Genomic DNA, 57,043 nt, shown 5'->3' on the forward strand with positions numbered 1-57,043 from the left:
GCGTCCTCAAGGGCAACATCGCCGTGGACGGCTGCGTCGTGAAGACCGCGGGCGTCGACGAGTCGATCTGGACCTTCGAGGGCCCCGCGGTCGTCTGCGACTCGCAGGAAGAGGCCGTCGAGAAGATCCTCAACAAGGCCGTCAAGGAAGGCGACGTCGTCGTCATCCGCTACGAAGGCCCCAAGGGCGGCCCCGGCATGCAGGAGATGCTCTACCCGACCTCCTTCCTGAAGGGCCGCGGCCTCGGCAAGACCTGCGCCCTGGTCACCGACGGCCGCTTCTCCGGCGGCACCTCGGGCCTGTCGATCGGCCACGCCTCGCCCGAGGCGGCGTCCGGCGGCACCATCGCACTCGTCGAGGACGGCGACCGCATCCGCATCGACATCCCCGGCCGCTCGATCGAACTCCTCGTCCCCGACGAGGAACTGGCCGCCCGCCGCGAGGCCCTGGGCGGTGTGTACGAGCCCAAGAGCCGCGAGCGGAAGGTCTCCGCCGCCCTGCGCGCGTACGCGGCGATGGCGACCAGCGCCGACAAGGGCGCGGTGCGGGACGTGTCGAAGCTCGGCTGAACCGGCGACCGACCGGCAACCCCGGAAACCTTTCGCGGCGCGGGCGCGTCCTTGGTGTGAGGAACACGCCAAGGGCGGCCCGCGCCGCCGGTTACGGGGGAACACAGTGAGCGAGAACGTCATCACACCGGAGACGACCGACCGCGCCACGGCCGAAGCCGCGGTCGAAGCCGCGGTCGAAGCCATGGTCGAGGCGACGGCTGCCACGGCCGCCACGACGTACGCCATCGCTGCGGCCGCCAACGTCCGCTCCGGGCCCGGCACGTCGTACTCCAAGGTCGGCCGGCTGAGCGCCGGCACCCGCGTCACCATCCAGTGCCAGAAGCCGGGCGAGACGGTCACCGGCCCGACGGGCACCTCGAACCTCTGGGACCGCATCGGCAGCGGCCGCTACGTCTCGGACACGTACGTCCGCACGGGCAGCGACGGGTACGTGGCGCCGCGCTGCTGAGCACCCGCCGCCACTCGGCAGCGGGTGGCTCACCCGGCCGCCGAAGCCCGGCCTCTCAGCCGGACTTCGGCGGCTTCGTCACGTCGAAGGCGAAAACGGTGTTCTTGGCGGCCGCCACGACGACCAGGCGGCCCGCGACCACCACACGCGGCTCGGCGTTCGTCTCGCCCGCCACGCCGTCGGCCCGCGGCCCCGTCGCCAGCAGGGGCTCGCCCTTGTGCGGGGAGAGCACGGCGACCCGGCCACTGGCCGAGCTGAAGTACAGCGCCTTGTCGTCGCCCTGGACCGGCCCCGACGCGCCCTCCACGGCCGTCTGCCGGGCCCACTTCTTCCTGCCGGTCGCCGGGTCCAACGCCGTGACGAGGCCCGTCCGCCCACTGAGGAAGACGGTGCCGCCGGCCATGCCGGGCGTCCCCTCGTACACCTTCGGCAGCCGTGCGTACGTGACGTCGTGCGAGGCCCGGTCCACCCGCACGACCTGGTCGTAGCCGAGCATCGCCGGGCCGTCGTGCCGCTGGTGGAGGAGTACGAGGCTGTCGTCGGCGGTGCCGACGGGCTGGACGGGGCCCTTGAGCGGGATGGCCTGGCCCAGGCTTCCCGAGGCGAGGTCGGTGACGTGCAGGACGGGGTGGCGCACCGCGCCCGCGGACAGTTCGGCCTCCCGCGCGCACATCGCGTACAGCCGCTTGCCCGCAGGGACGGGGGCGCACTGCTCGCCCACGGGGAACGGCCGGCGCCAGAGCACCTTCCCGGTGTGCGCCCGCCGGGCCTCGAACCGCGCGTTGGACGCGTCGACCGTCACCACGGTGGAGCCCAGCACCACGGCGTCCTGCGTACGGCCCGTGACGGCCGTCGACTGCGCGCCGGACGGAGTGGACCACAGCTCGGTGCCCTTGTCCGCGTCGACGGCCACCACCTCGGTCTGCGGATCGCCCGGCGCGTCCTCGGCCGCGAAGCGGTAACCGAGCACCGTGTCGTCGGTGACGCCCACCAGGTGCATGCCCTGCACGGGGACGCCGGGGCTCTTCTCCGTCCAGACGCGGGAACCGTCGGAGGCCCTGATGCGGGTCGCGACGACACCGCCGCCCCCGCAGAACAGGGCGTCGCCGCGCGCCGCGCAGCGCAGCTCGTCCGGGATGTCCGCGCGGCCGCCGGGCACGGTCTTGCGCCACGGCTTGAAGCCGTCCGGGAGGGGCGCCCCGGTGGCCGCGACGTTGCGGCCACCCTCGCCCCCCTTGCCGGGGCCGCCGCCCGCTTCGCCGGAGACGTCGGAGTTCATCAGCGCGACACCGCCGCCGATCGCGACGACGGCGACGGCGGCGGCGAGCACCTGGCGGAGGCGGCGGGGCCGACGGCGGGTGTGGTCGTCGGCGGCCTCGCTCTTGTGGCCGGGTGAGATGTCTGCGGGGGAGGGGGCGGGGTGCGCGGGTGTCCCGGGAGCGGCGTCCGGGGGCGCGGAGGTGCTCGGCGGTGGGGTGTCCGGCCCGGCCAGATGATGCTGCGTGTCCGTCTCACGCGTGCACCGCGCGCCGCCCGCGGCCGCCGCAGCGCCGCCGAGATCGGTGGGCAGATCCCGCAGCCGTACGAGCAGTTCGTCCGCCGAGGGCCGGTCCTTCGCGTCCTTGGCCAGGCACGGTTCGACCACCGCCCGCAGCGCGGCGGGGACCGAGCCCAGCGACGGCGGCTCGTGCACGACCTGGTACGCCGTCATGTAGGGGCTGTCCGCGTCGAAGGGCCCCTGCCCCGTCGCCGCGTAGACCAGCAGCGTGCCGAGCGAGAACACGTCCGAACGCGGCCCGACGCCACGCGGCGCCTGCAACTGCTCCGGCGACATGAACGGCGGCGTGCCGATCACCCGCCCGGTCATCGTCAGCGTCTGCTGGTCCGCCGCGCGCGAGATGCCGAAGTCGATCACGCGCGGCCCCTCGGGGGAGAGGACCACGTTGGACGGCTTGAGGTCCCGGTGCACGACCCCCACGCGGTGGATGTCGCGCAGCGCCTCGGTGAGACCGATGGACAGGGCGCGCAGCTCGGCACCGCCGATCGGGCCCTCCTTGGCGATGCGCTGGGCGAGCGTGTCGCCCTCGATGTACGTGGTCGCCATCCACGGATGCGCGGCCTCGGGGTCGGCGTCGATGACAGCCGCGGTGAAGGCGCCGCTCACCCGGCGGGCGGCGGCGATCTCCTGCCGGAAGCGGATGCGGAACTCCTCGTCGTCCGCGAACTGCCGGTGGATCAGCTTGATCGCCACGGGGCGCCCCGAAGCGGTGCGCGCCAGGAAGACCGTGCCCATGCCGCCCGAGCCGAGCCGCGCCTCCAGCGGATAACCGCCGATCTCCTCCGGATCCCCTTCACGGAGTGACACTGTCCCGACCTCCCCCGCGATCCCCCGTTACGTCTTACGCCGCCCAAACTAGCCGCCGGGTGGCGGGGGAGGGCAAGGAGGGGGACGAATAGGGCGTGCCGCCTCGTGTCGTCCGTACCGCCTCTTGTCCTCCCGGGCGGGCGTCCGGTCAGGCACGGCGTCCCGCGGGCGATAATCAAACGGTGAGCGAAGAACCCACCACCCCCGGCCCGCAGCCCGAGCCCATCCGCTTCTTCGGGACGACATGGCTCACCCACGACGGCGGCTACGGCGCCCGCCGCGCCGCCGTCGCCGTGGGCTCGCTCCTGGCGGCGGCCGCGGGCTGCTTCGTACTGCGCTTCGCCTACGAGGGCCTGGCCATCGCCGACGTCGGCACCTTCGTCAACCTCCTCGTCGTCGTGATGTTCGCGATCTGCAGCGCGCTCGCCTTCCGCCGCACATGGGAAGGGTTCAGCAAGCGCCACGACCCGGCGTCCCAGGCCTCCATGCGGGGCCTGCTGACCATCGGCTTCGTCGGCGTCCTCCTCGCCCACTTCTTCCGCTCCCTGACGGAGGCCCCGGGCGAACAGCTCCACCGCGAGGAGTACGAGAGGGCCCGCGAGCAGTACGCGAAGCGCGCCTCGCGCCGGACGGGCAACCCGTCGCGGAAGAAGCGCAAGGCCTGACCAAGCCCCCGGTGTGCGCCACACCGCCGACCGTACGAGCGAGCAGACGACGGAAGTGGACTTCCGCCATGACCGCCTCCGCCCCGACGGGATCGTGGAAGAGGCATACGTGGTGAACCTGCTGGTGGCACCGCGTCCGTAACCCGCACGCCCGCAATCCGCGCTCTCGTCATGACTGCTCTGGCGGAAGCGGAGGCGGAAGCGGGGGCGGCCTCGCCGGGATGACGGCAACATGTGCCCTGCGCCGCCGCACGGTGTGCACGGAGGTCCGCCCACCGGACAACCCCGTTGCCCGCGACCCCCCAGTGCGAGGATGGCACCCGGACGACGCAACCCCGGAGGCCCCCGTACATGAGCAGCAACACGAGCCAGAAAGTCGCAGTCCTCGGCACCGGAAAGATCGGTGAAGCCCTGCTCAGCGGCATGATCCGCGGCGGCTGGGCCCCGGCCGACCTCCTCGTCACCACCCGCCGTCAGGAACGCGCCGACGAACTCCGCGCCCGCTACGGCGTCACCCCGGTCAGCAACGCCGACGCCGCCAAGCAGGCCGACACCCTCATCCTCGCCTGCAAGCCGCAGGACATGGCGAGCCTGCTCGACGAACTCGCCCCGCACGTCACCGCCGACCGCCTCGTCATCAGCGCCGCCGCGGGCATCACCACCTCCTTCATCGAAGAGCGCCTGGCCGAGCGGACCCCCGTCGTCCGCGTCATGCCGAACACGCCCGTCCTCGTCGACGAGGGCATGTCCGTCATCTCGGCAGGCAGCCACGCCACCGCGGACGCGCTCGCCCACGCCGAGGCGATCTTCGGCGCCGTCGGCAAGACGCTCCGCGTCCCCGAGGCCCAGCAGGACGCCTGCACCGCGCTGTCCGGCTCGGGGCCGGCGTACTTCTACTTCCTCGTCGAGGCCATGACCGACGCCGGCATCCTCCTCGGCCTGCCCCGCGACAAGGCGCACGACCTGATCGTCCAGGCGGCGGTCGGCGCGTCCGTCATGCTCCGCGACAGCGGTGAACACCCGGTGAAGCTCCGCGAGAACGTCACCTCCCCCGCCGGTACGACGATCAACGCCATCCGTGAACTGGAGAACCACGGCGTGCGGGCGGCGCTCATCGCCGCGCTGGAGGCCGCCCGCGACCGCAGCCGTGAACTGGCCTCCGGCAACAACAACTGACTGACCCCACCGCGAAGCGTGAGCGCCTGGGGTCCGGCTGTGGGGCGGGGCCGCGGGGGTATGTCCGTGCTCGCCATCTTGGCGCCGGCGCCTGGGTGCTGATCGGCTCCGTCACGGGGTTCCCCTGTGCTCCGCGCGCACATACCCCCACGTCCCCTCGGCCCGTCGGGCGACCACGGGCCGTCACGGCCTGATCCCTTCACACGGTCCTGACCACCAGCACCCGCTCCTGCCGCGCGTCGCCGTTCGTCGGCGGGAGCAGACCGATCGCCCGATAGGCGCCGTCCACCGTCGGCTTGGCCATCGCCCTGGCCCGCTCCGCTCCACGCCGCAACACCTCCTCTACATACGCGGGCTCCGCCATCAGTTCCTTGTGCCGCTCCTGTACGGGCCTGAGCAGCTCCACCACGGCATCGGCGGTGTCGGATTTCAGTGCGCCGTACGACTCGTACGCACCGCTCAGGGCTTCCGGCTTCCCACCTCGGCAGGCCGCGAGGATCTCCAGCAGGTTCGAGACCCCGGGCTTGGCAGCCCGGTCGTACACGACCTCGCTCCCGCTGTCGGTGACCGCCCGCATGATCTTCTTCCGTACGACCTCCGGCTCGTCCAGCAGATAGACGATGCCGCCGCCCGCCTCGTGGGACTTGCCCATCTTCGACGTCGGGTCCTGGAGGTCCATGACCCGCGCCGCCACCTTGGGCGGAGTGGCACGGGGCACGACGAACGTCTGTCCGTACCGCTGGTTGAACCGCACCGCCAGACCTCGCGTGAGTTCGACGTGCTGCGTCTGGTCGTCCCCGACCGGCACCTCATCGGCTCCGTACGCCAGGATGTCCGCCGCCATCAGCGCGGGATAGGTGAGCAGCGACAGCCGCACGCTGCCACCGCGCGCCCGCTCGCGGGCGGACTTCTCCTTGTACTGGATCATGCGCCGCATCTCGCCGTCCGTGGCGACGCACTCCAACAGATACGAGAGCCGGGCGTGCTCGTCCACGTGACTCTGTACGAAGACGGTGGCCAGCCCGGGGTCGATCCCCGACGCGAGCAGCAGCGTCGCCGCCTGCCTGCTGAGCCTGCGCACCCGGCCGGGATCGTGGTCCACGGTCAGCGCGTGCAGATCGACGATGCTGAACAGCGACTCCGCGCGGTGCTGGTCGACCTCGGCCCACTGCCGGATGGCTCCCAGGTAGTTCCCCAGGGTCAGGTGCCCCGTCGGCTTGATCCCACTGAAGATCCTCGTCATCTCTCCGCCTCCTGCTCGGGACCGCCGGCCCGACGACCGGGCTCCGGGTCCTCCAGGGGGAGAAACAAGAACGGCCGCCTGGGCGGCGGCCGTTGGGTACATGCGTATGTACGGCCGCCTTCAGGCGGCCCACCACAGCTGGGTGCACGCATGCGTTGTCATGCCGCTGAGGGTACTCCTCGAGGGACCCCCTGGCAGGGAGTTGACACACCTGGTGGCCGTACGTAGTGTTCTCCGAGTTGCCCGACGTGAGCGTCGACCACCTGGTCGGTCCCCGGGCAGCCATTCCGCAAGAACCATCAAGCGATCGACGTCGTGTGCCCGCACGGGACCCGCCTTCGATTCGTTTTCATGCGTATTTGCGAAATGAGGAATCCGCGTTCGAAAGGGCGCCCCCGATTAGGTCGGGAGCCAGGATTCCGCTAAAGTCTCACTCGTCGGAACGGCCCAACAGCCGCGAAGACAAGCCCCGCTGACTGGGAATCAGGCCCGAAAGGATCTGATAGAGTCGGAACCGCCGGAAAGGGAAACGCGAAAGCCGAAAGGCCGGAGCGGGAACCGGAAAGGCGCCGAGGAAGTCGGACACGAAAGAGTCTGATAGAGTCGGAAACGCAAGAACAAAAGAAACACCGAAGGGAAGCGCCCGGAGGAAAGCCCGCAAGGGTGAGTACAAAGGAAGCGTCCGTTCCTTGAGAACTCAACAGCGTGCCAAAAGTCAACGCCAGATATGTTGATACCCCGACCTGATCGGTTCCGATCGGGTTGAGGTTCCTTTGAAAAAGTCCTGTACGGCATATGTTCGTGCAGGCGACACAGCGAGGACGCTGTGAACCGGGAGATTATTCCTCTCCTTGGTTCCGCTCTCGTGGTGTTCATCCCGATTACGGGAAAACATTCACGGAGAGTTTGATCCTGGCTCAGGACGAACGCTGGCGGCGTGCTTAACACATGCAAGTCGAACGATGAACCACTTCGGTGGGGATTAGTGGCGAACGGGTGAGTAACACGTGGGCAATCTGCCCTGCACTCTGGGACAAGCCCTGGAAACGGGGTCTAATACCGGATAACACCCGCTCAGGCATCTGAGTGGGTTAAAAGCTCCGGCGGTGCAGGATGAGCCCGCGGCCTATCAGCTTGTTGGTGAGGTAGAAGCTCACCAAGGCGACGACGGGTAGCCGGCCTGAGAGGGCGACCGGCCACACTGGGACTGAGACACGGCCCAGACTCCTACGGGAGGCAGCAGTGGGGAATATTGCACAATGGGCGAAAGCCTGATGCAGCGACGCCGCGTGAGGGATGACGGCCTTCGGGTTGTAAACCTCTTTCAGCAGGGAAGAAGCGAAAGTGACGGTACCTGCAGAAGAAGCGCCGGCTAACTACGTGCCAGCAGCCGCGGTAATACGTAGGGCGCAAGCGTTGTCCGGAATTATTGGGCGTAAAGAGCTCGTAGGCGGCTTGTCACGTCGGTTGTGAAAGCCCGGGGCTTAACCCCGGGTCTGCAGTCGATACGGGCAGGCTAGAGTTCGGTAGGGGAGATCGGAATTCCTGGTGTAGCGGTGAAATGCGCAGATATCAGGAGGAACACCGGTGGCGAAGGCGGATCTCTGGGCCGATACTGACGCTGAGGAGCGAAAGCGTGGGGAGCGAACAGGATTAGATACCCTGGTAGTCCACGCCGTAAACGGTGGGAACTAGGTGTGGGCGACATTCCACGTCGTCCGTGCCGCAGCTAACGCATTAAGTTCCCCGCCTGGGGAGTACGGCCGCAAGGCTAAAACTCAAAGGAATTGACGGGGGCCCGCACAAGCGGCGGAGCATGTGGCTTAATTCGACGCAACGCGAAGAACCTTACCAAGGCTTGACATACACCGGAAAGCATCAGAGATGGTGCCCCCCTTGTGGTCGGTGTACAGGTGGTGCATGGCTGTCGTCAGCTCGTGTCGTGAGATGTTGGGTTAAGTCCCGCAACGAGCGCAACCCTTGTCCCGTGTTGCCAGCAAGCCCTTCGGGGTGTTGGGGACTCACGGGAGACCGCCGGGGTCAACTCGGAGGAAGGTGGGGACGACGTCAAGTCATCATGCCCCTTATGTCTTGGGCTGCACACGTGCTACAATGGCCGGTACAATGAGCTGCGATACCGCGAGGTGGAGCGAATCTCAAAAAGCCGGTCTCAGTTCGGATTGGGGTCTGCAACTCGACCCCATGAAGTCGGAGTCGCTAGTAATCGCAGATCAGCATTGCTGCGGTGAATACGTTCCCGGGCCTTGTACACACCGCCCGTCACGTCACGAAAGTCGGTAACACCCGAAGCCGGTGGCCCAACCCCTTGTGGGAGGGAGCTGTCGAAGGTGGGACTGGCGATTGGGACGAAGTCGTAACAAGGTAGCCGTACCGGAAGGTGCGGCTGGATCACCTCCTTTCTAAGGAGCACTTCTCAACCAAGCTTGCTTGGTTCAGAGGCCAGTACATCGGCGAATGTCTGATGCTGGTTGCTCATGGGTGGAACGTTGACTACTCGGCCGGTTCACGGGCCGGAGGCTGCAAGTACTGCTCGTAAGAGTGTGGAAAGCACGATCTCCGGACGGATGCTGGTCGGGCACGCTGTTGGGTATCTGAGGGTACGGGCTTGTTCCTGACCTCAATGCCGACCCCAGTGAAGGTTCGTTTCGGCGGGCTGTGATGGGTGGTTGGTCGTTGTTTGAGAACTGCACAGTGGACGCGAGCATCTGTGGCCAAGTTTTTAAGGGCGCACGGTGGATGCCTTGGCACCAGGAACCGATGAAGGACGTGGGAGGCCACGATAGTCCCCGGGGAGTCGTCAACCAGGCTTTGATCCGGGGGTTTCCGAATGGGGAAACCCGGCAGTCGTCATGGGCTGTCACCCGCTGCTGAACACATAGGCAGTGTGGAGGGAACGCGGGGAAGTGAAACATCTCAGTACCCGCAGGAAGAGAAAACAACCGTGATTCCGGGAGTAGTGGCGAGCGAAACCGGATGAGGCCAAACCGTATACGTGTGAGACCCGGCAGGGGTTGCGTATACGGGGTTGTGGGATCTCTCTTTCACAGTCTGCCGGCTGTGAGACGAGTCAGAAACCGTTGATGTAGGCGAAGGACATGCGAAAGGTCCGGCGTAGAGGGTAAGACCCCCGTAGTCGAAACATCAGCGGCTCGTTTGAGAGACACCCAAGTAGCACGGGGCCCGAGAAATCCCGTGTGAATCTGGCGGGACCACCCGTTAAGCCTAAATATTCCCTGGTGACCGATAGCGGATAGTACCGTGAGGGAATGGTGAAAAGTACCGCGGGAGCGGAGTGAAATAGTACCTGAAACCGTGTGCCTACAAGCCGTGGGAGCGTCGGACATCAAGCTTGCTTGGTGTCTCGTGACTGCGTGCCTTTTGAAGAATGAGCCTGCGAGTTTGCGGTGTGTTGCGAGGTTAACCCGTGTGGGGAAGCCGTAGCGAAAGCGAGTCCGAATAGGGCGATATAGTAGCGCGCTCAAGACCCGAAGCGGAGTGATCTAGCCATGGGCAGGTTGAAGCGGCTGTAAGAGGTCGTGGAGGACCGAACCCACCAGGGTTGAAAACCTGGGGGATGACCTGTGGTTAGGGGTGAAAGGCCAATCAAACTCCGTGATAGCTGGTTCTCCCCGAAATGCATTTAGGTGCAGCGTCGTGTGTTTCTTGCCGGAGGTAGAGCACTGGATAGGCGATGGGCCCTACCGGGTTACTGACCTTAGCCAAACTCCGAATGCCGGTAAGTGAGAGCGCGGCAGTGAGACTGTGGGGGATAAGCTCCATGGTCGAGAGGGAAACAGCCCAGAGCATCGACTAAGGCCCCTAAGCGTACGCTAAGTGGGAAAGGATGTGGAGTCGCACAGACAACCAGGAGGTTGGCTTAGAAGCAGCCACCCTTGAAAGAGTGCGTAATAGCTCACTGGTCTAGTGATTCCGCGCCGACAATGTAGCGGGGCTCAAGCGTACCGCCGAAGTCGTGTCATTCCAGCATATACCCCCAACGGGGGCTGGGATGGGTAGGGGAGCGTCGTGTGCCGGGTGAAGCTGCGCCGGAAGGCAGTGGTGGACGGTTCACGAGTGAGAATGCAGGCATGAGTAGCGATACATACGTGAGAAACGTGTGCGCCGATTGACTAAGGGTTCCTGGGTCAAGCTGATCTGCCCAGGGTAAGTCGGGACCTAAGGCGAGGCCGACAGGCGTAGTCGATGGATAACCGGTTGATATTCCGGTACCCGCTGTGAAGCGTCAAACATCGAATCAGGCGATGCTAAGTCCGTGAAGCCGCCCCGATCTCTTCGGAGTTGAGGGGAGTGGTGGAGCCGACGGACCAGACTTGTAGTAGGTGAGTGATGGGGTGACGCAGGAAGGTAGTCCAGCCCGGGCGGTGGTTGTCCCGGGGTAAGGGTGTAGGCCGTGCGGTAGGTAAATCCGTCGCACATAAGGCTGAGACCTGATGCCGAGCCGATTGTGGTGAAGTGGATGATCCTATGCTGTCGAGAAAAGCCTCTAGCGAGTTTCATGGCGGCCCGTACCCTAAACCGACTCAGGTGGTCAGGTAGAGAATACCGAGGCGTTCGGGAGAACTATGGTTAAGGAACTCGGCAAAATGCCCCCGTAACTTCGGGAGAAGGGGGGCCATCACCGGTGATGACATTTACTGTCTGAGCTGGGGGTGGCCGCAGAGACCAGCGAGAAGCGACTGTTTACTAAAAACACAGGTCCGTGCGAAGCCGTAAGGCGATGTATACGGACTGACGCCTGCCCGGTGCTGGAACGTTAAGGGGACCGGTTAGTGCACTTTCGGGTGTGCGAAGCTGAGAACTTAAGCGCCAGTAAACGGCGGTGGTAACTATAACCATCCTAAGGTAGCGAAATTCCTTGTCGGGTAAGTTCCGACCTGCACGAATGGCGTAACGACTTCTCGACTGTCTCAACCATAGGCCCGGTGAAATTGCACTACGAGTAAAGATGCTCGTTTCGCGCAGAAGGACGGAAAGACCCCGGGACCTTTACTACAGTTTGATATTGGTGTTCGGTTCGGCTTGTGTAGGATAGGTGGGAGACTGTGAAGCATGCACGCCAGTGTGTGTGGAGTCGCCGTTGAAATACCACTCTGGTCGTGCTGGATGTCTAACCTCGGTCCGTGATCCGGATCAGGGACAGTGTCTGATGGGTAGTTTAACTGGGGCGGTTGCCTCCCAAAGAGTAACGGAGGCGCCCAAAGGTTCCCTCAGCCTGGTTGGTAATCAGGTGTTGAGTGTAAGTGCACAAGGGAGCTTGACTGTGAGACCGACGGGTCGAGCAGGGACGAAAGTCGGGACTAGTGATCCGGCGGTGGCTTGTGGAAGCGCCGTCGCTCAACGGATAAAAGGTACCCCGGGGATAACAGGCTGATCTTCCCCAAGAGTCCATATCGACGGGATGGTTTGGCACCTCGATGTCGGCTCGTCGCATCCTGGGGCTGGAGTCGGTCCCAAGGGTTGGGCTGTTCGCCCATTAAAGCGGTACGCGAGCTGGGTTTAGAACGTCGTGAGACAGTTCGGTCCCTATCCTCTGTGCGCGTAGGAATATTGAGAAGGGCTGTCCCTAGTACGAGAGGACCGGGACGGACGAACCTCTGGTGTGCCAGTTGTCCTGCCAAGGGCATGGCTGGTTGGCTACGTTCGGAAAGGATAACCGCTGAAAGCATCTAAGCGGGAAGCCTGCTTCGAGATGAGTATTCCCACCCCCTTTGAGGGGTTAAGGCTCCCAGTAGACGACTGGGTTGATAGGCCAGATCTGGAAGCCCGGTAACGGGTGGAGGTGACTGGTACTAATAGGCCGAGGGCTTGTCCTCAGTTGCTCGCGTCCACTGTGTTGGTTCTGAAACCACGAACAACCCCATGCAAGGTCACGCATGGTGCGGTTGACAGTTTCATAGCGTTTCGGTGGTCATAGCGTGAGGGAAACGCCCGGTTACATTCCGAACCCGGAAGCTAAGCCTCACAGCGCCGATGGTACTGCAGGGGGGACCCTGTGGGAGAGTAGGACGCCGCCGAACTAATTTTGAATGGGAAACCCCCGCACCTTATGGTGCGGGGGTTTTCTGCGTTCCGGAGGGAAGCGGAGATGGGGAACACTTGGGGATATGCGATACGACCTGGTCATCTTCGACAATGACGGCGTCCTCGTGGACAGTGAGCCGATCTCCAACAAGCTCCTCGCCGGCTATCTGACCGAGCTCGGGCACCCCACCTCGTACGAGGACTCGCTGCGCGATTACATGGGCGGCGCCCTCCATCGCGTACACGATCTGGTGTGGGAGCGGAGTGGGCAGCGGCTCCCCGTGGACTTCGACGAGGTCTTTCACGCGCGGGTGTTCTCCGCCTTCGAGCGTGAGCTGAAGCCTGTCACGGGAGCCGCCGAGGTGCTTGAGGAACTCGCGGCGGACGGGGTTGCGTACTGTCTCGCCTCTTCCGGGAGTCATGAGCGGATTCGGGTCGGGCATCGCGCGGCGGGGCTCGACAAATGGTTCGACGAGAAGCGGGTCTTCAGCTCGCAGGATGTGGGGCGGGGGAAGCCGGCGCCCGATCTCTTTCTCCACGCGGCAAAGCGGATGGGTGTGGCGCCCGGGAGGTGTGTGGTCGTGGAGGACAGTCCGCTCGGGGTGCAGGCCGCTGTGGCGGCGGGAATGGACGTCTACGGGTTCACCGCGATGACGCCCGCCGAACGGCTTTCGGGGGCCACCCAACTCTTCGGGGACCTGAAGGAGTTGCCGTCCTTGTTGGCGTGACCGGGGGCGGTCACCGGGGCTGACATCTGTCACGGTCAGGTCCGGACAATCGTTTCTGTCGGTGTACGGGGGCCGGCGGCGAAGCTGTGGGTGTCGCGAGAGCACGGGACGTACGCAGCTTCGACGGAGGAACCCGACCCGGCTCGCGGCCTGGGAGCGGCTGAGTGCCGGGCGCGGGCGGTTCGCGCGGCTGGAGCGGAAGTATTCGGTGATGTGGGGCGGGGCGCTGTTCGCGGAGGCGATGCTGAGGGTCGTGGGGGCGTACACGCTGTCGGTGGACACCATGGTGTGGGCGGGTGGGGTGATCGCGACCGTCACCTTCACGCTCACGATCTTCGTCAGCGGGGCGCTGGTCATCGGGCCCATGGAGAAGATGGTCGGGGCGACCTTGTCGTACGCCCGTTCCTTCGCCCCGGGAGCGGACCGATACGGTGACGGGCATGAGCGGCCGCGCACAGTTGATGTGGGACGAGGCAGTCACGGGCTATGACTTCGGCCCGGGGCACCCCATGGACCCGGTCAGGCTCGCGCTGACCCGAAGTCTCGTCGGTGCCTTCGGGCTCGACGAGGAGCTGGACGTGGTGGCGGCCAAGCGCGCAGGGGACTCGACGCTGCGGCTCGTGCACCGCGAGGACTACGTGGCGGCGGTCAAGGCGGCCTCCCTCGATCCGGCGTCCGCGCGAGGGGAGTACGGCCTCGGCACCGAGGACGACCCGGCGTTCGCGGGGATGCACGAGGTGTCGGCGCTGATCGCCGGGCAGTCCGTGGGGGCCGCCGAGGCGGTGTGGCGCGGTGAGGCCCTGCACGCGGTGAACTTCTCGGGCGGGCTGCACCATGCCATGCCCGGCGGCGCCTCCGGGTTCTGCGTCTACAACGACGCGGCGCTGGCGATCGCGCGGCTCCTGGAGCTGGGCGCCGAGCGCGTCGCGTATGTGGACGTCGACGTGCATCACGGGGACGGGGTGCAGGCCGCGTTCTGGGAGGACCCGCGGGTTCTCACGATCTCGCTGCACGAACACCCGCGGACGCTCTTCCCGCAGACCGGGTGGCCCGAGGAGACCGGCGCGGCGGGCGCGGCCGAGGGGTCCGCCGCCAATGTGGCGCTGCCGGCCGGGACGGGTGACGCGGGGTGGCTGCGGGCCTTCCACGCCGTGGTGCCCGAACTGCTCGCCCAGTTCCGGCCGCAGGTGCTCGTGACGCAGCACGGGGCCGACACGCACTTCGAGGACCCCCTCGCGCATCTCGCGGTCTCGCTGGACGCGCAGCGGGCGGTGCAGGTCGCCTGCCACGAGCTGGCGCACGAGTACGCCGACGGGCGGTGGGTCGCTCTGGGGGGCGGGGGATACGCCGTCGTGGACGTGGTGCCGCGGTCCTGGACGCATCTGGTCGCCATCGCCGCGGGGCGGCCCGTGGAGCCGGCGGCGGTGGTCCCGGAGGCCTGGCGGCAGGAAGTGTTCGCCCGTACGCGGCAGTTGGCGCCCGGGCGGATGACGGACGGGCGGTGGCCCGTGGACTGGCGGGAGTGGGAGGCGGGGTACGACCCGGCCGACCGGCTCGACCAGGCGGTGCTCGCGGCCCGGCGGGCGGCTTTCCCGCTGCGCGGGCTGCTGCCCTGACCTCGGGCATGCCCTGACCTCGGCTCACCTGGCTCCGGAGGATACGAGCAGTTAGGCCAACTGTGCGTTGTTTTTCGGGTTTTCGGGGAGGCCGCGGATGAAATGCGCCACGATCGCCCTGTGTTGACCACCGGCGCTCTGCGTGCCCACCTGTTGGCGGCTCGGCTGGCCGGGCCCGTGGCCACGTCCAGGGAGAGCAGCCTGCGCAGTTATCGGCTCTTCGCGGCCCGGGACCCCCGGATGCTGCTGGGGCTCGACCCCGAGTGGAGCTGGGGCCCCGCGGACCTGTTGCGGCTGATGGCCGACAAGTGCGGGGTGTCCGCCGACCCCCGGCACACCACGGGGACCGACGTCATCGATCCGGAGCGGACGCTGAGGGCGCTCGACGCGTTCGCGGCGCGGCTCGCGGAGGCGGCGCGGAGGCGGCTTCCCGTACTCTTCGGGACCGGCCACCCGCACCGACTGCTGGGGTTCTACGCCGCGTTGGCGGACGCCTTGTCGGCGGCCGGATGCACCGTCCTCACCCCCGCGCAGGGTCGCAGTGTCGACATAACGACCCGGTTCGGCCTACGCACGTACAACCTTGACTACGTACAAGGAGTCGCGCTGGTGCGCGAACCCGGCGTGCGTTCCACCGGGAGTGAGACCGGCGCACACACCCACTCGCCGCTCCCCGTTCGGGCCGTCCTGGGGGCCGCGGCACAGGCCGGCGGGCCCCTTCCCGAACTCGTCGTCGGGGACCACGGATGGGTCTGCGGAGCAGGTCAGCTGGGGTTCGAGGCCATCGGTCTGGCGGATACGGACGATCCCGCGCTGTTCGTCGGAGAAGCCGAGGGACGGGTGTCCGTCGTCGTTCCGCTTGATGACGCCGTGCGGTCTGATTACTACCGGCCGCTTACTCGCTATGTACTCAATCGAGCGTGTCTGTCACAGTAGGCGGCCGATGGCTGCTCCTCTTCCCCACTCGCATCATCCGCCCCTAGTCTGGGGAGTGAGCGCGCAGCGACGAAGAGTCACCGGAAGGGGAAGCCGGTGCCCGTCATGTGCGGAAGGTTCAGGTGGGGTGTCATGGCTGATAACCAGAGGCCGCTGAACGAGGTTCAGTTCCTGACCGTGGCGGAAGTCGCCTCGGTGATGCGAGTGTCCAAGATGACCGTGTACCGCTTGGTGCACAGCGGTCATCTGCCCGCCATTCGGGTCGGAAGGTCCTTCCGGGTGCCCGAGCAGGCGGTTCACGAGTACCTCCGCGAGTCCTATGTGGGGGTCGAGGCAGGCTGAGCGACGGACTCGCGGGCCCCTCGCCGCAGGGGTCCCGCGAGATCCTTTGGCCCTCGATTACGTCCCTCACGCGGAGGCGGGTAGGCTAGGCCGACGTAGGTCGTGTGGGCCCAGTCTGCTGCCCCGCACCGAGTGAAGAGAAGTGAGCGAGGGTAGTCGTGGGCTCTGTTATCAAGAAGCGTCGTAAGCGGATGGCCAAGAAGAAGCACCGCAAGCTGCTGAAGCGCACTCGCGTTCAGCGTCGCAACAAGAAGTAGGCGATCGCTGCACAGCGGGTTTCGAAGCCCTCCCACCACCGGTGGGAGGGCTTCGGCATGTTCGGGGGCTCCTCCGCGCGGTACTTGAGACACGGGCGGTTGGTCCGTACGTAGCCCTGTGTCCGTCGTCACTTCACGCAGCGCGCGGTCCTCACAGCGCGACACCGACCCGCTAGCGTGGGCCGGGACACAGTCCACGTGTGCGGCGAGGTTGGGGAAAGGCAGGCGCTGATCTTGGGCAAGGTCGTGCTCGTGACCGGAGTGGCCCGGCAGCTGGGCGGACGGTTCGTCCGGCGGATTCAGCGCGACCCCGAAGTCGAACGGGTGATCGCCGTCGACGCGGTCCCGCCCGAGCACCATCTGGGCGGCGCCGACTTCGTCCAGGCCGACATCCGGCAGCCCGCGATCGCCAAGGTGCTCGCCGAGTTCGATGTGGACACGGTCGTCCACATGGACGTCACGGCCACCGCGCTCGGCCGGGGCGGCAGGGGCTCGGTCAAGGAGACCAACGTCATCGGGACCATGCAGCTGCTCGGTGCCTGCCAGAAGTCGCCGACGGTCAAGCGGCTCGTGGTGAAGTCCAGTACGAGCGTGTACGGCTCCGCGCCCAAGGACCCGGCGGTCTTCACCGAGACGACGCCGCCCAAGTCCCTGCCCAGCGGCGGCTTCGCCAAGGACATCGTCGAGGTCGAGGGCTATGTGCGGGGCTTCGCGCGGCGCCGGCCCGACGTCGCGGTCTGCGTGCTGCGCTTCGCGAACATCCTGGGGCCCGACGCGGAGTCGCCGCTCGCCGAGTATTTCTCGCTGCCGGTCCTGCCGACCGTCTTCGGCTATGACCCGCGCCTGCAGTTCGTCCACGAGGACGACGCCGTCGAGGTGCTGCGCCTGGGCTCGCACGAACCGCGGCGCGGCACGCTCAACAGCGGCACGTTCAACATCGCGGGCGACGGCCAGCTGCTGCTCTCGCAGTGCTCGCGGCGGCTCGGCCGGCCGACCGTGCCGGTGCTCCTGCCGGCCGTCACCTGGGTCGGGTCGGCGCTGCGCACGCTCGGCGCGACGGACTTCTCGCCGGAGCAGATCCGCCTGCTCACGCACGGCAGGGTCGTGGCCACCCGGCAGATGCGCGAGACTCTGGGGTTCAGGCCGAAGTACACGACCGCGGAGACCTTCGCGGACTTCGTACGCAGCCGTGGTCCCGGACTGCTGCCGCCCGCTGCCCTCGCCGGGGCAGTCGACCGGATCGCCGCGCTGCCCTTCGCGGGCGGCAACCGATGCGCCAACTGAGGAGAGCGTCAACGATGGCGGACGCCAAGGTCATTCCGTTCGACGACGACCGTTCACGCGGGGGTGCGCAGCGCACGCCGCGCCGCAGGGCCGCGCCGCGGCGCCCGGGCGATCCCGTGGCCGTGACGGAGGTCAAGACGCTCCCGGCCCAGCAGGCCGCCGAGGAGCCGCCGCCCCCGCGCCCGGAACCCGAGGACCGGGCGCGGGAGGCGCGTGGCGGCGGCTGGGACCGGCGCATCGCGGGCGGCCTCGCCTTCCTGCGGCGCCGGCTCACCGGTGAGTACGAGGTCGACGACTTCGGCTACGACGAGGAACTCACCGACCAGGTCCTGATGTCGCTGCTCCGCCCGTTCTACGAGAAGTACTTCCGGGTGGAGGTGAAGGGCGTCGAGAACATCCCCGCCGAGGGCGGTGCGCTGATCGTCGCCAACCACTCCGGGACGCTGCCGCTGGACGGCCTGATGATGCAGGTGGCGGTGCACGACCACCACCCGCGGGGCCGGCACCTGCGCCTGCTCGCCGCCGACCTCGTCTTCATGCTGCCGGTCATCAACGAACTGGCCCGCAAGGCCGGGCACACGCTCGCGTGCGCGGAGGACGCGGAGCGGCTCCTGGAGCGGGGCGAGCTGGTCGGGGTGATGCCGGAGGGCTTCAAGGGCATCGGCAAGCCGTTCAGCGAGCGCTACAAGCTCCAGCGGTTCGGCCGCGGCGGCTTCGTCTCGACGGCGCTGCGCACGGGCACCCCGATCGTGCCGTGCTCGATCGTCGGGGCGGAGGAGATCTACCCGATGATCGGCAACGCCAAGACGCTGGCGCGGGTGCTGGGGTTCCCGTACTTCCCGATCACACCCACATTCCCGTGGCTGGGCCCGCTGGGCGCGGTGCCGTTGCCGACGAAGTGGACGATCCAGTTCGGCGAGCCGATCCCGACGGACGGCTACCCGCCGGAGGCGGCGGAGGACCCGATGCTGATGTTCAACCTGACGGACCAGGTGCGCGAGCAGATCCAGCACACGCTGTACAAGCTGCTGGTCCAGCGGCGGTCGGTGTTCTTCTGAGCGCCGGTTCCGCCGGTTCCTTTCCGTAGGCGCATACGCGCGTACGTGATCGGGGGCGCCCCCCTGGGTGGAGGGCGCCCCCGATCACGTACTGGCGAGGGCTACTTCGCGTCCTCCTCCTCGATGCCGAGTTCCGGCAGCAGGCCGGGCAGGATCGGGGGCAGGGTGACGTCCGGCTTGGCCGAGGGGCTGTCCTTGCCGGGCTTGCTCCTGCCGTCCGACGGGGCCGGTGACGTCTTCTTGTCGTCCGGCGGGTCGAGGAGACCGCCCACGCTGCCGCCGAGCACGTCGTCGTCCGTCTCGTGCGGCGAGGAGGGCCTCGGCTTGCTGTCGCCGCGGCGGGGGTCGCCGTCGTGGCCGCCTCCGCTGCCCGAGGGGGTGGAGGAGCGCCCGTCCGTGCCCTGGGAGCCGGTGGGGCCCTCGGGGGCCCGGCCGGGCTTGCCGTCCTTCTCGGGGGCGCGGGGCAGCAGCGAGCGGAGCGGCTCGACCTCGTCGTCTATGGCGTCGAAGACGGAGTCCACCTGCTTGCCCACATCGCCCAACTGGACCGGCAGGCGGCCCTGGAGCTCGCTCCAACTCTGGCGGTGCGAGCGGGAGAACGCGGACAGTGCCTGGATGGGGCCGAGCGCCCCGTCGCGTTCGTACGCCTCGAGGAGCAGGCGGTGGCCCTCGGTGGCGTCGTGCCGCATGCCGGAGAGGGCCCGCCTGATCTCGCCGACGGACTCGTGGTCCAGGGAGCCGGCGCGGTCGCGCTCCATGAGCCTGCGGGCTTCGTTCAGCCGGGTCGAGGCCTGGTCGAGGTAGATCTGGCCCCGGTCGACGTCGCCGTCGGCCATGCCCAGCTTGAGGTCCTCCATGCCGCGCTTGAGGCCGTACAGCGAATCGCCCGGCAGGGCGTCGGAGCTGGCGGCGGCGACACCGCCGAAGGCACCCGCGGCGACGCCGACGGTGAGACCGCCGGCGGCGATGCCTTTGGACAGCCGGGAACGGGGCCGCAGCTTGTGCAGCGGACCCGCGCGGTGGGCGCCCTTGCGGGAGCGCTGTTCGGGCACCGCGGCACTGCCGCCGCCCTCGAGGAGCATGGCTTCCATCGCGGCCACGAGCTGCGCGCGCTGGACGACCTTGACCTCGGGGTCGAGGGCGGGTTTCGGCAGCGCGTCGAGACCGTCCGCCAGGGCCAGCATGCGGCTCTGCTCGGTCGGCTCGGCGCGGGCCGCGGTGGTTTCGGGGGACTCCACGGACGCGGCCGCGGGCGCGGTGGACGCGGAGTCCTCGGACTGCTCGGCCGCCGGGTCCTGGTCGGAATGCTCCTCCAGGGCCTGGGCGAAGGCGTTCGCCCGCCGGTGGGCCGATACGTTCGCGATCACTGGCGGCACCTCCTCTCGTCAAGACGGTCGACTCCCCAGGGGGTCCTGAGGGTTGCATGGCCTGACCACGTCCACACGATCGGGTGAGCGAGTGAGGTGTCCTCCGCTCGGGGCGAGAAGGAGGAACGTCAGGTTGCGACCACAGGGAGCCTGCATCCCGCACAACGAGCGGCGCGGCACTTGGGTTACGGACGGCGGATGATCCGACCGCCAGGAATCGGCGAAGGGCCGTGGCGGCCATCTGGCCGCCACGGACGGTGATTTGGGCGCCACGGAGCGTGCGTGGCGCCGGCGCGTCAGCGCGCGTCGTCCGGGAGGAGGCGGGCGAGGGTGCGCACCGCGCGGTACTGGAGGGTCTTGATCGCGCCCTCGTTCTTGCCCATGACGCGCGCGGTCTCGGCGACGGAGAGGCCCTGGAGGAAGCGCAGGGTCACGCATTCCTGCTGCTGGGGGTTGAGGCGGCGGACGGCTTCGAGCAGTGCCGCGTTCGAGAGGGACTCCAGGACGGAGTCCTCGGGGCTGCGCTCGACCTCGTTGGCGTCGAGCATTTCGCCGGTGGTCACTTCGAGGCGGAATCTGCTCGATTTGAAGTGGTCGGCGACGAGATTGCGGGCGATGGTGACGAGCCAGGCGCCGAAGTCGCGGCCCTGCCAGGTGAAGGTGCCGATACGGCGCAGGGCGCGCAGAAAGGTCTCACTGGTGAGGTCCTCGGCGGTCGCCTTGCCGCCGACGCGGTAGTAGATGTAGCGGTAGACCGTGTCGCTGTACTGGTCGTAGAGGCGGCCGAAGGCGTCGGACTCGCCGGCCTGGGCGCGTTCGACGAGGTCCATCATGCGGGCGCTGTCGCTGTCCGCGGCGGGACGGCGGTGGGTGGGCGTGGAGGTGGCGGCAGCGGCGCCGGAACGGGCCCGTCTGCTGACTGCCCGCCCGTCTCCCGACCCCCGCCCCGCAAGGACGGCACTCCGTGCCGGCACCTCCTCAAGGCCGTCAGCCAGGGCATAGCACGGCCCGGCGGGTGCCGGGACGGCGAAGGCGGGGACGGCGGGGACGGCGTACGCGGTGGGGACGAAGCCGCGCAAGCGGTCGAGGACCGTTGCGCGCAGCGTAGCCAGGCCCGAGGCGTCAACCCCGACGTGTGGGTACACGGGACTCCCAGAGGCAGAGCTTCCATCACGTGCAGTACGGAACCTTTCACTCGTCGTAGCGACGTGTGGGGTCCGATATGCGTCTGAGGAGAATAACGCTTCGTACAGGCAGCGCTACACCCAGTTGCTAAAATCACCGATTACGACGCTTCTGTAACTGAACGGAGTCGGATCAAGTGCCGGAGAGTGAGCGGATGTTGATCGGAACGGTTCACATTCCGTCGCCACGCGGGGCGTGTTGTGGCCGAGTTCAACCACCGCGACTGGCCGCGCGCGGGGCGGGGTAGGACCGGGGAATGCGTGCTGACCGGCCGTCTTCGAGGGGGGTGGGTCAGCGGCGGCGGCGGCGGCGGTGCAGGGCGATGGCCGCGGCCGTGCCGCCCGCGAGCGCGCCGACGCCGGCTGCGGCGGGGATGCCGACCTTCGCGGCCTTGCGGCCGGTGCGGTAGTCGCGCAGCCGCCAGTCCCGCTCGCGGGCGTGCTTGCGCAGCTTGGCGTCGGGGTTGATCGCGTAAGGATGGCCGACGAGCGAAAGCATCGGGATGTCGTTGTGCGAGTCGCTGTACGCGGCGCAGCGGGCCAGGTCCAGGCCCTCGGCGGCGGCCAGCGCGCGCACGGCCTCGGCCTTGGCGGGGCCGTGCAGGGGTTCGCCGACGAGCTTGCCGGTGTAGACGCCGTCGACGGACTCGGCGACGGTGCCGAGGGCGCCGGTCAGGCCGAGGCGGCGGGCGATGACCGTGGCGATCTCCACCGGGGCGGCGGTGACCAGCCAGACCTTCTGCCCGGCGTCGAGGTGGGCCTGGGCCAGGGCGCGGGTGCCGGGCCAGATGCGCTCGGCCATGTACTCGTCGTAGATCTCCTCGCCGATGGTCATCAGCTCGGTGACGCGGTGGCCCTGGACGATGGACAGGGCGCTGTCGCGGGCGTCCTGCATGTGCTCGGGGTCCTCGACGCCGGCGAGCCGGAACCACGCCTGCTGCCAGGCGAAGCGGAACAGCTCCTGGCGCTCGAAGAACTTGCGCTTGTAGAGCCCGCGGCCGAAGTGGAAGATCGCGGCGCCCTGCATCACGGTGTTGTCGAGGTCGAAGAAGGCGGCGGCCTCCACGTCGCCGACGACGGGGAACTCCGGCTCGCCCGGGCCCGCCGCGGGCGCGGCCTGTCCGGCGAGCGCCTCCAGCTCCTGGGAGGTCTTGCGGGCGGCCTCGGCGGAGGCCTCGCCTGCCAACACGCTCCGCGCCGTGGCGGAGCGCCTACGGGGGGTGAGCCATCCGAGAGCGGCCATGTCGTGAGCATAGCCAGTTCGTTCGGTGGTTCCGGAGTCGGACGGATGTCGGGGAACGTGAGGCCTTGTGAACTCTTCGCGGCCGGCCCGTGGAAGGGCCTTCGCCGGGTTCTCCGCCGGGCGCGTCGGCGGGGCGAGAATAGGGGCATGAGCCCGATTTTTCGTCGTACGGAGAAGAAGAAGCCCGCGGATCGCACGGTCACCCTGATCGGGAAGCCGGGCTGTCATCTGTGTGATGACGCACAGCTGGTGATCGAGAAGGTCTGCGCGGAGGTGGGCGCCGCCTGGGAGAAGAAGGACATCACGCAGGACGAGGAGTTGCACCGGGCCTACTGGGAGCAGATCCCGGTGGTCCTGGTCGACGGGGAGCAGCACACCTTCTGGCGCGTGGACGAGGCGCGGCTGCGGCGTGAGCTGGCCGGCTGACGCGCCGAAGCTACTGACCGGGTAGTCCAAAGTCGCCGCGAAGTCGTTTACGCTTTGGGGCGGTTTTGGTCTCGGGGGCGATGATCGTGAGGAGAGTGTGCGGTTTTGCCCCCATCCAGTGAACAACGGCGCCGCCCGCGCTCCGGTTCCACGAACGTGCGCCGGGGGCGCGTGACCCCGGTCACGTTGGCCGGGCAAAACGGACACAATCTTTGTGCACGCGTTCACAAAGACATAGCCTGCATTCGACGGGGCGGTCTGGGGACGTGTGACCGCCTACAGCCCCGCTCTACCCGCAGGAGCACCGTGGCAACTGGCCGAACTCACCGACCGGCGACCCGCAGCCGAGGGATTCCCGAGGCCACCGTCGCCAGGCTTCCGCTGTACCTCCGAGCCCTCACGGCGCTGTCGGAGCGCTCGGTGCCCACGGTCTCCTCCGAGGAGCTCGCGGCCGCCGCGGGGGTCAATTCCGCGAAGCTGCGCAAGGACTTCTCGTACCTCGGTTCGTACGGGACGCGAGGCGTCGGCTATGACGTCGAGTATCTCGTCTACCAGATCTCCCGTGAACTGGGTCTGACCCAGGACTGGCCGGTTGTCATCGTCGGCATCGGCAACCTCGGGGCCGCGCTGGCCAACTACGGCGGGTTCGCCTCGCGTGGTTTCCGGGTCGCGGCGCTCATCGACGCCGATCCGGCAATGGCCGGAAAGCCTGTCGCCGGGATGCCGGTGCAGCACACCGACGACCTCGAGCGGATCATCGAGGACAACGGCGTCTCCATCGGCGTCATCGCCACCCCGGCCGGTGCCGCGCAGCAGGTCTGCGAGCGGCTCGTCGCCGCCGGTGTGACCTCCATCCTGAACTTCGCGCCGACCGTGCTTTCCGTGCCGGACGGCGTCGACGTGCGCAAGGTCGACCTCTCCATCGAGCTGCAGATCCTCGCCTTCCACGAGCAGCGCAAGGCCGGCGAGGAGGCCGCCGCCGACGGCGTCGTGCCGCCCGTCGCCGCCAAGCAGCAGCGCAAGGGACCCGACGGGGACGTCCCCGCCGTGATGCCGGCATGAGTCTCCTGGTCGTAGGGCTGAGCCATCGCAGCGCTCCGGTGAGCGTCCTGGAGCGGGCCGCGCTGCCCGTGGACGCGCAGGCCAAGCTGCTGCACGACAGCGTCGCCGCCGAGCCCGCCGCCGAGGCGGCCGTGCTCGCCACGTGCAACCGCATCGAGCTGTACGCCGACGTCGACAAGTTCCACGCCGGTGTCGCCGAGCTGTCGACGCTGCTCGCGCAGCACAGCGGCGTGGGCCTGGAGGAGCTGACCCCCTACCTGTACGTGCACTACGAGGACCGTGCCGTCCACCACCTCTTCTCGGTGGCGTGCGGGCTGGACTCGATGGTGGTCGGCGAGGGGCAGATCCTCGGGCAGATCAAGGACGCCCTCGCGCGCGCCCAGGAGCTGCACACCGCGGGCCGCCTCCTCAACGACCTCTTCCAGCAGGCCCTGCGGGTCGGCAAGCGCGCCCACTCCGAGACCGGCATCGACCGGGCCGGGCAGTCGCTGGTCACCTTCGGCCTCGAACAGCTCGCCGTCCGCACGTCCGTCGAGACCTGGGCCAAGGGCAAGCGCGCGCTGGTGATAGGCGCGGGCTCCATGTCCTCGCTCGCCGCGGCGACGCTCGCACGGGCCGGGGTCGAGGAGGTCGTGGTCGCCAACCGCACGCTGGAGCGCGCCGAGCGGCTGGCGGAGATCCTGGGCGAGCAGGGCGGCACGGGCGTGAGCGCGCGTGCCGTGCCGATGGACCAGGTGGCCCACGAACTGACACGTGCCGATGTGGCGGTGTCCTGCACCGGCGCGACCGGTCTCGTACTGACGGCGGACGCCGTGGTGGCGGCCGTCGAGGGGCGCGTCCCCGCGGACAGCCGCCCCGGCGACGTACCGGCGCAGACCAGGAGCGGGTCCGCCGGCCAGGCCGCGCACTCCACCGTCGCCGACGACGGCTGCCCCGTCGACCTCACCGCCCCGCGTGGCTTCTCCGTCGCGGGCGAGGCGGCCGTCGCCGGCATGGACGCCGCCTCCCTGGAGCAGCACGCCGCGTGGGTGGACAACGCCCCGGCCGAGCGGCGCGAGGTCCACCACAAGCCGGTCGATCCGCAGGCCGAGGCGGACGCCATCGCCGCGCTGGTGGCCGCCGCGCGGGTCACGGGACGTCTGCCGGAGCGGCGCAAGCCCGTGTCCTCGGCGGGTGCCGCCCGCCCGGCCGTGCTCGCGCTGCTCGACCTGGCCATGCCCCGTGACATCGACGCCGCCGTGCACCGCGTGCCCGGCGTACGGCTGGTCGACATCGAGTCGCTGGCCGAGGCCTCGGCCGACGCCCCCATGGCCGCCGACGTCGAGCAGGTGCGCGGCATCGTCGCCGACGAGGTCGCCGCCTTCGGCGCCGCGCAGCGTGCCGCGCACATCACGCCGACCGTGGTCGCCCTGCGCACCATGGCCGCCGATGTGGTGGCGAGCGAGATCGCGCGGCTCGACGGACGGCTGCCCGGCCTTGAGGACAAGCAACGCGCGGAGATCACGCAGACCGTGCGCCGCGTCGTGGACAAGCTGCTGCACGCGCCGACGGTGCGGGTCAAGCAGCTGGCCGGCGAGCCGGGCGGCGCCGGGTACGCCGACGCGCTGCGCACGCTCTTCGACCTCGACCCGCAGACGGTCGCGTCGGTCAGCCGTGCCGACCACTTGAACAGCGCGAACAGCGTGATTGACGCGAACGACACGAACCACGAGAACAACGAGAACCACGACCCGAATAGAGGCCGGGCATGACCGAGAGGGCTCTGAGGCTCGGGACCAGGCGCAGCAAGCTGGCCATGGCCCAGTCGGGCCAAGTTGCTGATGCGGTACGGCAGTTGACCGGCCGCCCCGTCGAGCTCGTGGAGATCACGACGTACGGCGACACCTCGCGCGAGCACCTGGCGCAGATCGGCGGCACCGGCGTCTTCGTCGCCGCCCTGCGCGAGGCGCTGGTCCGTGACGAGGTGGACTTCGCCGTGCACTCGCTCAAGGACCTGCCCACGGCGCAGCCCGAGGAGCTGGTGCTCGCCGCGGTGCCCAAGCGCGAGGACCCCCGCGACGTGCTGATCGCGCGTGACGGACTGACCTTCGCCGAGCTTCCCGAGGGCGCCCGCGTCGGCACCGGTTCGCCGCGCCGCATGGCGCAGCTGAACGCCTACGCGCGCAGCCACGGCATGACCATCCAGACCGTGCCGATCCGCGGGAACATCGACACCCGCATCGGATACGTACACAAGGGGGAGCTCGACGCCGTCGTGCTCGCCGCCGCCGGACTGAGCCGCATCGGCCGGACCGACGAGGTGACCGACTTCCTGTCGGTCGACACCGTTCTGCCCGCCCCCGGCCAGGGGGCACTGGCGATCGAGTGCGCCGCGCACAACGCGTCACTCGCCGCCGCGCTCGCCGAGCTCGACGACCCGTACACCCGGGTCGCCGTCACCGCCGAGCGGTCCCTGCTCGCCGCCCTGGAAGCCGGTTGCAGCGCGCCCGTGGGCGCCCTGGCCGACCTTCCCCCACTCTCGGCTTCGCTCGAGCGGGGGGACCCCCATGCCGACGAACAGATTGTCAAGGAAATGCGCCTGCGCGGTGTCGTCGGTACGCCCGACGGCTCGACGCTGGTGCAGCTGTCCACCACCGGTCCCGTGCCCGAGACGGAGACCCGAGCCATGGCGCTGGGCCGCGAACTCGCGGTCGAGATGCTCGCCAAGGGCGCGGCCGGTCTGATGGGGGAGCGAGCACTTTGAGCCCCACCTCGAACCTTCCCGGCACTCCCGCACACGGGCACGTCACCTTTCTCGGTGCCGGACCCGGAGATCCGGGACTGCTGACCCTGCGCGCCGTCGAGGCGCTGGCCCGAGCGGATGTGCTGATCGCCGAGCCGGATGTTCTCGATGTCGTCCGTGTGCATGCCAGGGGAGGTGTGGACACACCTGGGCCGACGGTCGCTGACGACGCGTCAACGACCGCGGACACGGCGACGTTCCGAGTCGCCACCAATCTTGTCATGGAGGCCGCGAGGGGTGGCAGGCGGGTCGTGCGCGCGGTCAGCGGCGACCCCGGCCTCGACACCCACGCGGCGGAGGAGATGCTCGCCTGCGCCGCCGAGGGGATCTCCTTCGAGGTCGTGCCGGGCGTCGCGGCCGCGGTCGGTGTGCCCGCGTACGCCGGTGTGCCGCTGCGTGACGCGCAGGGCGCGGACGTCCGTTTCATCGACGCCCGCACCGCCTCGGACCGCTGCTGGAGCGAGGTCGGCGCGTCCGACGGCACCGCGGTGGTCTCCACGTCGCTTGACTCCGTCGCGGCCACCGCGGGCGAGCTGGTGGCCGCGGGCCGCAAGCCGGACACCCCGATGACGGTGACCGTCGGTGGTACGACGACGCGCCAGCGCACCTGGAACGCGACGCTCGGCACCATCGCGCAGGTCCTCAAGCAGGCGAAGGTGCTGCCCTCGCCCGAGGGCGGCCGGCCCGTCATAGCCGTGGTCGGCGAGCGTTCCGCCGCCGCCCAGCGCGACCAGCTGTCGTGGTTCGAGTCGAAGCCCCTCTTCGGCTGGCGTGTGCTCGTACCGCGTACGAAGGAGCAGGCGGCCTCGCTCTCCGACCAGCTGCGGTCCTACGGCGCGGTGCCGCACGAGGTGCCGACCATCGCCGTCGAGCCGCCGCGCACGCCCCAGCAGATGGAGCGCGCGGTCAAGGGCCTGGTCACCGGGCGGTACGAGTGGATCGCCTTCACCTCCGTCAACGCCGTCAAGGCGGTGCGGGAGAAGTTCGAGGAGTACGGGCTCGACGCGCGTGCCTTCGCCGGGATCAAGGTCGCGGCCGTCGGTGAGCAGACCGCCGCCGCGCTGATCGCCTTCGGCGTGAAGCCGGACCTGGTGCCGAGCGGCGAGCAGTCGGCCGCGGGGCTCCTGGCGGACTGGCCGCCGTACGACCCGGTCTTCGACCCGATCGACCGGGTGTTCCTGCCGCGGGCCGACATCGCCACCGAGACGCTGGTCGCGGGGCTGATCGATCTGGGCTGGGAGGTCGACGACGTCACCGCCTACCGGACCGTGCGCGCCTCGCCGCCGCCGGCCGAGACGCGGGAGGCGATCAAGGGCGGCGGCTTCGACGCCGTGCTCTTCACGTCGTCCTCCACCGTGCGCAACCTCGTCGGCATCGCCGGCAAGCCGCACAACGTGACCGTGATCGCCTGCATCGGTCCCGCCACCGCGAAGACCGCGGAGGAGCACGGGCTGCGGGTGGACGTCATGGCCCCCGAGCCGTCGGTGCACAAGCTGGCCCAGGCGCTGGCGGACTTCGGTGCGCGGCGGCGGGACGCGGCGCTGGACGCCGGGGACCCCGTGACACGGCCGAGTGAGCGACGGCCCGGTTCGCGCCGGCGACGCACCGCGCCGTAGGTTCTTGTGGGCGGGCCTTCGGGCCCGCCCACAACGACATCAGCAGCACGCAGCACGAATCCAGGTGACGTCAGTGACGAAGTACGGATCTTTCCCCGGAACGCGGCCGCGGCGGCTGCGCACGACGCCGGCCATGCGGCGCATGGTCGCCGAGACGCGGCTGCACTCGGCCGATCTGATCCTGCCCGCGTTCGTGCGCGAGGGGATCAGCGCCCCGGTGGAGATCGGGGCCATGCCCGGCGTCGTCCAGCACACCCGCGACACCCTGAAGAAGGCGGCTGTCGAGGCGCTGGAGGCCGGGGTCTCCGGGATCATGCTCTTCGGTGTGCCGGAGGAGTCGAAGAAGGACGCCGTGGGCACGCCGGGCACCGACCCGGACGGGATTCTCCAGCTGGCGATCCGCGATGTGCGGGCCGAGGTCGGTGACGAGCTGATCGTCATGTCGGACCTGTGCCTGGACGAGACGACCGACCACGGGCACTGCGGTGTGCTGGACGCCGAGGGCCGCGTCGACAACGACGCGACGCTTGAGCGGTACGCCGAGATGGCGCAGGTGCAGGCCGACGCGGGCGCCCATGTGGTGGGCCCGAGCGGCATGATGGACGGTCAGATCGGGGTCATCCGCGACGCGTTGGACCAGGTCGGCCACGAGGACGTGTCGATCCTCGCGTACTCGGTGAAGTACTCGTCGGCCTTCTTCGGGCCGTTCCGGGAGGCCGTGGGCTCGTCCCTCAAGGGCGACCGCAAGACGTACCAGCAGGACCCGGCCAACGCGCGGGAGGCCATGCGGGAGCTGGCGCTCGACCTGGAGGAGGGCGCCGACATGGTGATGGTCAAGCCGGCCGGGCCCTACCTCGACATCCTCGCGAAGGTCGCCGACGCGGTGGACGTGCCGGTGGCTGCGTACCAGATCAGCGGCGAGTACGCGATGATCGAGGCCGCCGCCGAGCGGGGCTGGATCGACCGGGACAAGGCGATCATGGAGTCGCTCACGGGCATCAAGCGCGCGGGCGCGAACATGATCCTCACGTACTGGGCGACCGAGGTGGCGCGGCAGCTGTGACCCCGCGCCGGACGCCCCTTGACCTGAAGTTCGGTTGAGGTCGCAGGGTGGTGTGCACAGGGCCCGAGGGGGCCCGTCCGAGGAGGACGAGATGCGCGCCGTTGTTCTGCACGAGATCGGGCCCGCCGAGAACCTGCGGTACGAGACCTGGCCGGACCCCGTCGCGGGGCCCGGCCAGGTCCGCGTCGTCGTGCGGGCGGCCGGGGCGCACTTCGTCGAGACGGTGATGCGGGCGGGGCGGGCCTCCGACAAGGCGCCGCCGCTGCCCGAGCTGCCGGCGGTCCTCGGCGGTGAGGTCGCGGGCGTCGTCGACGCGGTCGGCCCCGGCGTCGACGCCTCCTGGCTCGGCCGGCCCGTCGTGACCGCGCACGGTGCGCCCGGCGGGTACGCCGAGCTGGCGGTCGCCGCCGTCGACGCACTGCACGCCGTGCCGGACGGGCTCGGCTTCGAGGACGCCGTGACCATGGTGATGACGGGCGCCACGACCCTGGGACTGCTCGGCACCGCGCGACTGCGCCCGGACGACGTGGTGGTGGTGACGTCCGCGGCCGGGGGCGTGGGACGGCTCGTCGTGCAGTACGCACACGCCCTGGGCGCCACGGTCGTCGGGGCGGCGGGCGGCCCCGGCAAGGTCGAGGCGGTGCGGGCGCTGGGCGCGGACGTCGCCGTGGACTACAACGTGCCCGGGTGGGCCGGCTCGGTCCGCGAACAGCTCGGCGGGCGCGCGGTCACCGCCGTGCTGGACGGTGTCGGGGGCGAGAAGGCCGCCGCCGCCTTCGAGTTGATCGGTGAGGGCGGGCGGTACGTCGTCATCGGCTGGTCCTCGCAGGAGGCGTTCGAACCGGCGCCGCGGGTTCTCGCCGGGCGCGGCATCGCGTACGTCAACGCCCTGATGGAGCTGATCGGGCACCCCGAGGAGGGGCCCGCGCGGGAGCGTGCCGCTCTGGAGGCCGCCGCCAAGGGGGAGTTGGTGCCGTCCTGGCAGGCGTTCCCGCTGGCGCGGGCGGCCGAGGCGCACGCGGCGATGGAGCGGCGGGAGACCACGGGCAAGGTGGTGCTCGTCCCCTAGGCCGTGCCGGAAGACGGGCCCGGCGGGCCGTGTCAGAAGGCGGGCCCGGCGTCTTCGAGGCGGCGCGTGCGGTAGCTGTCGGCTTCCAGGGTGATGACGTCCGCGTGGTGGGCCAGCCGGTCCACCGTGGCGGACGCCGTCGCGCTGTCGCCGAGGACCTCGTGCCAGCGGTCCAGGGGGAGGCTGCCGGTGACGATCAGGGAGGCGCGTTCGTAGCGGTGCGAGACGAGCTGGAAGAGGAGGTGGGCGACCTCGGGGTCGAAGGGCACGTAGCCCACCTCGTCCACGACGAGCACCGGGTACGCGTCGAGCCGGGCCAGTTCCTGGCGCAGCCGCCCCGCGGCCTTGGCATCCGCCAGCCGGGTGCCCCACTCGGCGGCGGTCGCGAACAGCACCTGGTGACCGGCCTGGCAGGCCCGTACGCCCAGGGCGACCGCCAGGTGCGTCTTGCCGGTGCCGGGGCCGCCGAGCAGGACGACGTTCGCCTTGCGGGTGACGAAGTCGGCCTTACCGAGCCGGTTGATCACCTGCGGCTCGGGTGCCCGCAGCCGCCCCTCGTCGAACATCTCCAGGAGCTTGCGGGACGGGAACCCGGCGGCCTCGATGCGCTCCTCGGCACCGCTCGCCCCCGGCTGCGGCGCCCCGGCCTCCCCGGGTCCCCGCTGGGCGGGGATGACCACGGCCGCCCGCGACTCCTCCTTCGCGGTGCGCGCCCGGGCCTCGTGCGCCGCCATGGGCCCGGACATGTACGCGAGGATCGCCGCGGAGGCGATGAACGCCATGTGGATGACCGTCCCCCACAGCAGGTCGTGCCGGGGCGTGTGGTGCACGTCGACGAACATCTGGAGCAGGTGCACCGACGAGATGCCCACGATGGCGGTGGCCAGCTTGACCTTCAGCACGTTCGAATTGACGTGGGACAGCCACTCGGGCTGGTCCCGGTGGCCCTGGAGGCCGATCCGCGAGACGAAGGTCTCGTACCCCCCGACGATCACCATGATCAGCAGATTGGCGATCATCACCACGTCGACGAGCTTGAGCACGGCGAGCATGACGTGCGTCTCGTCCGCCTGGCCGCTGATGACGTGGTGGATGAGGTGCCACAACTCGTTGAAGAACTTGTAGACGTACACGCCCTGGGCGGCCACCAGGCCGAAGTACAGGGGCGCTTGGAGCCAGCGGGTGGCGAAGAGCGCGCACCCCAGCGTGGTCATGTTCGAGGGGGGTGTGACGGAGCGGGACACGAGACCTCCAACGGCCGTGAGGCTCGCCATTGTTGTGGACCGGCGCCGACTATCTGAATTCGTGCCACCCGTTGGGGTTAATAGAAATCCAGTCGGACCGGTCCCCCTCGGCAGTACCCGCGCCCTCGGTGGTCCTCAGTCCTTCTTGATCAGGGTGACGAGGCGGGAGAGGCCGTCGGCGGCGTGGCCCTCGTCGATCGAGCGGTCCAGGAGGGCCTGGAGCGGCTCGAACAGGTCGGTGCGCAGGCCCTGCTGGGCGAAGGTCGTCAGGAAGTTGGGCAGCGCGGCCTGGTTGACCGCCAGCGACGACACGTCCGTGAGGTGCTGCCCGGAGTCCAGCGCCTCGGCCATGCCGGGCACGAGTCCGTCCGTCATCGCGTTCACCCAGTCCTTCAACAGCGGCGCGAAGTCGCGGGCGGGGACGCCTCCGCTGCCGATCAGCGCGTAGGCCTGGGCGACGCCCATCACCATGCCGTACATGCCGGTGAGCAGGGAGAGGTCGTACAGCGCGGCGGCGCCGGGGTCCTTGCCGACCCACTTGGTGTCCGCGAGGGCCGCCAGGGTGGGGCGGTGCGTCTCGTACGCGTCCTCGTCGGTGCCGCTGTAGAGGATGTACGCGGCGGGCGTGGCGATCATCTGCGGGACGGCCATGATGCCGCCGTCGATGTACGTGATGCCGCGGCCGGCCGCCCACTCCGCCAACTCCCTTGCCTGGGCCGGAGTTCCGTTGGTGAGGTTCACGACCGTGCGGCCGGCGAGCGCGTCGGCCTCGGCCTCCAGCAGGCCGCGTACGTTGTCGTTGGTCGTGAGGCAGACGATCACAAGAGGGCTGGCCGCGATGGCCTCGGCCGCCGTGTCGGCCGGGGTCGCGCCCTGGGCGGCCAGGGGGCCCGTCTTGGAGGCGGTGCGGTTCCACACGGTCGTGTCGTGGCCCGCCTTGAGCAGGGCGGCGGCGAGGGCGGTGCCCATCAGGCCGAGGCCGAGGACGGTCACGGAGGCGCGGTGTTCGGTGCTGCTGGGCACGGGGGCTCCTTCAGAGGCGTTGTTCCGGGGATGTCTCTGATCTTCGCGGGGCCCTAGGGAGCGGACAAGTACGGACTAATTAGTGCGGTACTTACCTACTGGTGTGTGTGCTGGTCAGGGAGGTGGGCCGGGTGTCCGGGGTGAGGGTCGGGACGGGTCCGGTGGGTCGGCCCTGGAGCGTCACCGCTCTCCCGCGGTTCGGAGACCGGCCGGATTCCGGCCGGGGTCGCCGTGCCCTCGTCGCGCAGGCCGATGCCGTCGCTGCTCGCGCACGCCGTCACGGACAGGGTCGCGACCACGACGGCGGTGGCGGCGAGGAGGCGGGCGGCGAGATCCGAACGGGGTTCATCGGTTCGGGGCATGGCTCGGGTCCTAGGTGTCGTGCGGGCAGGGGCGTGTCCGCCTGGACGGTCGGCGGGAGCGGCGTGCTTGGATGGCCACAGCTTGTGCGGCCGGGTGTCCCGGCCGCCAGAGGCGGCGGGGAACGGGGGACGCTGGAACACCCGCGCCTGCTTTGACCTGGGGGGATGGCCTCCTCCTGGAACGCGGTACTGGAATGGGGAGGACGGCACATGGGTTCGCTCGCGGAGCTGCTGCGGGAGCTCAAGGGGCGGTCGGGGCTCAGCTACGGGGTGTTGGCGAAGCGGCTGCACATGAGTACGTCGACGCTGCACCGGTACTGCAACGGCGACGCGGTGCCGGTGGAGTTCGCGCCCGTGGAGCGGTTCGCCCGGCTCTGCAAGGCCTCGCCCGATGAGCTGGTGGAGGTCCACCGGCGGTGGATTCTGGCGGATGCCGCGCGCGGGCGTAAGGCGGAGCCCGCCGAGGGGCGGGCGGGTGCGGAGGCGGAGCCGCCGAGGCCCCAACAGCCGCAGCCGGAAAAGGAGTCGGAGCCCGAGCCGCACCCCGAGCCCGAGCCCCAGTCCGAGCCGCAGCCCGAGTCCGACTCCACGTCCGCGATCCGGCCCGAGCCGATGCCGGGGCGCGCCAAGCGGCGCCGTGCCGTCGCCATCGGCGCCGCCGTCGCCCTGGTCGTCGGGGCCGGCTCCCTCGCTCTCGTGCTGAACGGTGCCGACGACGGCGGTGGCGGGCGCGAGCGCGCCACGGGCGTCTCGTCGTCGGTCGCTCCCCACGACTCCCCGGGGGACCTGTCCGGCAAGGGCGGACGCGAGGACAGCGCCGACGGGCGCGGGAAGAAGGGCGAGCCCGCCTCCTCGCCCTCGGACAAGGACGCCAAGGGCGGCAAGGGCAAGGAGGGCCCCGCGCGCCCCGACACCTCCCAGGACACCGGCAAGGGACCCGCGGCCGCGGGCGAGGGCAGGAGCGATGACCTCGGCGCGCCGATCACCGCCCGCACCAGGCCGTACGTCTACGAAAGCCCCTGCAGCCAGCGCTTCCTGGTCAACCGGAAGCCGAACCAGGTGCCCCAGCCGCCGGCCGTCGAGCAGGACGCCCCCGGCTGGGCCGCCGACCTCGGCGCAGTGTCGGCGGGCGAGCAGCTCGTCGAGGTCACCGTGCAGGGCCTGGGCAAGGACACCGTCGTACTCCAAGGCATGCACGTCCGCGTGCAGAGCACCAGTTCGCCGCTGGCCTGGAACGACTTCCAGATGGGTGTCGGCTGCGGCGGCAACGTCTCCACCAAGTCGTTCGCCGTCGACCTCGACGACGGGACACCGACCCTCACGCCCAAGGCGGGGCAGCGCGACTTCCCGTACAAGGTGAGCGAGAGCGACCCCGAGGTCTTCTACGTCAAGGCCAGTACCGAGGCGCACGACGTCCGCTGGTACCTGGAGCTGGAGTGGTCGAGCGGCCGACGGCACAACGTGCTCCGCATCGACGACCAGGGCAAGCCGTTCCGCACCAGCGGCAACGAAGGGCGCCCCACGTACGGCTGGCCACTCGGCGGCTCCAAGTGGGAGGCCCCGCTGGCCAGTTGAGGCCCGGGCGGAGGCGCCGCGTCCGTATCGCGGAACGGCGTGTGTAGGCGGCAGGCACATGCTTAGGGTGCGGGCAGAGCCAGCCGTCCCAGCCGAAGGAGCCGCCGCCGTGACCGTCACCGAGCCCGCCCGCACCGCCGCCCCCCTGCCGCCGCCGGCCGCGCGCGCCGCCGCGGTCGGGGGCTCGCCGGTACGGGACATCCTCGCGGTCACCGCGCGGCCCGAGGTCATCAACTTCGCGGGCGGCCTGCCCGCCCCCGGCCTCTTCGACAGTGCGGGCATAGCGGCCGCGTTCCGCGCGGTGCTCGAAGAGACGCCCGAGCGGGCACTCCAGTACTCGACGACCGAGGGCGAACCCGCGCTGCGCGCCGCCGTCGCCGCGCGCACCGCCGCGCGGGGCCTCGCGACCGACGCCGACGACGTGCTGATCACCACCGGGTCGCAGCAGGCGCTGTCGCTCCTCGCGACCGTGCTGATCGAGCCCGGTGACACCGTCCTCGTCGAGAACCCCTGCTATCTCGCGGCGCTCCAGGCCTTCGCCTTCGCGGGCGCGCGCGTGGTGCCCGTGCCGTGCGACGAGGCCGGTATCGACCCCGCCGCCCTGGACGAGCTGGTCGCCCTGCACCGGCCGAAGCTGCTCTACACCGTCCCCACCTTCCAGAACCCGACCGGCCGGACCCTGCCCGCGGCTCGGCGCGCCGCGGTCGCCGAGGTCGCCGAGCGGCGCGGGGTGTGGATCGTGGAGGACGACCCGTACGGGGAGCTGCGGTTCGAGGGCGAGCGGGTGCCGTGGATCGCCACGTACCCGGGGGCCGAGGACCGCACGGTCCTGCTCGGCAGCTTCTCCAAGGTCATGGCGCCGGGCCTGCGGCTGGGCTGGCTGCGGGGGCCCGCGGCGCTGCTGCGGGCCTGCGTCGTCGCCAAGCAGGCGGCCGACCTGCACACGCCGACCGTCAACCAGCTGGCGGCGGCGCGGTACCTCGCGGACGCGGACCTGGACGCCCATGTCGCCCGCGTGGCGGGGGTCTACCGCGAGCGGCGGGACGCGATGCTGCTCGGCCTCGCGGAGGCGTTGCCGGAAGGGTCGCGCTGGGTCCGGCCCGAGGGCGGCATGTTCGTCTGGGCGAAGCTGCCCGAGGGGTACGACACGGGGGAGTTGCTGCGCGGTGTCGTCGCGCACGACGTGGCGTACGTCCCCGGGGCGCCGTTCTTCGCGGGGGAGCCGGACGTGTCCACCCTGCGGCTGTGCTTCGTGACGCAGTCCCCCGACGAGATCGCCGAGGGACTGCGGAGGCTCAGGGGCGCGCTGGTGGCGTGACGGGCTTCGTCAGAGGCGCTCGGGCATCAGAGGCGCTCAGGGGTCCTGATGCCCAGCAGCGCCATGCCCTGGTGCAGCGTGCGGGCCGTGATGTCGCACAGGAACAGGCGGTTCTCGACCTGCGCCGGAGTGTCCGCCTTCAGGACCGGGCACTTGTCGTAGAACGAGGTGTACAGCGACGCCAGCTGGTAGAGGTACGCGGCCAGCTTGTGCGGCGCGTACTCCCCGGCGGCCTCGGTGACCGTCGCGCCGAACGCGTCCAGGTGCAGGCCGAGCGCCCGCTCCGCCGCGTCGAGCGCCAGCTCCGGGTGGGCCGCCGGGCGGACCTCGCCCGCCTTGCGCAGGATCGACTGGATACGGGCGTACGCGTACTGGAGGTAGACCGACGTGTCGCCGTTCAGGGAGACCATCTGGTCGAGGTCGAACTTGTAGTCGCGGTTGGCCGACGTCGACAGGTCCGCGTACTTCACGGCGCCGATGCCGACCTGGAAGGCCCGCTCCTGGATCTCCTCCTCCGTGAGGTCCCGCGCCTTCTCGCGCACGACCTCCGCGGCGCGCTGCACCGCCTCGTCGAGGAGGTCCTCCAGGCGCACCGTCTCGCCCTCACGCGTCTTGAACGGCTTGCCGTCCGCGCCGAGCACCGTGCCGTACCCCATGTTGTGGGCGGTGACCTCGTCGTTCAGCCAGCCCATCCGGCGGGCCGCCTCGAAGACCATCTTGAAGTGCAGCGACTGCCGGACGTCCACCACGTACAGCAGGGTGGTGGCGTGCAGGTCGACGACCCTGTCGCGGATCGCCGAGAGGTCGGAGGCCGCGTACCCGAAGCCGCCGTCCGCCTTCTGGACGATCAGCGGGACCGGCTTGTCGTCCTTGCCCTTGATGTCGTCGAAGAACACGACGAGCGCGCCCTCGGAGCGCACCGCGACACCCGACTCCTCCAGGAGCCGCGCCGTCTCGGCCATCATGTCGTTGTACGCGGACTCGCCGACGATCTCCTCGTCGCGGACCTCCATGTCCAGCTTCTCGAAGACGGAGAAGAAGTAGACCTTCGACTCGTCCACGAACCGCTGCCAGAGGTCGAGCGTCTCCTTGTCGCCGGACTGGAGGGCGACCACCCGCTTGCGGGCCCGCTCCTTGAACTCCTCGTCGGCGTCGAAGACCGCGCGCGAGGCCTTGTAGACGCGGTTGAGGTTGCTCATCGCCTGCTCGCCGTCGACCTCGTCGGCCGGGGCCAGCCGGCCGGGGTTCTCGATCAGGTACTGGATGAGCATGCCGAACTGCGTGCCCCAGTCGCCGATGTGGTGGCGGCCGATCGTCTTCTCGCCGGTGAAGTCCAGCATGTGGCGCAGGGCGTCGCCGATGACGGCGGACCGCAGGTGGCCGACGTGCATCTCCTTGGCCACGTTCGGCTGGGCGTAGTCGATCACCGTCGTGCCCCGGTTCTCGGCGAACGGCACGCCGAGCCGCTCGCCGTCCGCCGCACGCGCCGCGAGGTTCCTGGTGATCGCCTCGTCGGTGACCGTGATGTTCAGGAAGCCGGGCCCGGAGACCTCGATGTCCTTGATCAGCTCGGGGGCGGTGATGCCGGAGACGACCTGCGCGGCCAGCTCCCGCGGGTTGCCCTTGAGCTTCTTGGCGAGCGCCAGGATGCCGTTGGCCTGGAAGTCGGCCCGGTCGCTGCGTCGCAGCAGCGGGTCCGCGGCACCGGCTTCCGGCAGGGCTGCCGAAAGGGCGTCCGCGAGGCGCTGGTGGACGGAGGCGGTGAGGGACGTGACCGGGGCCATGAAAGGGTGCCGTTCTGCTCGGGTGCCTGGACGTGCCGTAGCTGTGAAAACCGAGTATCCCACGCGGTGAAAAGCGGTTTTCGCGGTTACGGGGCGACCTGGGAGAATGGCTGGGTCAAGCGGTACTCACGCAAGAACGTGAGAAGTCGTAGGAAGCAGAAAGGCGTGCCGATCGTGGCTCAGAGCACCGATACCACCGACTGGGTCTCCCGCTACGCGGACGAGGTCATCGCCGAGTCGGAGCGTCGTGCCCCGGGCAAACCCGTCACGGTCGCCTCGGGTCTCTCCCCGTCCGGCCCGATCCACCTCGGCAACCTCCGCGAGGTCATGACCCCGCACCTCGTCGCCGACGAGATCCGCCGCCGCGGGCACGAGGTCCGCCACCTGATCTCCTGGGACGACTACGACCGCTACCGCAAGGTCCCGGCCGGCGTCCCCGGCGTCGACGAGTCCTGGGCCGAGCACATCGGCAAGCCGCTCACCTCGGTGCCCGCCCCGGCCGGGTCGGCGTACCCGAACTGGGCCGAGCACTTCAAGGCCGCCATGGCCGAGGCCCTGGCCGAGCTGGGCGTGGAGTACGACGGCATCAGCCAGACCGAGCAGTACACCTCGGGCGCCTACCGCGCGCAGATCCTGCACGCGATGAAGCACCGCGGCGACATCGACGCCATCCTCGACCAGTACCGCACGAAGAAGGACCCCGCCAAGGCGGCCAAGGGCGGCGCCAAGCAGCAGAAGCCGGTCGACGAGGCCGAGCTGGAGGCCGCCGAGGGCTCCGGCGCCGCCTCCGAGGACGACGGCAGCGGCGGCAGCGGCGGGTACTACCCGTACAAGCCCTACTGCGGGCAGTGCGAGAAGGACCTGACGACCGTCGTCTCGTACGACGACGACTCCACCGAGCTGGTGTACACCTGCACGGCGTGCGGCTTCGGCGAGACCGTGAAGCTGAGCGAGTTCAACCGCGGCAAGCTGGTCTGGAAGGTCGATTGGCCCATGCGCTGGGCGTACGAGGGCGTCATCTTCGAGCCGAGCGGCGTGGACCACTCCTCGCCCGGCTCGTCGTTCGTCGTCGGCGGGCAGATCGTGCGGCAGATCTTCGACGGCGTGCAGCCGATCGGTCCGATGTACGCCTTCGTGGGGATCTCGGGGATGGCGAAGATGTCGTCCTCGAAGGGCGGCGTGCCCACCCCGGCCGACGCCCTGAAGATCATGGAAGCGCCGCTGCTCCGCTGGCTGTACGCGCGCCGCAAGCCCAACCAGTCCTTCAAGATCGCCTTCGACCAGGAGATCCAGCGGCTCTACGACGAGTGGGACAAGCTGGAGGCCAAGGTCGCCGACGGCTCCGCGCTGCCCGCCGACGCCGCCGCGCACTCCCGCGCGGTGCGCACCGCCGCCGGTGAGCTGCCGCGCACCCCGCGCCCGATGCCGTACCGCACGCTGGCGTCCGTCGCGGACATCACCGCCGGTGCCGAGGACCAGACGCTGCGCATCCTCAGCGACCTCGACCCGTCGGTGCCGCTGGCCTCGCTCGACGAGGTGCGCCCGCGCCTGGACCGCGCCGAGAACTGGATCACCACCCAGGTCCCGGCCGAGGCCCGCACCATCGTGCGCGCCGAGCCCGACACCGAGCTGCTGTCGTCGCTGGACGAGGAGAGCCGCGAGTCGCTGCGGCTGCTCCTGGAGGGCCTCGACTCGCACTGGTCCCTGGACGGCCTCACCCACCTCGTGTACGGCGTGCCGAAGGTGCGGGCCGGGTTCTCGGCGGACGCGACGGCCAAGGAGCTGCCGCCGGAGATCAAGGTGGCGCAGCGGACGTTCTTCGCGCTGCTCTACCGGCTGCTCGTGACCCGGGAGACCGGGCCGCGCCTGCCCACGCTGCTGCTGGCCGTGGGCGCGGACCGGGTGCGCAAGCTGCTCGGGGCGTAATGTCCGCAGGCCGGCCGGGCGGGCGGGGACCGTGGTCTCCCGCCCGCCCGACCGTGTCTCTGCATCCTTTGGACTACCGGGAGTTCGGCCCGGGGCAGGACGCGCGGGCCCGTCGCCCCCGTGATCATGGACGCATGAAGGAAATCATCGCCATCGTCGGATGGGTCGTCGGAATCCAGGGCGGCCTCGGTGCCGCGGGCCGCCTCTTCGGGGACGGCCCCTGGGGGCTGCTGCACAAGTGGTGGGACGTGCCCACTCCCTTGTACGTGGCCCTCTTCGCCGTCGGTGCCGTGCTCGCCGTCTACGGAGAGCTGGGCAAGAAGCGGGCGTCGGCCACCTGAGCGCCCGGCCGCCTACGGGTGGCGGTGGCGGCGTACGGCGAAGAAGACCAGCGCGGCCAGTACGGCGAGCGAACCGCCGGCGATGGTGAGCGTCACCGGCGTCCAGCCGTCGGGCCGGGACTCGGGGCCGGCCTGGGCGGCACAGTCGGCGCCGGGGGCCGCGCCGCCCGCCTCGACCCGCACCGTGCCGTTGGTCCGCGCCTCGTCGGGCGGGACCGGCTCGGCGAAACGCAGGGCGTGGTCGCCGGGCTTCGCGTCGCAGCGGATCAGGGCCCGGCCCTTCCAGGAGACCTTTCCCGAAGGGGCCAGTTTCACCGGCCCCGCGAACGCGTCGGAACGGACGGTGACGCGGTGGGCGTCGTCCATCTGGTCCATCAGCTCCGGATTCAGCACGGACAGCGTGACGCGTTCACCGGGCCGCACCGAGCCGGGAGCGACGGTGAGTCCGCCCTCTGGGCCCGCCTGCGCGGCGGCGCTCGTCATGCCTGCCAGGGAAAGGGCGAGGGCGACCGCTCCGACCGTCGCGGCGGTTTTGTGTGGCATAAGGTGATCTTATCCGGATCTTATGCAGGGGGAGTCTGGACGCCTGCTCGACCTCGGGCGCCCAGCGGGAAGGCAGTTGTGCGTATTTCACGATGGGCCCGGGCCGTGGCCATGGGGGCGGGCGGCGGTTTCCTCGCCGTTTCGGCCACCACGGCCGCCGGCGCGGTGACACCCGCCGAAGACAGCAGGACGGTTCCGCTGAAGAGCGACGCGGGGTGGGGAGTCGCGGCGGCGGAGCGGTTCTGGACCGCCGACCGCATGGAATCGGCGACGCCGGTGACGGGGCGGGGGAAGGCGCAGGCGCCGGCTCCGGCTCGGGTGGACGTGGCCCGGCGCGGGCCGGTGACGTCCGCGGCGGCGGCGAGGGCCCAGACGGATCGCGAGGGTTCCAAGACCATCGGCGTCCTCTACTTCGTCGGCAAGGACATGTCCACGCACAACTGCACGGCCAGCGTGGTCCACAGCCCCAAGGGCAACCTCATCCTCACCGCCGCGCACTGCGGCAACGGCGACAAGTACGCCTTCGTGCCCCAGTACCGCACCGGCAGGACCCCGGCGCAGCAGCCCAACGGCATCTGGGCGGTCGACCGCGTCTTCAAGGACCCGCGGCGCACCGACTACGGCCCCGGCTCGGACCTCGACTTCGCCTTCGCGACCGTCAAGCCCGACCAGCGCGGCCGCCAGGTCGAGGAGATCACCGGCGCCAACACCCTGACCCGCACGCCGGGTTACCAGGTGCAGGTCACCGTCATCGGCTACCCGTCGGCCAGGCACGCGCCGAAGGACCAGGCGATCAAGTGCCGCACGAAGACCACCCGCCTCTCCGGCTACAAGCAGCTGCGCATGGAGTGCGGCGGCTTCTACGGCGGCACCTCGGGCAGCCCGTGGCTGATGGACTTCGACGAGCGGACCAAGACGGGCAAGGTCGTCGGCAACCTCGGCGGCGCGGGAGGCGGCGGAGCCACCGACTCCGTCTCCTACGCGCCCTTCTACGACGACGAGGTGTTCAAGCTCTACGACGACGCCGTGCGCAACGCCGCCGTCGTCGAGCGGCCCCCGCTGCCGACCGCCCTCGGCACCGGCGAGACCTGGCAGCACGCCAAGCAGCTGGCCACCGGCGACTACACCGGGGACGGCACGTCCGACCTCCTCGTGGTCTGGGCCGACGGCGAGGTAACCCTCCACCCGGGCAACGGCAAGGGCGGCTTCACCCGCGAGCGCCGCCTCCAGAAGCCCAACGCCACGTGGAAGCACGCCGTGGCCGTCACCGGCGGCGACTTCGCCGGCGGGAACCTCTCCGACCTCATGGTGCGCTGGTCCGACGGCGAGGTCACCCTCTACCAGGACGTGTCCGCCTCGGGGCTCGGCAAGGAGACCAGGCTCGCCGCCGCCGGGTCCATCTGGAAGAAGGCCGCCCAGATCACCGCGGGCCGCTTCGGCGGAGGCGGCGACAGGACCGACGACGTCCTCGTGCGCCGGACCGACGGCGAGGTCATCCTGTACAGCGACGTGGACGCCCGCGGCTTCAAGAAGAAGACCACGCTCCACAAGCCCAACGCCACGTGGAAGCGGACCACCCTGCTCACCGGCGGCGACTTCACCGGCACCGGCCTGTGGGACCTCGTGGTCCGCTGGAGCGACGGCGAACGCACCGTCCACAAGGACGTGAGCCCGGCCGGTTCCGGCACGAGGACACGCATGGGCGCGCCCGGCGCCCTGTGGACCCACGCCAAGGCGATGACGGCCGGCAACTACACCGCGGGCGGCCGGTCCGACGACCTCATCGTGCGCTGGAGCGACGGCGAGGTCAGCCTCTACGCCGACACGACGACGAAGCTCGGCCGCGAGGTCACCCTCGTACCGCCGAAGGTCTCCTGACGCGCCGACGGGCCGGGATCACGCGATGCGTTCCGCGTCCAGATCCTGCTGGTAGCGGGAGCGGAAGTCGCGCAGGTACGGGCGGAGGGTGCTCTCCGTGAGCGGCCCGCCCGCCTGGCCCGTCACGCCGTACAGGTCCATCAGGTACAGGCTGAACTGCCGGGCGTTGGGGTAGTCCCCGATCTCGCTGACGTACTTGCGGAACGCCGTGAAGTAGGCCTCCATGCGGGAGATGTCGTCGGGGAGCCCGGGGATGTCGGGCTCGGCCTCGGGCGCGGCGTCGGCCTCGGGCACGGGCTGCTCGTGAGCGGCGGGAGCGTCGTGGGCGTCGTGAGCCTCATCGCCGTACTGCTGCTCATCGCCGTACTGCTGCTCATCGCCATACTGCTGCCCGTTGCCGTACTGCTCGTTGTCGTGTGGTCCGTTGTCGTACGGGGCCTGCTCCTCGTACCACTGGTCGTACGGCTCCTCGGGGGCGTACGAAGCGGGGTGCTTCGCGAACCACGGACTCTCGTGCGGCAGGACCTCCGGCTGGGGTTCCGGCCGGGGCTCCGGGGCCGCAGCCGGTTCCGGTTCTGGTTCGGTTGCCGGTTCCGCCTCCGACCGGCGCGGGGCCGGCAGCTCCGGCTGCTGGGAGGACGTGGTCTGCGCGGCGGCCGGGACGGGGGGCAGCAGGGCGGGTTCGATGCCGGCGGCGGCGAGGCCCGCGGGGGCGGTCTCCGCCAGCGGAACGCCGTAGCGGGCGAGGCGCAGCGGCATCAGGGACTCGACGGGGGCCTTGCGGCGCCAGGCACGGCCGAAGCGGGAGCGCAGCCGGGCCTGGTAGACGAGGCGCTCCTGTTCGAGCTTGATCACCTGGTCGTAGGAGCGCAGCTCCCACAGCTTCATCCGGCGCCACAGCAGGAACGTCGGCACCGGCGACAGCAGCCACCGGGTGAGCCGTACGCCCTCCATGTGCTTGTCGGCGGTGATGTCCGCGATCCGCCCGATCGCGTGCCGCGCCGCCTCGACCGCGACGACGAAGAGCACCGGGATCACCGCGTGCATGCCGGTGCCGAGCGGGTCGGGCCAGGCCGCCGCGCCGTTGAAGGCGATCGTCGCGGCCGTCAGCAGCCACGCGGTCTGCCGCAGCAGCGGGAAGGGGATGCGTATCCAGGTCAGCAGGAGGTCGAGGGCCAGCAGGACGCAGATGCCCGCGTCGATGCCGATCGGGAAGACCACCGAGAAGCCGCCGAAGCCCTTCTGCTCGGCGAGTTCGCGCACGGCCGCGTACGACCCCGCGAAGCCGATCCCGGCGATGACGACCGCACCGGCGACGACCACCCCGATGAGTATCCGGTGCGTGCGTGTCAGCTGCATCGCGGCCACCCGCGAACCCCTCCCTGTTCAGCCTGGATCGGCTTCTTGCGAGCGATAGCCTGGCACACGTGTACGGACGGGGCGCGCGCCGGTACGCCCGGAGCCCGGCCCCAGGGGGACCGGGCTCCGTCAAGCGGCGTGGCGGCCGGGGGAGTTGAGCCCCGCGGCCGGGTGTGCGGGGCGGGCGCGTTCCGGCCCCGGCTTCGCCTCAGGACTTGCTGTGGCTGGTCTTGCCGGTCTTGGAGTCATCCGACTTCGTGGTGTCGTCGGCCTTCTCGGCGTCCGCGCCCTGCTTCGAACCGTCGGACTTCTTGGAGTCGTCGTCCTTCTTGGAGTCCTCGTCCTTCTTCGACTCGCCGTCCTTCTTCGAGTCGTCGGACTTCGGCTTCTCGCTGGAGCCGGAGGACGGCTTGCCGCCGCCCTCGTTGGCGGAGACGACCGCGGCCGCGGCCTCCTTCGCCGCCTTCTGCGCGTCCTTCGACAGCTCACCGGCGTCGGGGGTCTTGTCGCCCGCGAGGCCCGCGCCGTTGTAGTCGACGGTGATGACCGCGTTCTCCACGCGCGTCACGAACGTCTGCTGCTTGAAGGTGTCCTTGTCCTTCTTCAGGTCGTACCGCACGAGCGTCGCCTGCTCGCCGACGCCCTGCACCGGCTCCGCCTTGACGCCCTTCGCGTCCTTGGTCGCCTGGGCGTCCGCGACCTGCTTGGCGAAGTTGTCCTGCGCCCGCTTCGCGCCGCTGCCGAGCGAGGCGTCCGAGTCGAAGCGCATCAGCGAGACGCGCAGCCAGCGGAACTGGGAACCGTCCACGCCGTTGTTGTCGAGGCTGTCCCACGAGCAGCTGCCGCGCAGCGCCGTGTCCGTGGACGTACCGGCCTTGCCCTTGTCCTTGGCCTCCGGCACCAGCTCCTGGAGCGTCTTCTTCGACAGGACGTCGCAGGGCTCGGGAAGCTTGCCGTACGCGGCCTTCTCCACGGCCGGCGTCTCCTCCCCCGCCTTCTTCGGGGCCGACGCCTTGGCGCCCGCCTCCTTCTTGGCCCCGTCGGAGCCGGAGCCGGAGTCGGAGGAGCAGCCGGAGGCGACGAGGATCACCGGTACGGCGGCCGCGCTGACGAGGATGCGGCTCAGACGCTGGCGCTGTCGCTGTGCAGGTCGGTGCATGGTTCCTTCACTCAGTTCGTCTCGTGACGTCCGGTTCGTCTCGTGACGTCGTCGGGTCCGAGGGGCCACGGTACGCGTATGGGGCGGCGGGTGGCTCCGCTTCAGGGAGGCGGGACCACGGCCCGCGCGGCCTTCGCGCGGCGGTTAATCGTCGAACTCCCCGGCGAGCCCGTCGGCCAGGTCCACCGCCTTGTCCTGCATTTCCTTGCTGTCGGGCACGTCCGTGCGGCGGCCGGGCTGCTCGTCGTACTCGATGGTCACGATGACGTTCGACGTGCGGAACACCACAGTCACGGTGCGGTGTCGGGTCGCCGAGCCGGTGGTGGTGAGGGCGTCGTTCAAGAACGCCTCGTCGCCGAGGTCGTCGAGGGAGCGGGGCTCCAGGCCGGCCGGCGGGGTGGCGGGCGCGGTCGTGGAGGTGGCGTCGTCGTCGCCGTGGTCGCTCCGGTCCTTCTTGCCGCCCTGGGCCTTGTCGCCCTCCTCGGCGTCCGCGTCCGAGGCCGGGGACTCGCTGTCGGAGGCGGCGGGCACCGGGAGGTCGGCCGCCCGCAGCTTCTTGGCGTAGACCTCGGCGGCGCGGTCGTCGTCGCTGACCGTGCCGTCGTAGGAGACGACCCGCTCGAAGTCGACGAGGAGGTGGTGGGAGGCGCCGGACGACTCGACCTTCCAGCGGCAGCCCACGCGCCGGTCCGTGTCGTACGTGACCGTGGGCGTCCCCTCGTACGCCTTCTCCCGCTGCTCGCCGTCCTCCATCTCCTTGAGGCCGGGCAGCATCGCGTCGAGGGTGCCGGGTTCGACTTCGCCGCAGGGCTCCGGGAGCGTGCGGTACTTGCCGGGCTCGGCGGGGGCGGCCGCGCTGCCGGCGTCCCCCGGCTTGGAGTCCTCGGACCCGGCGCCGCCGTCGGAGCCCGAGGAGCAGCCGACGAGCAGCGCCGCGAGGAGCGCGGCGACACCGGGTGCGTAGACCTTCCGCTGCACCGTGATGGCTCCTCTCATGGGGGGTACGTGGGGTTATTCGGTTGCCGTCGGCGGGCGGCCGATGGACACAATGTGTATCGCACACGCCACCGTGGATGCCGGTCCGATGCCCTTTTCGTTGACCTTGGCTCCGGTATTTGCGCTTCTAGACTTGTAGTGGGTTACGGGGGAATGAGGACGATATGTCGTACGTAGAGGTTCCCGGCGCGCAGGTGCCGATACGGATGTGGGCCGACCCGGCGTCGGTCGAGGACGTCGCGATGCGACAGCTGCAGAACGTGGCGACGCTGCCGTGGATCAAGGGTCTGGCGGTCATGCCGGACGTCCACTTCGGCAAGGGCGCGACGGTCGGCTCCGTGATCGCCATGCAGGGCGCGGTCTGCCCGGCGGCGGTCGGCGTCGACATCGGCTGCGGCATGTCGGCGGTGAAGACCTCCCTGACGGCCAACGACCTCCCGGGCGATCTGTCGCGTCTGCGGTCGCGGATCGAGGCGGTGATCCCGGTGGGGCGGGGCATGCATGACGACCCCGTCGAGCCGGGGCGCTTCCATGGGATGGCGACGGCGGGGTGGGACGAGTTCTGGGCGCGGTTCGACGGGGTCGCCGAGGCGGTGAAGTTCCGGGAGGAGCGGGCCGTCAAGCAGATGGGGACGCTTGGCTCGGGCAACCACTTCGTCGAATTCTGTCTCGACGAGGCGGGTTCGGTGTGGCTGATGCTGCACTCCGGCTCCCGGAACATCGGCAAGGAACTGGCCGACCACCACATCGGCGTGGCCCAGGGCCTTCCGCACAACCAGGGGCTCGTCGACCGCGACCTGGCCGTCTTCGTCGCGGACACCCCGCAGATGGCCGCGTATCGGAACGACCTGTACTGGGCGCAGGAGTACGCGAAGTACAACCGCGCGATCATGATGGCGCTCTTCAAGGACGTGATCCGCAAGGAGTTCAAGAAGGCGAAGCCGACGTTCGAGCAGGAGATCTCCTGCCACCACAACTACGTCAGCGAGGAGCGGTACGACGGGATGGACCTGCTGGTCACCCGGAAGGGCGCGATCCGTGCGGGCAGCGGTGACTTCGGGATCATCCCGGGCTCGATGGGCACGGGCTCGTACATCGTCAAGGGCCTCGGCAACGACGCGTCCTTCAACTCCGCCTCGCACGGCGCCGGCCGCCGCATGAGCCGGAACGCGGCGAAGCGGCGCTTCTCGGCGCAGGACCTGGCGGAGCAGACGCAGGGCGTCGAGTGCCGCAAGGATTCCGGTGTGGTGGACGAGATCCCGGCGGCGTACAAGCCGATCGAGCAGGTCATGGACCAGCAGCGGGACCTCGTCCAGGTGGTGGCGAAGCTCAAGCAGGTCGTCTGTGTGAAGGGCTGAGGCGGCGCGTTCCGGGTGTGGGCGCGCCGCGTCTACTTCGCGTGCTCGACGGCGAAGATCATGACGAAGGCGACCAGGTGGATGCCGAAGAGGAAGTACGCGAGGTACCACCACACCATCCGCTCGTTCTTCTTCTCCTCGGCGAGGCGACGGGTCTCGTGCTCGTGGGTGAGGCGTTCGAGCGGGTCGGGGGAGTCCGCGGAGTAGGCCGGCCTGCCGGGGTCGTCACCGGGGAGGGGCATCGTCATGACTCCCGGTGGACCTTGGTGTTGGAGGCCTGGGCGCGCGGGCGGACCACCAGGAGGTCGACGTTGACGTGGGGCGGGCGGGTGACCGCCCAGGTGATCGTGTCCGCCACGTCCTCGGCCGTCAGCGGCTCCGCCACGCCCGCGTAGACCTTCGCGGCCTTCTCGGAGTCGCCGCCGAAGCGGGTCAGCGCGAACTCGTCGGTCTTGACCATGCCGGGCGCGATCTCGATGACGCGGACCGGGGTGCCGACGATCTCCAGGCGCAGGGTCTCGGCGAGGACGTGCTCGGCGTGCTTGGCGGCGACGTAGCCGCCGCCTCCCTCGTACGTGCCGTGCCCGGCGGTCGAGGAGAGGACGACCACCGTGCCGTCGCCGCTCGCGGTGAGCGCGGGGAGCAGGGCCTGGGTGACGTTGAGCGTGCCGAGGACGTTCGTCTCGTACATCTGGCGCCAGTCGGCCGGGTCGCTGGTGGCGACGGGGTCCGCGCCGAGCGCGCCGCCCGCGTTGTTCACCAGGACCGCGATCTTCTTGAACGCCGTCGCGAAGGTGTCGACCGCCGCGCGGTCGGTGACGTCGAGCGCGTACGCCATCGCGTCGTGCCCCGCCTCGGTCAGCTCCGCGGCGAGCGCCTCGATGCGGTCCTTGCGGCGCGCGGTGAGGACGACGCGGTAGCCGGCGGCGGCCAGACCGCGCGCGGTGGCGGCGCCGATGCCGCTGCTGGCGCCGGTGACGATGGCGATGCGCTGGGCGGCGGCGACGGTCATGGGGCGCTCCTCGGGGTTCGGGGTGGGGGCCGGATGGCTCTGGGTGGCGGTTGTCCGTGGTGCGTGGTGCGTGGTGCGTGGTGCGTGGTCAGGATATGTGGGTCGTTCAGCGGGTCCGGGGCGCATACATGATCACGGCCATCCCCACGAGGCAGATGAGGGCGCCGGTCACGTCCCAGCGGTCCGGGCGGTAGCCGTCCGCGGCCATGCCCCAGGCGATCGAGCCCGCGACGAAGACCCCGCCGTACGCGGCGAGGATGCGGCCGAACTCGGCGTCGGGCTGGAGCGTGGCCACGAAGCCGTAGGCGCCGAGGGCGATGACGCCCGCGCCGATCCAGGCCCAGCCGCGGTGCTCGCGCACGCCCTGCCAGACGAGCCAGGCGCCGCCGATCTCGAAGAGCGCGGCGAGGAGGAACAGGGCGGCGGAGCGGGCGATGAGCATGGACGACAGGGTGGCACGGCGGTGTGGCGTGGTGGTGTGATGTGGAGGGCGGGGTGCGTGATGTGTGCGTCGTACGATTGCTGTTTCGCGCAGCTGTCTCGGCGGGGTCGTCCCGTTCTCGGAGGAGTGGTTCGTCATGGCTCAGGGTGGTGGACGGCGTGGGCTGTTGCTGGGGGAGCTGGCCGTCGAGTCGCGGCGTTACATGGCCTCGTACGCCCTCTTCAACCAGGCCGTCGCCGATCATCTGAAGCTGCATCCCACCGACGTCCAGTGCCTGAATCTGCTCAGCCTGGAGCGCGAGCCGGTCACCACCGGCCGTGTCGCCGAACTGACCGGGCTGACCACCGGCTCCGCGACGCGGCTCGTCGACCGTCTGGAGCGCGCGGGCTACGTCGTGCGGGAGCGGGACGCCGCGGATCGGCGGCGGGTGCTCGTCGCCACCGTGCCCGAGAAGGTCGCGGAGTTCGGGCGGATGTGGGGGAAGCTCAGCGGCGGCTGGTTCGCGCTGTTCGAAGGGTGCGATGACGACGAACTGGCGTCGCTCCTCGCCCACATGCGCCGCACCGTGGAGTTCAGTGCGGCGCAGGTGGAACGGTTGCGGAGCGGGGAGTTGGGCGGCTGAGCGGGGCGGAGAGCTTGGGGGCGCTGTTGCTGGGTTGTCCCCCTCCCGTGTTCAGTGTTGCTGGGTTGTCCCCCCTCGGCGCCCCTCGCGTTCAGTGGTGTTCCGACGGTCGTGCCTTGCGGGGAAGCAGGCGTACGAGGGGGCAGCACAGGAGTGTCACCACCGCGACCGCGGTGAGGCTCACCGTCATGGCGTGGGCCTGCCCGGCGTGCGCCGTCTTGAAGAACACCGTGGTGACCACCGCCGTGCCGGTCGCGTTGGCCAGTTGCTGCACCGCGCTGAGTGAGCCGCTCGCGCTGCCCGCCTCCTCCTGCGCGATGTCACCGATGGTGACGTCGTACACGGTGCCGAAGCAGGTGCCCATGCCGAGGCCGATGACGAACAGCGGCGCCGGCAGGGCCCAACCGCTCGTCCCTGTCCCCGAGACCGCCGTCACGGCCAGCAGGCCGCCGGTGCCCGCGAGCGTGATCAGCAGACCCGCGAGGACGAGCGTGCGGCCGTACCTGCCGATGAGGCCGTAGCAGGCGATCGACGCGATCACGATGCCGGCGGTCACGGGGAGCAGGCCGAGCGCGGTGCCGGAGGGCGAGCGGCCGAGGCCCTGTTGCAGGAAGAGCGAGATGACGTAGAGCAGGCCGGAGACGGCGGCGAAGAAGACGATGCCGAGGATCAGGCCCGAGGTGAAGCCGCGGTTGCGCAGCAGGGAGGGCTGGATGAGCGGGCTCGGGGCGGTGCGCTGGCGGTGGCAGAAGAGGGCGAAGGCCGCGAGTCCGGCGGCGGTCAGGAGGACGGGCCTGGTCGTCCAACCGTTCGCGGAACCGTCGATGAGGCCGGAGAGCAGGCCGAGCATGGTCGCGGCGAGCAGGGCGGAGCCGCGGGCGTCGATGGAGGTGGTGGGGTCGCCGCTGTCCTTCGGGAGGAGGCGGGCGGCGGCGAGGAGTGCGGCGCCGCCGAGGACGAGGTTGATCAGGAACATGGGGCGCCAGCCGAGGCCGCCGAGGTCGGCGTCGATGAGGAGCCCGGCGAGGATCGGGCCGCCGACCGCGGAGAGGCCCATCGCCGGGCCGAAGAGGCTGAAGGCCTTGCCGATGTGTTCGCGGGGCCAGGTGGCGCCGAGGATGCCGAAGCCCTGCGGGATGACCAGGGCGCCGAACGCGCCCTGGGCCAGGCGGCCGGCGACGAGGGTGGTGGGGGTGGGGGCGAGGCCGCAGAGGAGCGAGGCGAGGGTGAAGCCGGCGAGGCCGAGGAGGAAGAGGCGGCGCCTGCCGTACTTGTCGCCGAGGCGGCCGCCGAGGACGAGCAGGACGCCGAGGGCCAGGGCGTAGGAGGTGCCGAGCCACTGCACGAGGGCGGGGCCGCCGTGGAGGTCGGCGGTGATGGTGGGAGCGGCGATGTTGGTGATGGTGGCGTCGACCAGGTCGAGGATGTCGGCGGCCAGGACGACGGCGAGGACGGCCCAGCGTTTACGGGCGGGGAGGGGTGGTGGGGGTGTCGTGGTCTTTGGGTCGGTTGCCGGGAGCACAGGGGAGTCCTTTGGTGTTACTGCGTGACGCAGAGATTGTGTGGCGCAGGTAAATGTGCGGGAGGGGGCGAGGTGGTGTCAAGACGGTTCCTGGGGCGGGGGTGGGGTGGGTGTCGCCTTGAGGTCGTCTGTGGGGCGGCGTGGGGTGGGTGTCGCCTTGGGTTCGTCTGCGGGGCGGGGCCGCCGGGTGCGCTGTGCCCCCGCGGCCCCCTACCCCCCGGTCAAGGCATAACGCCAGTCACCGCACGGGTGCCAGTTGCCCTTGGGGTATTCGATCAGGGCCTCGCCCCGCAGGGTGAAGCCCGCCTTGCGGCACACCGCGTTGGACGCTCCGTGGCCCGTCGCCGGGAACGCGTGGAGCGCTCCGTGGCGGCCCGCCGCCCTCGCCTCGGCGATGATCAGCCGCGCCGCGCCCGCCGCGACGCCGCGGCCCTGGAACGCGGGCAGGACGCCCCAGCCGGTCTCCCAGACCGTCTCGCCCTGCCAGGTCGTCTCCCAGTACCCGATCGAGCCCGCCGTCTCGCCGTCCAGCGTGATGCGGAACATCCGGCCCCTGTCGGCCAGGCCCAGGTAGCGGCGGTGCCGGTCCGCGAGCTGCTCGGGGGTCTCGGGGCCGCCCAAGTGTTCCGTCATCTCGGGCGTGTTCAGGAGCGCGAGGAGTGCCGGGCCCTCCTCGTCCGTCCAGGGGTGAAGGTGGATGTCCGGCTGCTGTGGTCGCTGCATCCGGTCACCGTAAGGGGAGGGTCCGACAATCGCTGCGGGGTGCGGAATCCACGGGGAATAGGTGCGCCGGCCGCTCCGTTCACAGGTATAGTTGAATCATAAACAACCTGGGAGTCGGTCATGCAGTTCGGGATCTTCAGTGTCGGCGACGTGACGGTCGACCCGACGACGGGGCGTGCCCCGAGTGAGTACGAGCGGATCAAGGCGATGGTGGCGATCGCGCTGAAGGCGGAGGAGGTGGGGCTCGACGTCTTCGCGACGGGTGAGCACCACAACCCGCCGTTCGTGCCGTCGTCGCCGACGACGATGCTCGGCTACATCGCGGCCCGTACCGAGCGTCTGGTGCTGTCCACGTCCACGACGCTGATCACCACGAACGATCCGGTGAAGATCGCCGAGGACTTCGCGATGCTCCAGCACCTGGCGGACGGCCGGGTGGACGTGATGCTGGGGCGCGGCAACACCGGGCCGGTGTATCCGTGGTTCGGCAAGGACATCCGCGACGGCATCGACCTGGCGGTCGAGAACTACGCGCTGCTGCGCCGCCTGTGGGACGAGGACGTGGTGACGTGGAAGGGCAAGTTCCGTACGCCGCTGCAGTCCTTCACCGCCACGCCGCGTCCACTGGAGGGCGTCGCGCCGTTCGTGTGGCACGGCTCGATCCGCTCCCCGGAGATCGCCGAGCAGGCCGCCTACTACGGGGACGGCTTCTTCCACAACAACATCTTCTGGCCGGCCGAGCACACCCGGAAGATGGTCGAGCTGTACCGCCGCCGCTACGCCCACTACGGGCACGGCACCCCGGAGCAGGCCATCGTGGGGCTGGGCGGGCAGGTGTTCATGCGCAAGAACTCCCAGGACGCGGTGCGGGAGTTCCGGCCCTACTTCGACAACGCGCCGGTGTACGGGCACGGGCCTTCGCTGGAGGAGTTCACCGAGCAGACGCCGCTGACGGTGGGCTCGCCGCAGCAGGTCGTCGAGCGCACCCTGTCCTTCCGGGACACCGTCGGTGACTACCAGCGCCAGCTGTTCCTGATGGACCACGCCGGGCTGCCGCTGAAGACGGTGCTGGAGCAGCTGGACATCCTGGGCGAGGAAGTGGTGCCGGTGCTGCGGGAGGAGTTCGCCAAGCGGCGTCCCGCCACCGTGCCGGACGCTCCCACTCACGCCACCCGCGTGGCCGAGGGCCGCAAGGACGGTCAGAAGGAGGTGTCGGCGTGAAGCTCGTCGTCGTTACCGCGGGGCTGAGCAGTCCCTCCGCCACCCGGCTGCTCGCCGACCGGCTCACGGCCGCCACTCTGGAGCATGCCCGCGCCGAGGCGGAGGTCGTCGAAGTGCGGGAGCTGGCCACGGAGATCGCCCAGCACCTCGTCACCGGCTTCCCGTCCACCCGGCTGGCCGCCGCGCTCGACGCGGTGGCCGCGGCCGACGGGCTGATCGCGGTGACGCCGGTGTTCGCGGGCTCCTACAGCGGGCTGTTCAAGTCCTTCTTCGACCTCATCGACAAGGACGCCCTGACCGGGAAGCCGGTGCTGATCGGCGCGACCGGCGGGACCGCGCGGCACTCCCTGGTCACCGAGCACGCGATGCGTCCGCTCTTCGCCCATCTGCGTGCGCTGGTGGTGCCGACGGCTGTCTACGCGGCCGCGGAGGACTGGGGCGAGGACGGCCTCGCGGCCCGCATCGCCCGCGCCGGGCGGGAGTTGGCCCGCTTCATGGCACCCGGCGGGCAGGGCGCCGAACCCGCGGGAACACCCGACACCGACACCGCCGCGGCGATCGCGCCCCGCTCACTGATCGGCGCGATCACCTCCGTCGACCCGGACGGCGGCTTCGACGTCGTACCGTTCGCGCAAAAGCTCGCCGCGCTGCGGGTCGAGTGACGGGACGTCAGGGCCACACCAGGCAGTAGGCCTGGTGGCCCGCGTCGTGCAGGCGGTGGCTGAAATCCTGCCACTCGTGCAGGAGTTGGTAGACGTTGAAGGCGTCGCGCGGGCCGCCACGGTCGGGCACCGTGGACCAGATGAAGGCCGCGGCGCCCACCGACTCCTCGCCGACGCCCCGCAGCGGGTCGACGACGGTCATGGGGAGTTTCACCACGGCGTAGTCGGGGTGCAGGACGACCAGTTCGAGCGGGGGCACCTTGTGCAGGGGTATGCCCTCGATGCCGGTCAGGACCATCGCGGCCATCGTCTCCGGCTTGATCTTCGTGAACATGCCGCCCATGCCCAGTTCGTCGCCGCCGAGTTCCTCGGGCCGCATCGAGATGGGCACGCGGGCGGCGGTCGCACCGTCCGGGGCACCGAAGTACTTGTACGTCACCCCCACCCCGCCACTCCTGCTGCTCACCCGGTCCTGCCGGGATTCGACGGACTCGGCCCGTGCCTGGTCGGGCGTCCCCTGCGCGGGCTGCGCCGCCGCCTCGCGCCGGTGCTTGCCCCGCCGGGCACGCCGGGGGCCCAGGCCGTCGGTCCCCTCGCCCAGTCCGCCACCGCGATGCATATCTCCACCCGACTGCTTTTCCAGGGCGGCACGGCCCTGTCTTTTCTAGGCCTCGCGGCCCCCGCCACGCAACCCGATCATCGTGTCAGTGACCTCCCCCACGGTCACCCGCTAAAACGTGGAGTGAAACACCTGTCCGCAGGAAGTCCGGACCCTCTGACACCATGGCTCGTGTGAGCTTCCCGTATAGCGCCCCAGTTTCGCAGACTCTTTTCGACCGTGCGGCGGCCGTGACGCCCGGCGGTGTGAACTCTCCCGTGCGCGCGTTCCGCGCTGTGGGTGGTACGCCCCGTTTCATGGTGTCCGGTACCGGTCCGTACCTGACTGACGCCGACGGCCGCGAGTACGTCGACCTCGTGTGTTCGTGGGGTCCGATGATCCTCGGGCACGCCCACCCCGAGGTGACCGCCGCCGTCCAGGAGGCCGTCGCCCGCGGCACCTCCTTCGGTACGCCCGGCGAGGGCGAGGTCGCCCTCGCCGAGGAGATCGTGGCCCGCATCGCCCCCGTGGAGCAGGTGCGGCTCGTCTCCAGCGGCACCGAGGCCACCATGTCCGCCATCCGGCTGGCCCGCGGCTTCACCGGCCGCGCCAAGGTCCTCAAGTTCGCCGGCTGCTACCACGGGCACGTCGACGCCCTGCTGGCCGCCGCCGGTTCGGGCGTGGCGACCCTCGGCCTGCCCGACACCCCGGGTGTCACCGGTGCGCAGGCCGGCGACACCATCGTCGTCCCCTACAACGACCTGGACGCCGTGCGGACCGCCTTCGCCGCGCACGAGGGCCAGATCGCCTGCGTCATCACCGAGGCCTCGCCCGGCAACATGGGCGTCGTACCGCCCCGTGAGGGCTTCAACCAGGGGCTCGCCGACCTCTGCCGCCAGAACGGCGCGCTGTACATCTCCGACGAGGTGATGACCGGCTTCCGTACGTCGAAGGCGGGCTGGTTCGGCGTCGACGGCGTGCGCCCCGACCTGATGACCTTCGGCAAGGTCATGGGCGGCGGCTTCCCCGCCGCGGCCTTCGGCGGGCGCGCCGACGTCATGGCGCACCTCGCCCCGGCCGGCCCCGTCTACCAGGCGGGCACCCTCTCCGGGAACCCGGTCGCCACGGCCGCGGGCCTCGCGCAGCTGCGACTTCTGGACGACGCGGCGTACGACAAGGTCGACGCGGTCTCGGAGCAGCTGCGGGGCCTGGTGAGCGAGGCGCTGGCCAAGGAGGGCGTCGCGCACACCGTGCAGAACGCCTCCAACATGTTCTCCGTCTTCTTCACCGCCGACGAGGTGAAGAACTACGACGACGCCAAGGCGCAGGAGTCCTTCCGCTTCACCGCCTTCTTCCACTCGATGCTGTCGCAGGGCGTCTACCTGCCGCCCTCCGCCTTCGAGTCCTGGTTCGTGTCCACCGCCCACGACGAGCGGGCCATCGAGCGGATCGCCGCCGCCCTGCCGGGTGCCGCGCGCGCGGCCGCGGAAGCCACGGAGGTGACCGCATGAGCGGCACGGCGGCAAACGACGAGCTGACCGTCGTCCATGTGATGCGCCACGGCGAGGTGCACAACCCCGACGGCATCCTGTACGGGCGGCTGCCCGACTACCACCTCTCGGAGCTGGGCCGGCGGATGGCCGACCGCGTCGCCGAGCACCTCGCCCAGCGCGACGTCACGCACGTCGTCGCCTCGCCGCTCGACCGCGCCCAGGAGACGGCCGCGCCGATCGCCAAGGTGCACGGCCTGGACCTGGCGACGGACGCCCGGCTCATCGAGGCGGAGAACGTCTTCCAGGGCAAGACCTTCGGGGTCGGCGACGGCGCGCTGAAGAACCCGGAGAACTGGCGGCACCTGGTCAACCCCTTCAAGCCGTCCTGGGGCGAGCCGTACATCGAGCAGGTCGTGCGGATGATGGGCGCCCTGGACGCGGCGAAGGACGCGGCCCGCGGCCACGAGGCGGTCTGCGTCAGCCACCAGCTGCCGATCTGGATCGTGCGCAGCTTCGTGGAGAAGCGGCGGCTGTGGCACGACCCGCGCAAGCGGCAGTGCACCCTGGCGTCGCTGACGACGTTCACCTACCGCGGCGACCGCATCGTCTCCGTGGGGTATTCGGAGCCCGCCCGGGATCTCGTCCCGGCGCATCTCCTCGCCGGCGCCAAGCCGGCGAAGGGCAAGGGCAAGGCTTTCGGCGCCTGACCCGAATTCCCGCCCGCGGGCTCCGCTTTATGTACGTCACGTGATCGCGTCGCGACTGTACGTCCCTTTTGGGTAAAGCGCGGCAAATAACCGCGATGCGCAGGAACCACGCTGTTCGTCGCGCCCTCTAACAGGTCGTCCCTCTTGCAAACCGGATACGGGCAGGAGGCGGACCCAAGGGCGCGACGAATGGGGATGTGGAATGCGCGACATCAGCCGCAGGGGAATGCTCGGACTGGGAGCAGGTGCCGCGGCCGCTGTCGGACTGGCGGCATGCGGCTCCGGGGGCGACGGGGATTCCTCGGGGCCCGCGGAGAAGGCCAAGGAGGGCCAGGCGGGCGGCAAGGCGCCGGCCAAGCCGATCGGTGACGGGTCGACCGCCTACACCGGCAAGCAGCCCCACCAGCCCGGCAAGCCCGTACCGCTGGAGCCGGGCGAGACGCCGCCGCAGTTCGTCATCTTCTCCTGGGACGGCGCGGGCGAGGTCGGCAACGGACTCTTCCCGCGCTTTCTGAAGCTCGCCGAGGACCACAACGCGCACATGACGTTCTTCCTCTCCGGGCTTTATCTGCTCCCGGAATCGAAGAAGCGCATGTACCGCCCGCCGAAC

The 57,043-nt window shown here is 70.0% G+C and carries 50 protein-coding genes and 3 rRNA genes (2 of these 53 only partly in view); 34 read left to right on the top strand and 19 right to left on the bottom strand.

The window, feature by feature from the left end; all coding sequences use genetic code 11:
- Together ilvD and J2N69_RS20970 are read left to right on the top strand one after the other, a co-directional pair.
- A protein-coding gene (gene ilvD, locus J2N69_RS20965) for a dihydroxy-acid dehydratase (RefSeq protein WP_230902146.1) crosses the window boundary here: on the top strand, positions 1–569 show its 3' end. 1,285 nt of this gene lie to the left of the window's left edge; the window shows 569 of its 1,854 coding nt (coding positions 1,286–1,854); its start codon lies beyond the left edge, outside the window; the stop codon is at positions 567–569.
- 106 nt (positions 570–675) lie between these two features.
- The gene (locus tag J2N69_RS20970; protein WP_392721488.1) at positions 676–1,020 is read left to right on the top strand and encodes an SH3 domain-containing protein; all 345 of its coding nucleotides are present in this window, start codon (positions 676–678) and stop codon (positions 1,018–1,020) included.
- A gap of 55 nt (positions 1,021–1,075) precedes the next feature.
- Here J2N69_RS20970 and J2N69_RS20975 read toward each other — a convergent pair whose 3' ends face one another.
- The gene (locus J2N69_RS20975) at positions 1,076–3,385 is read right to left on the bottom strand and encodes a protein kinase domain-containing protein (protein ID WP_230902147.1); all 2,310 of its coding nucleotides are present in this window, start codon (positions 3,383–3,385) and stop codon (positions 1,076–1,078) included.
- Positions 3,386–3,567: 182 nt separating this feature from the next.
- Between J2N69_RS20975 and J2N69_RS20980 the strand changes: the two genes are divergently transcribed.
- The gene (locus J2N69_RS20980) at positions 3,568–4,050 is read left to right on the top strand and encodes an EamA/RhaT family transporter (protein ID WP_230902148.1); all 483 of its coding nucleotides are present in this window, start codon (positions 3,568–3,570) and stop codon (positions 4,048–4,050) included.
- A gap of 351 nt (positions 4,051–4,401) precedes the next feature.
- A complete protein-coding gene (gene proC, locus J2N69_RS20985; RefSeq protein WP_230902149.1) occupies positions 4,402–5,226 on the top strand; it encodes a pyrroline-5-carboxylate reductase in 825 nt (274 codons plus the stop codon).
- A 199-nt stretch (positions 5,227–5,425) separates the two neighbouring features.
- Here the strand turns inward: proC and trpS are convergent, their stop codons facing one another.
- Positions 5,426–6,469: a tryptophan--tRNA ligase gene (trpS, locus tag J2N69_RS20990; RefSeq protein WP_230902150.1), complete on the bottom strand. Its 1,044-nt coding sequence runs from the start codon at positions 6,467–6,469 to the stop codon at positions 5,426–5,428.
- Positions 6,470–7,363: 894 nt separating this feature from the next.
- Between trpS and J2N69_RS20995 the strand changes: the two genes are divergently transcribed.
- From J2N69_RS20995 to J2N69_RS21045, 11 genes are all read left to right on the top strand, one after another.
- A 16S ribosomal RNA gene (locus tag J2N69_RS20995) occupies positions 7,364–8,889 on the top strand.
- Between the two features lie 310 nt (positions 8,890–9,199).
- Positions 9,200–12,324 (top strand): 23S ribosomal RNA (locus J2N69_RS21000).
- Positions 12,325–12,411: 87 nt separating this feature from the next.
- Positions 12,412–12,528: ribosomal RNA gene (gene rrf, locus J2N69_RS21005) — 5S ribosomal RNA — on the top strand.
- Together the 16S, 23S and 5S rRNA genes form the textbook arrangement of a ribosomal RNA operon.
- A gap of 87 nt (positions 12,529–12,615) precedes the next feature.
- On the top strand, positions 12,616–13,260 hold the full coding sequence (locus J2N69_RS21010) for an HAD family hydrolase (RefSeq protein WP_230902151.1): 645 nt from the start codon (positions 12,616–12,618) through the stop codon (positions 13,258–13,260).
- Between the two features lie 208 nt (positions 13,261–13,468).
- Positions 13,469–13,750 carry a DUF3159 domain-containing protein gene (locus J2N69_RS21015; RefSeq protein ID WP_230902152.1) on the top strand — a complete coding sequence of 94 codons (282 nt, stop codon included), beginning with the start codon at positions 13,469–13,471 and terminating at the stop codon, positions 13,748–13,750.
- Positions 13,701–14,876, top strand: coding sequence for an acetoin utilization protein AcuC (locus J2N69_RS21020; protein ID WP_230902153.1), 1,176 nt, complete (start codon positions 13,701–13,703; stop codon positions 14,874–14,876). Before J2N69_RS21015 ends, J2N69_RS21020 begins: the two co-directional genes overlap by 50 nt.
- A gap of 120 nt (positions 14,877–14,996) precedes the next feature.
- Positions 14,997–15,812, top strand: coding sequence for a phosphatase (locus J2N69_RS21025; RefSeq protein ID WP_127909247.1), 816 nt, complete (start codon positions 14,997–14,999; stop codon positions 15,810–15,812).
- Positions 15,813–15,944: 132 nt separating this feature from the next.
- Positions 15,945–16,154 (top strand): helix-turn-helix domain-containing protein, encoded by a 210-nt coding sequence (locus J2N69_RS21030; protein ID WP_157996488.1) that lies wholly within the window; start codon positions 15,945–15,947, stop codon positions 16,152–16,154.
- A gap of 158 nt (positions 16,155–16,312) precedes the next feature.
- Positions 16,313–16,411 carry a 30S ribosomal protein bS22 gene (locus J2N69_RS21035; RefSeq protein ID WP_003948845.1) on the top strand — a complete coding sequence of 33 codons (99 nt, stop codon included), beginning with the start codon at positions 16,313–16,315 and terminating at the stop codon, positions 16,409–16,411.
- Positions 16,412–16,645: 234 nt separating this feature from the next.
- Positions 16,646–17,695 carry an NAD-dependent epimerase/dehydratase family protein gene (locus tag J2N69_RS21040; protein WP_230902154.1) on the top strand — a complete coding sequence of 350 codons (1,050 nt, stop codon included), beginning with the start codon at positions 16,646–16,648 and terminating at the stop codon, positions 17,693–17,695.
- 14 nt (positions 17,696–17,709) lie between these two features.
- Entirely contained in the window at positions 17,710–18,753 is a 1,044-nt protein-coding gene (locus J2N69_RS21045) for a lysophospholipid acyltransferase family protein (RefSeq protein ID WP_230902155.1), read from the top strand.
- Between the two features lie 101 nt (positions 18,754–18,854).
- Here J2N69_RS21045 and J2N69_RS21050 read toward each other — a convergent pair whose 3' ends face one another.
- The 3 genes from J2N69_RS21050 to J2N69_RS21060 form a co-directional block, all read right to left on the bottom strand.
- Positions 18,855–20,120, bottom strand: a complete 1,266-nt coding sequence (locus J2N69_RS21050; RefSeq protein ID WP_230902156.1) for a DUF5667 domain-containing protein — start codon at positions 20,118–20,120, stop codon at positions 18,855–18,857.
- A 296-nt stretch (positions 20,121–20,416) separates the two neighbouring features.
- Positions 20,417–21,265 carry an ECF subfamily RNA polymerase sigma factor, BldN family gene (locus J2N69_RS21055; RefSeq protein WP_230902157.1) on the bottom strand — a complete coding sequence of 283 codons (849 nt, stop codon included), beginning with the start codon at positions 21,263–21,265 and terminating at the stop codon, positions 20,417–20,419.
- A gap of 331 nt (positions 21,266–21,596) precedes the next feature.
- The gene (locus J2N69_RS21060) at positions 21,597–22,547 is read right to left on the bottom strand and encodes an HAD family hydrolase (protein ID WP_230902158.1); all 951 of its coding nucleotides are present in this window, start codon (positions 22,545–22,547) and stop codon (positions 21,597–21,599) included.
- A 147-nt stretch (positions 22,548–22,694) separates the two neighbouring features.
- Here J2N69_RS21060 and J2N69_RS21065 point away from each other — a divergent pair, with 147 nt between their 5' ends.
- The 7 genes from J2N69_RS21065 (at position 22,695) to J2N69_RS21095 (ending at position 30,565) form a co-directional block, all read left to right on the top strand.
- Positions 22,695–22,973 carry a glutaredoxin family protein gene (locus J2N69_RS21065; protein WP_230902159.1) on the top strand — a complete coding sequence of 93 codons (279 nt, stop codon included), beginning with the start codon at positions 22,695–22,697 and terminating at the stop codon, positions 22,971–22,973.
- Positions 22,974–23,279: 306 nt separating this feature from the next.
- Complete coding sequence (locus tag J2N69_RS21070; RefSeq protein WP_223776037.1) at positions 23,280–24,035, top strand: redox-sensing transcriptional repressor Rex; 756 nt, start codon at positions 23,280–23,282, stop codon at positions 24,033–24,035.
- Positions 24,032–25,786, top strand: a complete 1,755-nt coding sequence (locus J2N69_RS21075; protein ID WP_230902160.1) for a glutamyl-tRNA reductase — start codon at positions 24,032–24,034, stop codon at positions 25,784–25,786. Before J2N69_RS21070 ends, J2N69_RS21075 begins: the two co-directional genes overlap by 4 nt.
- Complete coding sequence (gene hemC / locus J2N69_RS21080) at positions 25,783–26,778, top strand: hydroxymethylbilane synthase (RefSeq protein ID WP_230902161.1); 996 nt, start codon at positions 25,783–25,785, stop codon at positions 26,776–26,778. Before J2N69_RS21075 ends, hemC begins: the two co-directional genes overlap by 4 nt.
- The gene (locus J2N69_RS21085) at positions 26,775–28,433 is read left to right on the top strand and encodes a bifunctional uroporphyrinogen-III C-methyltransferase/uroporphyrinogen-III synthase (protein WP_230902162.1); all 1,659 of its coding nucleotides are present in this window, start codon (positions 26,775–26,777) and stop codon (positions 28,431–28,433) included. Before hemC ends, J2N69_RS21085 begins: the two co-directional genes overlap by 4 nt.
- A 73-nt stretch (positions 28,434–28,506) precedes the next feature.
- The gene (gene hemB, locus J2N69_RS21090; protein ID WP_230902163.1) at positions 28,507–29,496 is read left to right on the top strand and encodes a porphobilinogen synthase; all 990 of its coding nucleotides are present in this window, start codon (positions 28,507–28,509) and stop codon (positions 29,494–29,496) included.
- Between the two features lie 91 nt (positions 29,497–29,587).
- Complete coding sequence (locus J2N69_RS21095; protein WP_230902164.1) at positions 29,588–30,565, top strand: zinc-binding dehydrogenase; 978 nt, start codon at positions 29,588–29,590, stop codon at positions 30,563–30,565.
- Between the two features lie 32 nt (positions 30,566–30,597).
- Here the strand turns inward: J2N69_RS21095 and istB are convergent, their stop codons facing one another.
- The 3 genes from istB to J2N69_RS21110 all read right to left on the bottom strand — a co-directional run bounded on the left by istB (position 30,598) and on the right by J2N69_RS21110 (position 33,194).
- Positions 30,598–31,779: an IS21-like element helper ATPase IstB gene (istB, locus tag J2N69_RS21100; protein ID WP_230902165.1), complete on the bottom strand. Its 1,182-nt coding sequence runs from the start codon at positions 31,777–31,779 to the stop codon at positions 30,598–30,600.
- A gap of 165 nt (positions 31,780–31,944) precedes the next feature.
- Positions 31,945–32,832, bottom strand: a complete 888-nt coding sequence (locus J2N69_RS21105; protein ID WP_269075619.1) for an NAD(P)-dependent oxidoreductase — start codon at positions 32,830–32,832, stop codon at positions 31,945–31,947.
- A gap of 95 nt (positions 32,833–32,927) precedes the next feature.
- Positions 32,928–33,194: a hypothetical protein gene (locus J2N69_RS21110; RefSeq protein ID WP_230902166.1), complete on the bottom strand. Its 267-nt coding sequence runs from the start codon at positions 33,192–33,194 to the stop codon at positions 32,928–32,930.
- A 210-nt stretch (positions 33,195–33,404) separates the two neighbouring features.
- Here J2N69_RS21110 and J2N69_RS21115 point away from each other — a divergent pair, with 210 nt between their 5' ends.
- Both J2N69_RS21115 and J2N69_RS21120 read left to right on the top strand, forming a co-directional pair.
- Positions 33,405–34,769, top strand: coding sequence for a helix-turn-helix domain-containing protein (locus J2N69_RS21115; RefSeq protein ID WP_230902167.1), 1,365 nt, complete (start codon positions 33,405–33,407; stop codon positions 34,767–34,769).
- Between the two features lie 109 nt (positions 34,770–34,878).
- Positions 34,879–36,087: an aminotransferase-like domain-containing protein gene (locus J2N69_RS21120; RefSeq protein ID WP_230902168.1), complete on the top strand. Its 1,209-nt coding sequence runs from the start codon at positions 34,879–34,881 to the stop codon at positions 36,085–36,087.
- Between the two features lie 26 nt (positions 36,088–36,113).
- Here J2N69_RS21120 and argS read toward each other — a convergent pair whose 3' ends face one another.
- A complete protein-coding gene (argS, locus tag J2N69_RS21125) occupies positions 36,114–37,871 on the bottom strand; it encodes an arginine--tRNA ligase (protein ID WP_230902169.1) in 1,758 nt (585 codons plus the stop codon).
- Positions 37,872–38,036: 165 nt separating this feature from the next.
- Here argS and lysS point away from each other — a divergent pair, with 165 nt between their 5' ends.
- Together lysS and J2N69_RS21135 are read left to right on the top strand one after the other, a co-directional pair.
- Positions 38,037–39,797, top strand: coding sequence for a lysine--tRNA ligase (gene lysS / locus J2N69_RS21130; RefSeq protein ID WP_230902170.1), 1,761 nt, complete (start codon positions 38,037–38,039; stop codon positions 39,795–39,797).
- 134 nt (positions 39,798–39,931) lie between these two features.
- Positions 39,932–40,138 (top strand): hypothetical protein, encoded by a 207-nt coding sequence (locus J2N69_RS21135; protein WP_230902171.1) that lies wholly within the window; start codon positions 39,932–39,934, stop codon positions 40,136–40,138.
- Positions 40,139–40,150: 12 nt separating this feature from the next.
- Here the strand turns inward: J2N69_RS21135 and J2N69_RS21140 are convergent, their stop codons facing one another.
- On the bottom strand, positions 40,151–40,681 hold the full coding sequence (locus tag J2N69_RS21140; protein WP_230902172.1) for a hypothetical protein: 531 nt from the start codon (positions 40,679–40,681) through the stop codon (positions 40,151–40,153).
- A 78-nt stretch (positions 40,682–40,759) separates the two neighbouring features.
- On the opposite strand from J2N69_RS21140, the gene J2N69_RS21145 reads away from it, so the two are divergent.
- Positions 40,760–42,559 carry a trypsin-like serine peptidase gene (locus tag J2N69_RS21145; RefSeq protein WP_230902173.1) on the top strand — a complete coding sequence of 600 codons (1,800 nt, stop codon included), beginning with the start codon at positions 40,760–40,762 and terminating at the stop codon, positions 42,557–42,559.
- Between the two features lie 18 nt (positions 42,560–42,577).
- On the opposite strand, the gene J2N69_RS21150 is transcribed toward J2N69_RS21145, so the two are convergent.
- The 3 genes from J2N69_RS21150 to J2N69_RS21160 form a co-directional block, all read right to left on the bottom strand.
- Complete coding sequence (locus tag J2N69_RS21150; protein WP_230902174.1) at positions 42,578–43,927, bottom strand: DUF2637 domain-containing protein; 1,350 nt, start codon at positions 43,925–43,927, stop codon at positions 42,578–42,580.
- 199 nt (positions 43,928–44,126) lie between these two features.
- Complete coding sequence (locus J2N69_RS21155; protein ID WP_230902175.1) at positions 44,127–45,077, bottom strand: DUF3558 domain-containing protein; 951 nt, start codon at positions 45,075–45,077, stop codon at positions 44,127–44,129.
- A 144-nt stretch (positions 45,078–45,221) separates the two neighbouring features.
- The gene (locus J2N69_RS21160) at positions 45,222–46,073 is read right to left on the bottom strand and encodes a DUF3558 domain-containing protein (protein WP_330166824.1); all 852 of its coding nucleotides are present in this window, start codon (positions 46,071–46,073) and stop codon (positions 45,222–45,224) included.
- A 164-nt stretch (positions 46,074–46,237) separates the two neighbouring features.
- On the opposite strand from J2N69_RS21160, the gene J2N69_RS21165 reads away from it, so the two are divergent.
- Complete coding sequence (locus tag J2N69_RS21165; RefSeq protein WP_230902176.1) at positions 46,238–47,431, top strand: RtcB family protein; 1,194 nt, start codon at positions 46,238–46,240, stop codon at positions 47,429–47,431.
- 32 nt (positions 47,432–47,463) lie between these two features.
- Here J2N69_RS21165 and J2N69_RS21170 read toward each other — a convergent pair whose 3' ends face one another.
- The 3 genes from J2N69_RS21170 to J2N69_RS21180 all read right to left on the bottom strand — a co-directional run bounded on the left by J2N69_RS21170 (position 47,464) and on the right by J2N69_RS21180 (position 48,885).
- Positions 47,464–47,679, bottom strand: a complete 216-nt coding sequence (locus J2N69_RS21170) for a hypothetical protein (RefSeq protein WP_408056763.1) — start codon at positions 47,677–47,679, stop codon at positions 47,464–47,466.
- Positions 47,676–48,443, bottom strand: a complete 768-nt coding sequence (locus J2N69_RS21175) for an SDR family NAD(P)-dependent oxidoreductase (protein ID WP_230902177.1) — start codon at positions 48,441–48,443, stop codon at positions 47,676–47,678. The genes J2N69_RS21170 and J2N69_RS21175 overlap by 4 nt, the downstream gene beginning before the upstream one ends.
- A gap of 106 nt (positions 48,444–48,549) precedes the next feature.
- A complete protein-coding gene (locus J2N69_RS21180; RefSeq protein WP_230902178.1) occupies positions 48,550–48,885 on the bottom strand; it encodes a YnfA family protein in 336 nt (111 codons plus the stop codon).
- A 136-nt stretch (positions 48,886–49,021) separates the two neighbouring features.
- Here J2N69_RS21180 and J2N69_RS21185 point away from each other — a divergent pair, with 136 nt between their 5' ends.
- A complete protein-coding gene (locus J2N69_RS21185; protein ID WP_230902179.1) occupies positions 49,022–49,507 on the top strand; it encodes a MarR family winged helix-turn-helix transcriptional regulator in 486 nt (161 codons plus the stop codon).
- 91 nt (positions 49,508–49,598) lie between these two features.
- Here the strand turns inward: J2N69_RS21185 and J2N69_RS21190 are convergent, their stop codons facing one another.
- Positions 49,599–51,029 carry an MFS transporter gene (locus J2N69_RS21190; protein WP_230902180.1) on the bottom strand — a complete coding sequence of 477 codons (1,431 nt, stop codon included), beginning with the start codon at positions 51,027–51,029 and terminating at the stop codon, positions 49,599–49,601.
- A 210-nt stretch (positions 51,030–51,239) separates the two neighbouring features.
- A complete protein-coding gene (locus J2N69_RS21195; RefSeq protein WP_230902181.1) occupies positions 51,240–51,752 on the bottom strand; it encodes a GNAT family N-acetyltransferase in 513 nt (170 codons plus the stop codon).
- Between the two features lie 120 nt (positions 51,753–51,872).
- Between J2N69_RS21195 and J2N69_RS21200 the strand changes: the two genes are divergently transcribed.
- A complete protein-coding gene (locus J2N69_RS21200; RefSeq protein ID WP_230902182.1) occupies positions 51,873–52,973 on the top strand; it encodes an LLM class flavin-dependent oxidoreductase in 1,101 nt (366 codons plus the stop codon).
- A complete protein-coding gene (locus tag J2N69_RS21205; protein WP_230902183.1) occupies positions 52,970–53,635 on the top strand; it encodes a CE1759 family FMN reductase in 666 nt (221 codons plus the stop codon). Before J2N69_RS21200 ends, J2N69_RS21205 begins: the two co-directional genes overlap by 4 nt.
- A 7-nt stretch (positions 53,636–53,642) precedes the next feature.
- Here the strand turns inward: J2N69_RS21205 and J2N69_RS21210 are convergent, their stop codons facing one another.
- Positions 53,643–54,080 (bottom strand): hypothetical protein, encoded by a 438-nt coding sequence (locus tag J2N69_RS21210; RefSeq protein ID WP_030565229.1) that lies wholly within the window; start codon positions 54,078–54,080, stop codon positions 53,643–53,645.
- Positions 54,081–54,418: 338 nt separating this feature from the next.
- Here J2N69_RS21210 and hemL point away from each other — a divergent pair, with 338 nt between their 5' ends.
- The 3 genes from hemL to J2N69_RS21225 form a co-directional block, all read left to right on the top strand.
- The gene (hemL, locus tag J2N69_RS21215; protein ID WP_230902184.1) at positions 54,419–55,744 is read left to right on the top strand and encodes a glutamate-1-semialdehyde 2,1-aminomutase; all 1,326 of its coding nucleotides are present in this window, start codon (positions 54,419–54,421) and stop codon (positions 55,742–55,744) included.
- Positions 55,741–56,433, top strand: a complete 693-nt coding sequence (locus J2N69_RS21220; RefSeq protein WP_230902185.1) for a histidine phosphatase family protein — start codon at positions 55,741–55,743, stop codon at positions 56,431–56,433. The genes hemL and J2N69_RS21220 overlap by 4 nt, the downstream gene beginning before the upstream one ends.
- 202 nt (positions 56,434–56,635) lie before the next feature.
- Positions 56,636–57,043 carry the start of a polysaccharide deacetylase family protein gene (locus tag J2N69_RS21225; RefSeq protein WP_230902186.1) on the top strand. The gene runs 822 nt beyond the window's last position, so the window shows 408 of its 1,230 coding nt (coding positions 1–408); it begins with the start codon at positions 56,636–56,638; its stop codon lies beyond the right edge, outside the window.

The organism is Streptomyces huasconensis (genome assembly GCF_021028635.1).
Taxonomy (GTDB): domain Bacteria; phylum Actinomycetota; class Actinomycetes; order Streptomycetales; family Streptomycetaceae; genus Streptomyces; species Streptomyces huasconensis.

Bases quoted from the DNA above. Each gene is read 5' to 3' on its own strand.
- J2N69_RS21220 (WP_230902185.1), top strand. From the start codon at position 55,741: ATGAGCGGCACGGCGGCAAACGACGAGCTGACCGTCGTCCATGTGATG.
- J2N69_RS21135 (WP_230902171.1), top strand. From the start codon at position 39,932: ATGAAGGAAATCATCGCCATCGTCGGATGGGTCGTCGGAATCCAGGGC.
- J2N69_RS21175 (WP_230902177.1), bottom strand. From the start codon at position 48,443: ATGACCGTCGCCGCCGCCCAGCGCATCGCCATCGTCACCGGCGCCAGC.
- J2N69_RS21155 (WP_230902175.1), bottom strand. From the start codon at position 45,077: ATGCACCGACCTGCACAGCGACAGCGCCAGCGTCTGAGCCGCATCCTC.
- J2N69_RS21180 (WP_230902178.1), bottom strand. From the start codon at position 48,885: ATGCTCATCGCCCGCTCCGCCGCCCTGTTCCTCCTCGCCGCGCTCTTC.
- J2N69_RS21075 (WP_230902160.1), top strand. From the start codon at position 24,032: ATGAGTCTCCTGGTCGTAGGGCTGAGCCATCGCAGCGCTCCGGTGAGC.
- trpS (WP_230902150.1), bottom strand. From the start codon at position 6,469: ATGACGAGGATCTTCAGTGGGATCAAGCCGACGGGGCACCTGACCCTG.
- J2N69_RS21110 (WP_230902166.1), bottom strand. From the start codon at position 33,194: ATGCCCCGAACCGATGAACCCCGTTCGGATCTCGCCGCCCGCCTCCTC.
- J2N69_RS21185 (WP_230902179.1), top strand. From the start codon at position 49,022: ATGGCTCAGGGTGGTGGACGGCGTGGGCTGTTGCTGGGGGAGCTGGCC.
- J2N69_RS21140 (WP_230902172.1), bottom strand. From the start codon at position 40,681: ATGCCACACAAAACCGCCGCGACGGTCGGAGCGGTCGCCCTCGCCCTT.
- hemC (WP_230902161.1), top strand. From the start codon at position 25,783: ATGACCGAGAGGGCTCTGAGGCTCGGGACCAGGCGCAGCAAGCTGGCC.
- argS (WP_230902169.1), bottom strand. From the start codon at position 37,871: ATGGCCCCGGTCACGTCCCTCACCGCCTCCGTCCACCAGCGCCTCGCG.
- J2N69_RS21170 (WP_408056763.1), bottom strand. From the start codon at position 47,679: ATGACGATGCCCCTCCCCGGTGACGACCCCGGCAGGCCGGCCTACTCC.
- J2N69_RS21200 (WP_230902182.1), top strand. From the start codon at position 51,873: ATGCAGTTCGGGATCTTCAGTGTCGGCGACGTGACGGTCGACCCGACG.
- J2N69_RS21115 (WP_230902167.1), top strand. From the start codon at position 33,405: ATGGGTTCGCTCGCGGAGCTGCTGCGGGAGCTCAAGGGGCGGTCGGGG.
- J2N69_RS21030 (WP_157996488.1), top strand. From the start codon at position 15,945: ATGGCTGATAACCAGAGGCCGCTGAACGAGGTTCAGTTCCTGACCGTG.
- J2N69_RS21060 (WP_230902158.1), bottom strand. From the start codon at position 22,547: ATGGCCGCTCTCGGATGGCTCACCCCCCGTAGGCGCTCCGCCACGGCG.
- J2N69_RS21020 (WP_230902153.1), top strand. From the start codon at position 13,701: ATGAGCGGCCGCGCACAGTTGATGTGGGACGAGGCAGTCACGGGCTAT.
- J2N69_RS21045 (WP_230902155.1), top strand. From the start codon at position 17,710: ATGGCGGACGCCAAGGTCATTCCGTTCGACGACGACCGTTCACGCGGG.
- J2N69_RS21160 (WP_330166824.1), bottom strand. From the start codon at position 46,073: ATGAGAGGAGCCATCACGGTGCAGCGGAAGGTCTACGCACCCGGTGTC.
- istB (WP_230902165.1), bottom strand. From the start codon at position 31,779: ATGACCACGCTGGGGTGCGCGCTCTTCGCCACCCGCTGGCTCCAAGCG.
- J2N69_RS21165 (WP_230902176.1), top strand. From the start codon at position 46,238: ATGTCGTACGTAGAGGTTCCCGGCGCGCAGGTGCCGATACGGATGTGG.
- J2N69_RS21195 (WP_230902181.1), bottom strand. From the start codon at position 51,752: ATGCAGCGACCACAGCAGCCGGACATCCACCTTCACCCCTGGACGGAC.
- J2N69_RS21010 (WP_230902151.1), top strand. From the start codon at position 12,616: ATGCGATACGACCTGGTCATCTTCGACAATGACGGCGTCCTCGTGGAC.
- proC (WP_230902149.1), top strand. From the start codon at position 4,402: ATGAGCAGCAACACGAGCCAGAAAGTCGCAGTCCTCGGCACCGGAAAG.
- J2N69_RS21065 (WP_230902159.1), top strand. From the start codon at position 22,695: ATGAGCCCGATTTTTCGTCGTACGGAGAAGAAGAAGCCCGCGGATCGC.
- hemL (WP_230902184.1), top strand. From the start codon at position 54,419: ATGGCTCGTGTGAGCTTCCCGTATAGCGCCCCAGTTTCGCAGACTCTT.
- J2N69_RS21095 (WP_230902164.1), top strand. From the start codon at position 29,588: ATGCGCGCCGTTGTTCTGCACGAGATCGGGCCCGCCGAGAACCTGCGG.